The 45,851-nt window shown below is 49.3% G+C and carries 35 protein-coding genes and 11 pseudogenes; 21 read left to right on the top strand and 25 right to left on the bottom strand.

Annotated features, from left to right (window positions below; all coding sequences use genetic code 11):
- From A3SI_RS20140 to A3SI_RS03520, 3 genes and pseudogenes are all read left to right on the top strand, one after another.
- A pseudogene (locus tag A3SI_RS20140) lies at positions 1-217 on the top strand (hypothetical protein); the annotation flags it as partial.
- Positions 210-1,058 (top strand): hypothetical protein, encoded by an 849-nt coding sequence (locus A3SI_RS03525; protein WP_009053669.1) that lies wholly within the window; start codon positions 210-212, stop codon positions 1,056-1,058. The pseudogene A3SI_RS20140 and the gene A3SI_RS03525, both read left to right, overlap by 8 nt.
- 48 nt (positions 1,059-1,106) lie before the next feature.
- Positions 1,107-2,152 (top strand): annotated as a pseudogene (locus tag A3SI_RS03520) (VWA domain-containing protein).
- A gap of 94 nt (positions 2,153-2,246) precedes the next feature.
- Here A3SI_RS03520 and A3SI_RS03515 read toward each other — a convergent pair.
- From A3SI_RS03515 to A3SI_RS03500, 4 genes are all read right to left on the bottom strand, one after another.
- Positions 2,247-2,936, bottom strand: coding sequence for a hypothetical protein (locus tag A3SI_RS03515; protein ID WP_040670038.1), 690 nt, complete (start codon positions 2,934-2,936; stop codon positions 2,247-2,249).
- A 99-nt stretch (positions 2,937-3,035) separates the two neighbouring features.
- Complete coding sequence (locus A3SI_RS03510; protein ID WP_009053666.1) at positions 3,036-4,403, bottom strand: pyridoxal-phosphate dependent enzyme; 1,368 nt, start codon at positions 4,401-4,403, stop codon at positions 3,036-3,038.
- Between the two features lie 62 nt (positions 4,404-4,465).
- Positions 4,466-5,395: an ROK family protein gene (locus A3SI_RS03505; RefSeq protein ID WP_156810145.1), complete on the bottom strand. Its 930-nt coding sequence runs from the start codon at positions 5,393-5,395 to the stop codon at positions 4,466-4,468.
- An 81-nt stretch (positions 5,396-5,476) separates the two neighbouring features.
- The gene (locus A3SI_RS03500; protein WP_009053664.1) at positions 5,477-7,759 is read right to left on the bottom strand and encodes a PIG-L family deacetylase; all 2,283 of its coding nucleotides are present in this window, start codon (positions 7,757-7,759) and stop codon (positions 5,477-5,479) included.
- A 252-nt stretch (positions 7,760-8,011) separates the two neighbouring features.
- On the opposite strand from A3SI_RS03500, the gene A3SI_RS03495 reads away from it, so the two are divergent.
- The gene (locus A3SI_RS03495) at positions 8,012-8,716 is read left to right on the top strand and encodes a hypothetical protein (protein ID WP_009053663.1); all 705 of its coding nucleotides are present in this window, start codon (positions 8,012-8,014) and stop codon (positions 8,714-8,716) included.
- A gap of 83 nt (positions 8,717-8,799) precedes the next feature.
- On the opposite strand, the pseudogene A3SI_RS03490 reads toward A3SI_RS03495, so the two are convergent.
- The 5 genes and pseudogenes from A3SI_RS03490 to A3SI_RS03475 form a co-directional block, all read right to left on the bottom strand.
- Positions 8,800-9,409, bottom strand: a pseudogene (locus tag A3SI_RS03490) (ribonuclease HII).
- Positions 9,378-12,048 (bottom strand): annotated as a pseudogene (locus A3SI_RS03485) (MGH1-like glycoside hydrolase domain-containing protein). The pseudogenes A3SI_RS03490 and A3SI_RS03485 overlap by 32 nt, the downstream one beginning before the upstream one ends.
- A 151-nt stretch (positions 12,049-12,199) precedes the next feature.
- Positions 12,200-13,069, bottom strand: a complete 870-nt coding sequence (locus A3SI_RS17045) for a glycosyltransferase family protein (protein WP_238531576.1) — start codon at positions 13,067-13,069, stop codon at positions 12,200-12,202.
- Positions 13,018-13,320 carry a glycosyltransferase 28 domain-containing protein gene (locus tag A3SI_RS17040; RefSeq protein ID WP_009053658.1) on the bottom strand — a complete coding sequence of 101 codons (303 nt, stop codon included), beginning with the start codon at positions 13,318-13,320 and terminating at the stop codon, positions 13,018-13,020. Before A3SI_RS17040 ends, A3SI_RS17045 begins: the two co-directional genes overlap by 52 nt.
- Positions 13,317-14,219 (bottom strand): UDP-2,3-diacylglucosamine diphosphatase, encoded by a 903-nt coding sequence (locus A3SI_RS03475; protein WP_009053657.1) that lies wholly within the window; start codon positions 14,217-14,219, stop codon positions 13,317-13,319. Before A3SI_RS03475 ends, A3SI_RS17040 begins: the two co-directional genes overlap by 4 nt.
- Positions 14,220-14,446: 227 nt before the next feature.
- Here A3SI_RS03475 and A3SI_RS03470 point away from each other — a divergent pair, with 227 nt between their 5' ends.
- Complete coding sequence (locus A3SI_RS03470; RefSeq protein WP_009053656.1) at positions 14,447-14,866, top strand: hypothetical protein; 420 nt, start codon at positions 14,447-14,449, stop codon at positions 14,864-14,866.
- A 194-nt stretch (positions 14,867-15,060) separates the two neighbouring features.
- Here the strand turns inward: A3SI_RS03470 and A3SI_RS03465 are convergent.
- Positions 15,061-16,403 (bottom strand): annotated as a pseudogene (locus tag A3SI_RS03465) (sensor histidine kinase).
- Positions 16,393-17,785: pseudogene (locus A3SI_RS03460) on the bottom strand (sigma-54-dependent transcriptional regulator). Before A3SI_RS03460 ends, A3SI_RS03465 begins: the two co-directional pseudogenes overlap by 11 nt.
- A gap of 215 nt (positions 17,786-18,000) precedes the next feature.
- Between A3SI_RS03460 and A3SI_RS03455 the strand changes: the two are divergent.
- Positions 18,001-18,428 (top strand): annotated as a pseudogene (locus tag A3SI_RS03455) (FKBP-type peptidyl-prolyl cis-trans isomerase).
- A gap of 156 nt (positions 18,429-18,584) precedes the next feature.
- Here the strand turns inward: A3SI_RS03455 and A3SI_RS03450 are convergent.
- The 3 genes from A3SI_RS03450 to rsfS form a co-directional block, all read right to left on the bottom strand.
- Positions 18,585-19,268: a UDP-2,3-diacylglucosamine diphosphatase gene (locus tag A3SI_RS03450; protein ID WP_009053652.1), complete on the bottom strand. Its 684-nt coding sequence runs from the start codon at positions 19,266-19,268 to the stop codon at positions 18,585-18,587.
- 139 nt (positions 19,269-19,407) lie between these two features.
- Positions 19,408-21,462 carry an ATP-dependent zinc metalloprotease FtsH gene (ftsH, locus tag A3SI_RS03445; protein WP_009053651.1) on the bottom strand — a complete coding sequence of 685 codons (2,055 nt, stop codon included), beginning with the start codon at positions 21,460-21,462 and terminating at the stop codon, positions 19,408-19,410.
- Between the two features lie 55 nt (positions 21,463-21,517).
- A complete protein-coding gene (gene rsfS / locus A3SI_RS03440; RefSeq protein ID WP_009053650.1) occupies positions 21,518-21,874 on the bottom strand; it encodes a ribosome silencing factor in 357 nt (118 codons plus the stop codon).
- An 82-nt stretch (positions 21,875-21,956) separates the two neighbouring features.
- On the opposite strand from rsfS, the gene A3SI_RS20135 reads away from it, so the two are divergent.
- The 3 genes from A3SI_RS20135 to ahcY are packed head-to-tail and all read left to right on the top strand — an operon-like array spanning position 21,957 to position 24,105.
- Complete coding sequence (locus A3SI_RS20135) at positions 21,957-22,337, top strand: biotin--[acetyl-CoA-carboxylase] ligase (RefSeq protein WP_009053649.1); 381 nt, start codon at positions 21,957-21,959, stop codon at positions 22,335-22,337.
- A complete protein-coding gene (locus A3SI_RS20130) occupies positions 22,283-22,726 on the top strand; it encodes a biotin--[acetyl-CoA-carboxylase] ligase (protein WP_162098410.1) in 444 nt (147 codons plus the stop codon). The genes A3SI_RS20135 and A3SI_RS20130 overlap by 55 nt, the downstream gene beginning before the upstream one ends.
- 59 nt (positions 22,727-22,785) lie before the next feature.
- On the top strand, positions 22,786-24,105 hold the full coding sequence (ahcY, locus tag A3SI_RS03430) for an adenosylhomocysteinase (RefSeq protein ID WP_009053647.1): 1,320 nt from the start codon (positions 22,786-22,788) through the stop codon (positions 24,103-24,105).
- A 73-nt stretch (positions 24,106-24,178) separates the two neighbouring features.
- Here ahcY and A3SI_RS03425 read toward each other — a convergent pair whose 3' ends face one another.
- Positions 24,179-25,033, bottom strand: a complete 855-nt coding sequence (locus A3SI_RS03425; RefSeq protein WP_009053646.1) for a hypothetical protein — start codon at positions 25,031-25,033, stop codon at positions 24,179-24,181.
- A 68-nt stretch (positions 25,034-25,101) separates the two neighbouring features.
- On the opposite strand from A3SI_RS03425, the pseudogene A3SI_RS03420 reads away from it, so the two are divergent.
- Positions 25,102-25,973: pseudogene (locus A3SI_RS03420) on the top strand (SDR family oxidoreductase).
- A 281-nt stretch (positions 25,974-26,254) separates the two neighbouring features.
- Here A3SI_RS03420 and A3SI_RS03415 read toward each other — a convergent pair.
- The 3 genes from A3SI_RS03415 to mltG are packed head-to-tail and all read right to left on the bottom strand — an operon-like array spanning position 26,255 to position 28,585.
- Positions 26,255-27,130: a YihY/virulence factor BrkB family protein gene (locus A3SI_RS03415; RefSeq protein ID WP_009053643.1), complete on the bottom strand. Its 876-nt coding sequence runs from the start codon at positions 27,128-27,130 to the stop codon at positions 26,255-26,257.
- Complete coding sequence (locus A3SI_RS03410; RefSeq protein WP_009053642.1) at positions 27,120-27,539, bottom strand: acyl-CoA thioesterase; 420 nt, start codon at positions 27,537-27,539, stop codon at positions 27,120-27,122. Before A3SI_RS03410 ends, A3SI_RS03415 begins: the two co-directional genes overlap by 11 nt.
- Complete coding sequence (mltG, locus tag A3SI_RS03405; protein WP_009053641.1) at positions 27,539-28,585, bottom strand: endolytic transglycosylase MltG; 1,047 nt, start codon at positions 28,583-28,585, stop codon at positions 27,539-27,541. Before mltG ends, A3SI_RS03410 begins: the two co-directional genes overlap by 1 nt.
- A 77-nt stretch (positions 28,586-28,662) precedes the next feature.
- Between mltG and A3SI_RS03400 the strand changes: the two genes are divergently transcribed.
- The 5 genes and pseudogenes from A3SI_RS03400 (at position 28,663) to ctlX (ending at position 34,010) form a co-directional block, all read left to right on the top strand.
- Positions 28,663-29,064: a (deoxy)nucleoside triphosphate pyrophosphohydrolase gene (locus A3SI_RS03400; RefSeq protein WP_009053640.1), complete on the top strand. Its 402-nt coding sequence runs from the start codon at positions 28,663-28,665 to the stop codon at positions 29,062-29,064.
- Positions 29,065-29,099: 35 nt separating this feature from the next.
- Positions 29,100-29,728 (top strand): annotated as a pseudogene (locus tag A3SI_RS03395) (L-threonylcarbamoyladenylate synthase).
- Positions 29,729-29,736: 8 nt separating this feature from the next.
- Positions 29,737-30,456: a WbqC family protein gene (locus A3SI_RS03390; RefSeq protein WP_009053637.1), complete on the top strand. Its 720-nt coding sequence runs from the start codon at positions 29,737-29,739 to the stop codon at positions 30,454-30,456.
- A 2-nt stretch (positions 30,457-30,458) separates the two neighbouring features.
- Positions 30,459-32,986, top strand: a pseudogene (locus A3SI_RS03385) (ATP-dependent Clp protease ATP-binding subunit).
- Positions 32,987-33,071: 85 nt separating this feature from the next.
- Positions 33,072-34,010, top strand: a complete 939-nt coding sequence (gene ctlX, locus A3SI_RS03380; protein WP_009053636.1) for a citrulline utilization hydrolase CtlX — start codon at positions 33,072-33,074, stop codon at positions 34,008-34,010.
- Between the two features lie 19 nt (positions 34,011-34,029).
- On the opposite strand, the pseudogene purB reads toward ctlX, so the two are convergent.
- Positions 34,030-35,351, bottom strand: a pseudogene (gene purB / locus A3SI_RS03375) (adenylosuccinate lyase); the annotation flags it as partial.
- A gap of 176 nt (positions 35,352-35,527) precedes the next feature.
- Here purB and A3SI_RS03370 point away from each other — a divergent pair.
- From A3SI_RS03370 to A3SI_RS03345, 6 genes are all read left to right on the top strand, one after another.
- Positions 35,528-37,798 (top strand): DUF5916 domain-containing protein, encoded by a 2,271-nt coding sequence (locus A3SI_RS03370; RefSeq protein ID WP_009053635.1) that lies wholly within the window; start codon positions 35,528-35,530, stop codon positions 37,796-37,798.
- Positions 37,799-37,965: 167 nt separating this feature from the next.
- Complete coding sequence (locus A3SI_RS03365; RefSeq protein WP_238531575.1) at positions 37,966-38,793, top strand: FAD-binding oxidoreductase; 828 nt, start codon at positions 37,966-37,968, stop codon at positions 38,791-38,793.
- A complete protein-coding gene (locus tag A3SI_RS20125) occupies positions 38,742-39,065 on the top strand; it encodes a 2Fe-2S iron-sulfur cluster-binding protein (RefSeq protein WP_238531574.1) in 324 nt (107 codons plus the stop codon). Before A3SI_RS03365 ends, A3SI_RS20125 begins: the two co-directional genes overlap by 52 nt.
- Positions 39,065-39,571 (top strand): hypothetical protein, encoded by a 507-nt coding sequence (locus A3SI_RS03360; RefSeq protein ID WP_009053634.1) that lies wholly within the window; start codon positions 39,065-39,067, stop codon positions 39,569-39,571. Before A3SI_RS20125 ends, A3SI_RS03360 begins: the two co-directional genes overlap by 1 nt.
- Before the next feature lie 83 nt (positions 39,572-39,654).
- Complete coding sequence (locus A3SI_RS03355; protein WP_009053633.1) at positions 39,655-40,137, top strand: DUF6252 family protein; 483 nt, start codon at positions 39,655-39,657, stop codon at positions 40,135-40,137.
- A 614-nt stretch (positions 40,138-40,751) separates the two neighbouring features.
- On the top strand, positions 40,752-41,213 hold the full coding sequence (locus A3SI_RS03345) for a TolB-like translocation protein (RefSeq protein WP_009053631.1): 462 nt from the start codon (positions 40,752-40,754) through the stop codon (positions 41,211-41,213).
- Positions 41,214-41,227: 14 nt separating this feature from the next.
- On the opposite strand, the gene A3SI_RS03340 is transcribed toward A3SI_RS03345, so the two are convergent.
- The 6 genes from A3SI_RS03340 to A3SI_RS03320 all read right to left on the bottom strand — a co-directional run.
- On the bottom strand, positions 41,228-41,770 hold the full coding sequence (locus tag A3SI_RS03340; protein ID WP_009053630.1) for a hypothetical protein: 543 nt from the start codon (positions 41,768-41,770) through the stop codon (positions 41,228-41,230).
- 160 nt (positions 41,771-41,930) lie between these two features.
- Complete coding sequence (locus A3SI_RS20120; RefSeq protein ID WP_009053629.1) at positions 41,931-42,116, bottom strand: hypothetical protein; 186 nt, start codon at positions 42,114-42,116, stop codon at positions 41,931-41,933.
- A gap of 6 nt (positions 42,117-42,122) precedes the next feature.
- Positions 42,123-42,257 carry a transposase gene (locus A3SI_RS21455; RefSeq protein WP_009053628.1) on the bottom strand — a complete coding sequence of 45 codons (135 nt, stop codon included), beginning with the start codon at positions 42,255-42,257 and terminating at the stop codon, positions 42,123-42,125.
- A gap of 243 nt (positions 42,258-42,500) precedes the next feature.
- Positions 42,501-42,935, bottom strand: coding sequence for a hypothetical protein (locus tag A3SI_RS03330; protein WP_009053627.1), 435 nt, complete (start codon positions 42,933-42,935; stop codon positions 42,501-42,503).
- 62 nt (positions 42,936-42,997) lie between these two features.
- Complete coding sequence (locus tag A3SI_RS03325) at positions 42,998-44,077, bottom strand: RHS repeat-associated core domain-containing protein (RefSeq protein WP_156810144.1); 1,080 nt, start codon at positions 44,075-44,077, stop codon at positions 42,998-43,000.
- 79 nt (positions 44,078-44,156) lie between these two features.
- Positions 44,157-45,851 (bottom strand): RHS repeat domain-containing protein (locus A3SI_RS03320; protein WP_040670025.1); only part of this gene is annotated, 1,695 nt, incomplete at its 5' end.

The raw sequence follows: 45,851 nt of genomic DNA, 5'->3' as shown, positions 1-45,851 counted from the left end.
AAACCGGGAGCATCACCTGGGTGGAACAACCGCCTWCSAGSCTTCGGTSCCTTCTCCAAGCGCATCGCTGACACGTTCACGACCGATCGTGAAAAGCTGCAGTGAATTATGTAAAAAAAATCAAATCAATTACCTGCAGTTGAACAGCCGTGATGACATCGTCCTTCCGCTCATCGACCTGTTTAAAAGCAGAAATAAATCCATGAAACGTGGTTAAACGCTTAATCGCCTTCCTTATTTACGGAACCTTCGGGCTCTTTTCGGCTCCGGCCTTCGGCCAAAACGCGGAGGTGTGGGGCTATTTTATGGAAGATTCCCTGAAAATCGGCCAGCCTGCTCACTTTGTTTTAAAGGCGCGCTATCCGGAGCAGCTGAATGTGGTCTTCCCAGACAGCACCTACAGCTATGCCCCTTTTGTCCTTTTAGGACGCCAAACCTTCCCGAGCAGCACCTCCGACGGGCTGACGCTCGACTCCGTAGTCTACCGCATCACGCACTTCGAGATGGATAGTGTGCTCAGCTTGGCCCTTCCCGTGTTCGCCCTTCAGGAGTTTGATAGCCTGATCTATGAGGCCGAAATCCCCTTTCCTATCGCCACGCAGTTTGTGCTGCGCGCCCTTCCCGAATCTTTGGACTTACTCTCGCTAAACACCTACCAGGAAGTGCCGAAAGGCTTTAATATCTGGCTCTGGGGTATCTTAGGGCTCGTTTTCATCGCCGTGTTAGCAGGTCTCCTCTATGTCTATGGGGATCGGCTGCGCCAAAGATGGAGAGTCTTCTTGGAGAAAAGACGCTACAAGCGCTTTAAAACCAAGTGGCAGCAGACGGAAGAAGCCTTCTTGGAGGCCCCTACTATGGAAAAGGCAGACGAGCTCTTGGGCTTGTGGCGCGCCTACATGCAGCATCTCAATCAAAGGCCTTTCCGCGAGTGGACTGCTTCTGAAATCGCTGATTTTATGGAGAATAAGGCCCTGCTGAAGGAATTCCGCGCCATCGAAGCCATCATCTATGCGGCGCCTCCGCTTCGGCCGAAAGCGCACGCGCCTGCCAAGAATTAAAAGCCATCTGCGAAGAAACTTTTGCTCAAAAAATAGCTGCCAGTACGCATGAAAGTAAATAGCCTGTCCGACTTTTTCTCCTTTTTCTGGTTCGCGCCAGATACCTTCCGCTCCTATGAGTGGGAAAACCTCTGGGCTTTGCATTTGCTTTGGGCCGTGCCCCTGCTCCTGCTGATCCGAAAGTTTATCAAGATCCTGAAAACCCGGTGCTCGACCTGTCCATTCCGGGAAAGAAGACCATGCAGAATGTGTGGACCTATCTGCGGCTGGTGCCCACCTTTTATTATTTGTTGAGCATGATTTTACTCACCGTGGCGCTGGCGCGTCCGCAGAAAACGAATGAGCGGGTGGAGCAGTACACAGAGGGAATCGATATTATGCTGGTGCTGGATATTTCGGAGTCGATGGATCTGCAGGATTTCACGCCGAATCGCCTGGAAGTGGTAAAAACTGTGGCGAAGGACTTTATCCGAGGACGGGTGGGGGATCGTATCGGCATCGTAGTGTTCGCAGGGGAGGCCTTTTCGCTGGCGCCGCTGACGACAGACTACGAACTGCTCTCCGACCTGATAAATGACATTACCTTTAACATGATGGATGCGAAGGGCACCGCCATCGGCTCTGCCATCGCGGCAGGTGCTAACCGAATGAAGGAGGACATGGAAAATTCCCGGGTGATGGTGCTGCTCAGTGATGGAGAAAATAACGCCGGTAATGTGGATCCGATTTATGCGGCACAGCTGGCCTCTGCCTTAGACATTAAAATTCATACCATCGCAGTGGGGAAAGATGGTATGGTGCCCTATGGGCAAGATTTTTTCGGTCGCCCCCAGATGATCGAGAGTTACTTAGATGAGACCACCCTGCGTGATATCGCGGAGCTGGGAGGAGGGCAGTTTTTCCGCGCCACGGAGAACGATGCGCTAGATCGCATTTTCGATGAAATCGACGCCTTAGAGAAGTCTGAGATTATCGAGTCACGGTATAAGGAGACCGTAGATTTTTATCGGGTGTACCTCTTTTGGGGGCTCATCAGCTTCTTCGTTTGGCTGGGTCTGAAAAACACGTTCTTGAACAACTTCCTGATGGATTAACCCCTCTGGAGGAGACGTGCTGATGTGGGCCAAGTATGCTTTGCCGCTAGGCGAAAAATAAGAACGAAAAAACGTAAGGTCCCTCTTTCTCTGTTTAGAAGAAGGGATTTTCGCTTTCTTCCTCCGTGTTTATGGTTTCTTCTTCTTCTTCTTCTAGCGCATACTGGCCGATTTGTTCGTAAAATAGGAAGTAGTAAAAGTAAAAGCTGAGCGGCAGGGTGAGTGCGAGCCCAAGTCCTAAGGTGAGGAAGGAGGCCACTAAATTTAGCGCATAGACACTACCTCCGATGAGGAGAAAGTGTAGCCAGTGTTTATGAATAAGCTGCGCGCTGAGCAGGAGGGAGCGCAGGGGATCCAAGCCGAAAAATAAAGCGACTAGGCTTCCATAGCTAAAGGCTACTAACAAATAGACTCCGGGGAGTACAAGTAAAAAAGCGCCCACTAAGGTGGCGGCCTGTCCGATCAGCCAGACCGACACGGCAGGATACATGAAGCGAAAGCCCTGATAAAAGTCTGTGTAGACGATGGGCTCTCCCTGATGTTTTTTATTCGCGACGAGGTAGAAGCCAAAGCAGAGAGGGGGAAGGACGAGGACGCTAAAAATCAGGTACACGGCGGGGTATTCGAGGACCAGTAGCAAGAGGGCCGCCACGATTCCCATGCCATAGACGAAGCTCATCCAGGCATTCTCTTTGAATAATTTCCAGGCGCGCTGTCCTGCCAGGGAGTAGTCTGGCGCCTTTTCAGCGGCTTGTAAGGCTCTTTTGATCGCTTGCTCTTCCATAGGAAAACGGTTCACCCTCGTGCATCCTTACGCAAGGAGGAGTCACGAGGGTGCTGTTATTTACTTTTTATTTGCGAATCTGCAGCTGCAGACGGCCATTTAGCGCGTCATGGCCTCCAGCAGGTCATGCTTGGTGATAATGTGCACCTGATCCTGGGTGTCACGCACCAATACGGCCTTCTCTTTATCGACCATGGAGCTGAGTACATCTAGCGTGCTGTCCAGCGCAACGAATTTCATGGAAGGTTCCATGACCGCTTCTACTTGCTGCTCGCGCAAATCTGGGTTTTCGATGATGCGGGAGAGTAGTTTGCTGTCTGTGATCGAGCCGACCACATGCTGTCCGTCCAGCACAGGGATCTGCGAAACGCTGCTGGAGTGCATCAGCTGGATCGCTTCCCGTACGGTGGTATCTTTTCTGACCGCATGCAGGGTGAAGCTGCCATTTCGAGCGGCTAAGATATCTCGGGCCGTAGCGAACTGCTTATCTTCTAGGAAGCCATGGTTTCGCATCCAGTCATCGTTATAGACCTTACCGAGGTAGCGCGTGCCGTGGTCGGGAAGGATGATGACCATGCGGTCGCCCTCTTTCAGGTTTTGGCGGGCATATTCGAGGGCACCATGTACAGCAGCGCCACAGGACCAGCCGATGAATAGGCCCTCTTCTCGGCTAAGACGGCGCGTCATGACGGCGGCATCTTTATCGGTGACTTTAATAAAATGGTCGATCATGTCGAAGTCGACATTTTTCGGCAGGATGTCTTCTCCGATGCCTTCGGTGAGATAGGGATAGACCTCGTTTTCATCGAAAACACCTGTTTCTTTGTATTTTTTGAAGACCGATCCGTAGGTGTCGATGCCCACGGTGACGATCGCGGGGTTCTGCTCCTTCAGGTAGCGGGCCGTGCCGCACATAGAGCCTCCCGTGCCCACACCAGCGGCGTAATGGGTGATTTTTCCTTCAGAATCCTTCCAGATTTCAGGGCCTGTGGTCTCATAGTGCGCCTGTGCATTCGACAGGTTATCGTACTGGTTCGGGTAGAAAGAATTCGGAATGTCGGCATTTAACTTACGTGCTACCGAATAGTAGCTGCGTGGATCCTCTGGGCTGACATTCGTAGGGCACACGATCACCTCAGCACCCACCGCACGGAGAATGTCGATCTTTTCTTTGGACTGCTTGTCGGCCATGGTGAAGATGCAGCGGTAGCCTTTGGCGATAGCCGCCAGTGCCAGCCCCATGCCTGTGTTTCCACTGGTCCCTTCGATGATGGTGCCGCCGGGTTTTAGGATGCCCGCCTTTTCGGCATCTTCCACCATCTTAATAGCCATGCGATCCTTCATGGAGTTTCCGGGATTAAAATATTCTACTTTCACCAGAATCTCTCCAGGGATACCAGCATTGACCTTGTTTAAGCGAACCAGGGGCGTGTTCCCAATGGTCTCGATGATGGAATTATAAATCATAATAGCGTCCAGTTTTAGAGCAGCAAGTTACTAAATATTTTACTGGGGCTAAAAGATACGGGTCAGAAAATACAATTCTGTATTAAATAGCCGAAATCAGCGAAGAATGTGGGGTGGGGAAGTCTGCTGAGGGTGCTTTTGCGCATGCGCAAATAAGAGGCTGCCCCGATCACCCCACTTTCGGAAAGGGCTGCCTGCCGGATCTGCGTCCGAGTACGCAGCAGCGGATAGGGATGCTGCTGAAAGGTCTCTCGGAGCGCTCCTTCGAAGAGGGGGAAAGCGCGGCTGATGGTGCCACTGAAGACGATGCATTCGGGCGCCAGCACTGAGGCGATTACCTGCGCCAGTGCCCCCAGATGCCGGCCGAAAGTTTCCCAGTGCAGCAGGGCCCTCGACTCACCTGCGCGGGCGGCCTGAAAGCATGCCTCTGGACTGCCCTGGTATTCGCGAAAAAAAAATACCGAAGAGCAGTAGGTTTCGAAGGTGCCCTCCAGATAGGGGACGCTGCACCATTCGCCGGCGGCAGAGAATACGCCACGTACGAGCTGGTCTTGCATGACGATTCCTCCCCCCAGGCCGGTGCCTAGGGAGAGAGTAACGCTACTCTCACTGCCCTGAGCAGCGCCGTTTTTATGTTCTGCGTACGCATGCGCATTCGCATCATTTTCCAGCCTTACCGGAAGCCCAAAACGCGCTTCCAAACGTGCACACAGGGGAAAGTTTTCTAAGCCAGCAAGATTGTTCACCTGCAGGACACGCCCGCCCTGTACGTCGATAAGTCCAGGACTAGCGAGCGCGATGCCTCCCAGCATTTCTCGCTCCAGTTCCTCTTGGATAAGCGCGCAGAGGAAGGCGTAGAAGTCCTCTCCACTGGCTGAGGTAGGCGTGGCTATGCGCCGGTGCTGGCGCAAGGTACCCTCCTGGTAGAGGGCTGCCTTCGTGCTGGTACCCCCGATGTCAATGCCTAAAATAGGAAGTGCTATTCGCTTCATGTGAAAAAGCAGCAGCGCCTCCACGCTGCTGCATAGGTTCTATAGGTGAGAAAATAGATTCATGTAATGGGTTTAACGATCTCATAGAAGCCCTTCCATCGTTTTTTCTAAAGCACGCGCATGCGCCAGAAAAGTAGGCACATCCATATCCTTAAAGAAAATCAAGCCATGGCTGGCGCGCACCTGCGCAGTCTCATGCAGGTAAAAATAATTTTTACCTAGAAGCAGCTGCATGTCATTCAACTGGCTGACCCAAGTGCGCTTAGCGATAGTGCTGAACTTGCCATTATGGGCATAGCTGGGAAAGGATGCATGCACCTGGCTGAGGTAACAGTTCGCAAAACTGTCTTCCATCACCGACATATCGCCCAAGGAAACCGGTACGATTACATCACTTTCATCGGCTTGGAACTGGAACCAGACATTTCGGTAGCCGATGATGCGCAGGTCGCTACAGTCCCGCTCTTTACTCCACTGTCGCACAGCCTCAGCCGTAGCCTGCAGCACTTTATAGTGGGTGTCTGGCCCCGAGCCCTCTGGGTCTAGGGTCAAAGAAATTTTCGTGGGATTCACCTGACGAAAGAGCGCTAAAATCGGCTCCACATCCCGCTTGCGCTCGGGCTGCTCCGTGAAAATATCTCCTGTGTAAAAGCCTAAACGCAAATGATGCACATGCTTGACTTGTACCCCGAAGTGTGCCCAGACCAACTCTTCCTCAAACTCCCGAATCATCCCTTTCAACTTTTGGATTTTTGGCGGGTTTTTTTCGCCATCGTAGGAATTTCGGAGCACGGAGATGACCTCATTTATGGTTTCACGCAATTTCTGGCGATCGGGAATCGCGAAAATTTCAACTAAGGCACGCACTACGCGATGGCACAGGCCACGCAGCCGCTCCCGCTCCTGCTCTGAGGCGACATTCGTCAGGTAATGGTACACGTCTTTATCGGTTTTCAACTTATACCCGCTGCGAAAGAAATCTTCGTACTTGACCATTTGAATTTGTTCCTCATCGAGCAGGCGCTTGGTTTCGATGAGTGTATCGATCACGAAGCGATTCGTCACTGCCGTAAACCCAGAGGTCAGCACTGCGAAATGCGCATCATTACTCCGTTCGTTTAGTTGGTTCGTAATATGGGGCAAAATCCCCAGTGAAATGTCGTCATGGTGAGGCCCTGTGTGCAGCAGCACCTGATGCGTTTCCTTTTCGATGCCTCTATTCAGCTTTTCGATCATGCGGGCGCTGACCTGGGAAATGGTCTCTTCGGAAAGGTCCGGAATCAGCCGCGTATAAGGATCCTGCTTGAGCTCGTCTAGGGTGATACGGTGACCATATTTACCTAATTTTTTACATAAATCCATCACTGCGCGATCGGTTTTCGCATCATTCCAGGGGCCCGTCTGGTAGTAGCGATCGACCTCATCCCGCAGCCTACATGCGGCCCCTTTCGTCAAATAAAAGCGGCTGTTGGGCAGCACCTGCAGGACGGTGGCAGGAAATCGGTTCGATAGCGGCTGTTCTAGGCTCTCCTTGATGATACCGGCCTTCGCCTCTCCCGCGGCGATGATGATGGCCACAGCATCCGGCTTATAGGTAATCGTTTCTAAACCTATGGTGATCACCAGGCGATTAGCAGATACTTCGATCCCCCCTAGGTCACCTGCCGCCACCGCCTGTGTTTCAAAATTCGTTTCCGTCAGGCGCGTCACACTGTAGCGATGCGAGCCCCGTGTATTAAAGGCGATATGTCCATCCGGACCGATGCCCCCGAGGAAGAAGCCGATTCCTCCCATGGCGCGAATTTTCTCCTCATAAGCGCCACACCACTGATCGATCCGATAGATGGATTCCTGTTGGAGGGCTTCCTGCTGGTTTTGCGCTTCGCGGAAGCGCAAAGAAAGGTCTACCCGTAAATCGGGAAAAACCTCTGAGAAATGCTTGCCCTCCGCTAGCGGAATTTCGTCGCAGTTTATTAAAAGCGCATTTTCGCGCTTCAAGCCGAAACCCTTCAGATAAAATTCCTCCACATAATGGTGAAAGCTGTTTTTCTGACGTGCGCTGATGGGGAAAAACTCATCGATTTGCACGAAGTGGAGACCAGAAAGTACGGGCTTGGCAAGTTTTTCCAAGCCATTTTCCTTCCGGATCGCTTTGCCCTTCGGGCTATCCCACTCCCGTAGTAAAAACTGGGTCCATTTTATAAAATATTCGGGTGTTTTTCCGGTGGGCAAGCTGACTACCCCCTCGGGATTAGCCGAAACCCACTCTAAAAACCGACATGCGGTGAGTAGCCCCAGCTTGGGGAAGTTGTCAACTAACACATAAGGAACTCGGGTGCTGATGCTGGCTGCCGGCCTGTGCATGGAAGGCTTGCTCCACGGGGGTGAATGTCTGCGTCGTCATAAGGGATGGTTTATGAAGAGGTAAATATATAAAAAAATTTAATTATGGTAAATACTTCTTATAAAAATTAATTAAAGAACCTGTTTTTCTCTCCATATTCGGCAAGCTACCGAGAAGAGGTGGCATGTTTAAAATACAATCTATTCTATTTTAAAGCAATAAAGGTGGTATTTGGCATGGGAATTGAAATGTCATAGAAAACATTGTTCTATATGCGTATCCCGTTTTTTCTTTTGCTCGTTTTTTTAGCCGTTCCAGAAGCCTTCGGTCAGAAATTTGACTGGAGTGAAAAAGTCAACAGGCGATGGGTGTCTGTGGCAGCGGGACCTTCGTTTATGTATGCCACCACGGGAGGAAATTTTAGTAATGCCCAAGTAGCCCTTCAGCCCGCATTTAGCCTTGGTCTCGAGCAGGAGCTCAACAGGCATTTTTCTGTGCAGGCCACGACTGGGGTGCAGTTTTTAAGTAGCCTGCCCTTCAGTGCGCAGTCCGAAACTCGGCTGGCCAACTGGGCGGAGGCTGAGACAGCTTTTCAGATGTCGGGTCAGGCGCTGTTTATCGATGTAGCACCGCGTGCTTACTTGTTTTCGCGCTCGCCCTTCTATGGGGGAAACCGCTTTAATGTGTACGCTGCCGCAGGGGTTGGGGGTATGGTGGTGAATCGCCTGGTCCAGATTCAGCAGGGTGAGACTCCCGCCGAAAACACGCTTCAGAGGCGCGAAACGAGCGTACACATGTACTTTCCCGTCCGCACAGGAGCATACTTCCGTCTAAGTGAAAAAGACCGTATCGGGGTAGAAGGCAGCCTTTTTATAAGCCTTTCGGATGCACTCGATGGAAATACTTCTGCAAATCGCTTCCAAAATATGCTCGGGCAGTTTCAAATCGTTTACAAGCGTCAGCTTTTCATCGATTAACTCCTCTAAGGGTGCAGGAATGCTCCCGAAAATAGGAAAGGTGCGAGGTGGAGAGGAGTTTTTGCGGCGCGCCGCAAAGCGAACTAAGAAGAATAGGGAATGGGCAGCGTCTCCGCCAGCTGCCGAAAACTTTTTCGATGATGCGGGCTTATTCCAGCCGCTGAGATGCCCGCACGATGGGCTTTAGTCGGATAACCGGCATTTTTTCCCACTGATAGATAGGGAATTCCTTTGCTAAACTTGCCATTAACGTATCCCGAAACACTTTCGCGAGAATGGAAGCCGCTGCGATGCTCTGAAACTTGCCATCTCCTTTAATGATGCAGGAAAAAGGGATATCCAAGCGTGTACGAAAACGGTTGCCGTCGATGAGTAAAAAGTCGGGCGCCTCTTTCAAGCCTGTACGGCCCTTTCCATGGCTAAAAAGGAAGCGTTTAAAATATTAATGCGGTCGATTTCCTCTACCTCCGCTTGGGCGACATGCCAGGCGAGAGCATTTTCCTGAATATAGGCAGCGAGTTCAGGGCGGGCCGCCTTTGGGACTTTTTTCGAGTCATTTAAGAGTGGATGATAGAAGTCGGCAGGCAATATCACTGCAGCGGCCACCACGGGTCCTGCGAGACATCCCCTGCCTACTTCATCACAACCTGCCTCTAAACGGTTAGCTTCTAAATAAGGTAGGAGCTGGTTCATTCGTGTAGCGTTCTTCCTTGTAATACTTGTAAATGAGCTCAGAGACCAAGCCCGTCCAGCCTGTCTGATGCGAGGCGCCCATCCCACGCCCATTATCTCCATGGAAATATTCGAAGAAAAGCACATAGTCCTTAAAGTGAGGATCCGTGTTGAGCTTATCGTAAGGGCCATTTACGGGTCTTTTGCCGGAGGCGTCGGGCATAAAGAGCTGAATTAAGCGCATGGATAGCTCCTTCGCGATGAGGTCCATGGTGTAGAAATTTCCACTTCCTGTGGGGTACTCGATCGAAAACTCTCCACCGTAGTAGAAATCAAATTTCTTTAAAGACTCGATAATCAGGTAGTTGATCGGAAACCAAATAGGCCCTCTCCAGTTCGAGTTGCCTCCGAACATCAGCGTATCGGACTCACCGGGCACATATTTCACAGTGGTGACCGTGCCGTTTAGCCGCATGGAATAGGGGTTTTTCTCATGATCCTTTGACATAGAGCGAATGCCATAAGGGGAGAGAAACTCCTCCGGATCGAGCATTTTATGCAAGATGCTCTTCATCCGATGCCCACGAAGCAGGGAAAAGAGCCGTCGCTTCTCATTTCCAGGTTGAATCCAAGAAGAAACCAGCGCGGCTAATTTTGGCTTCTCTTTCATAAAGAAGTCCATCCGCTTTTTAAACTCTGGCAGCCCCTCGAACATCTCCTCGCGAATCGGCTCTACCGCGAAAAGCGGAATGATGCCCACGATGGACTTCAGTTTCATCACCTTCGGCTCTTTTCCTGGCAGGTGAAAGACATCAAAGAAGAAGTTTTCCGTGTCGTCCCACATGCTGATATTTTCCCCCGAAAGGTTATTCATCGCGCCTGCGATGTAGAGGAAGTGCTCCAGAAATTTTGTCGCCGTATGCTGGTAGACCTTGTTGAACTCGCAGAGATCGAGAGAAATGCGCAGCATGTTCAGACAGAACATCGCCATCCAAGAGGTGGCATCTGCCTGCTCCAACTTACCCAAGTATTTGGCCGCATGACTTCTGTCGATTACCGAAATGTTATCCAGTCCCAGGAAGCCTCCTTCAAAAATGTTTTTGCCATCCCCATCCTTTTGGTTTACCCACCAGGTGAAGTTGAGCATCAACTTATGAAAGGCCCGCTCTAAGAACTCAAAATCCCCCTTGCCGCCATTGGCTTTCTTGTCGATTTGATACACCCGCGAAACGCCCAGCGCATGAACGGGTGGGTTCACATCGGAAAAATTCCACTCGTAGGCGGAATTTGACCATTCGGGTGCATGTACCACTCGTTTAAGAGTAGTAGCAGCTGTTCCTTCGCAAATTCCGGATCGATACGCGCGATCGGGATGCAGTGGAAGGCCAGGTCCCAAGCCGCATACCAAGGGTATTCCCACTTGTCGGGCATGGAGATGATATCGTAATTTTGGAGGTGCGTCCACTCGTGATTTCGGCCCTTTTTCCGCTGCTTAGGGGGCTGATAGCGTCCGGGATCTCCCTCCAGCCAGCGCTCCACGTTGTAGTAATAAAACTGCTTGGACCACATCATACCCGCGAATGCTTGACGCTGTATATTTCGGTGCTCAGGATCTGTCACCCGTGCTTGGAAGGCGTCATAGAATGCATCCGCTTCCTCTTTGCGCTGGCGCAAAATACCTTCCGCCTCCTCCATGGCCTGAGCATGGTCGAGGTGACTCATGCGCAAGCTCACACTGCGCTGCTCGCCTGCGGGAATTTCCAGGCGGTAAATAGCGGCAGCCTTCGTCCCACGGAATGCAGGATTTAAGTGGGCCGTTTCGCCTTTCACCACGTAATCGTTTATGGCGTCTTTTAAGTATTTTTTCTCATTAGGGATACGGTAGAGCCGCTCCCGATTGGTCTCGTTATCACAAAACTGCAGCTCGGGCGAATCGCTGAAGTTGAAATAGAAATTCCCACTTTTCGGCGAAAAGGCCATGAGCTGATGGTCGGACTTTTTACTCAGGGAGGGCATAAAAGGCTCATGTCCGGTGAACCAGGTCTTGCGAAACCAAATCGTAGGCATCACCACGATGGAGGCCGTCTCCGGTCCACGGTTATGAATAGTTGCCTTCAGAACGATGTCCTCCACGTCCTGCTTGGCATACTCCAGCTCGATATCGAAGTAGCGGTCTTCATCGAAGACGCCTGTGTCCAGCAGCTCGTATTCTGGATGTTCCTTTGTCCTCCTCCGGTTTTCTTCGATGAGGTCTTGATAGGGAAACGCCTGCTGTGGATACTTGTACAGCATTTTCATGTAGCTGTGCGTAGGCGTAGAGTCCAGGTAGTAATATAGTTCCTTTACATCTTCGCCATGGTTGCCTTGGGGGCCTGTAAGGCCAAAAAGCCTTTCCTTAATAAAAGGATCTTTGCCATTCCAAAAAGCCCAGGCGATGCACAACTTCTGCTTGTGATCGGAAATGCCACCGATACCCTCTTCCCCCCAGCGATAGGCCTTGCTGCGGGCATCGTCATGGGTGACATTATCCCATGCAGACCCATTTGGGCTATAATCTTCGCGCACTGTGCCCACTGACGTTCTGTCAGGTAAGGGCCCCATTTTTTCCAATGCTTTTTTTTCGCTTTATCCTCTTCCAGTCTTGCCTTTTCCGTACTCATGCTTTGTGGGCCTAAATTGAACCTTGAATTTACAAGATAATCACCTACGAAAGCGCGATTTTAGGGGATGAGTTTCGTTTTTTGCGTTATTTATTTTCCGAAATCGTTTGCATAGCCTCCTGAAGCAGTTAGGAAGGCCGAGGCTTAGCGCTCATTTCAACTGGAATTCAGTCATTTCCCTCTTTCTTTCTGCTTGCGGTGTGGCGGCTTCCTGGAAGGCAGCTTGCCAAATTTTTTTTGCCTCCTCTTGGTTTGGGTAATGGACAGTGGCCGCTGTAGCTGAAGCAGTGCCCATCAAAACACCCGGATGAAAGGTCTGAACCACCTGCCCAAGGCCCAACTGCAGCAGCTCCTCAGCGTTACAGTGCTGCTCGTACTGACCCGCCACCGGAAGGACAGCAAGGGGTTTCCCGAGGTAGAGCGCTTCGCAGATCGACTCGAAACCGGCCGTGCTTAAGAAGGCTTTGGCGCCAGCCAACTGCTCTAAAAAGTGCGCTCCATTTAAAGGATAAAAGCAGAGGTTCGGGGCGGCCTGATAGGGCTCAGGATGCTCTGGATGGTCCCAAAAGGCACGTAACTGCCAATCCGGATGAGCGGCTGCTACCTTTTTCAGCTCTTCGGCATAGCCATAGTTGACTGCATAGGCCAAGACATATTCCCCCTGCCTAGGCTGCAGCGCATACAGCTCTGGACGGAGCAGGGGAGGCATCAGAAGGGCCCGGCCTTCCCTTCGCTGAAACCCGGCATAATGCAGAACAAAGAGCCGATCAGCGCCCCAAGCTGTCCAGGCACTGAGCGCCCGAAAGAGCCTGCGAGCGAAGTGCTGCCCCTGCGATGCGGGGAAACCAGGCAGCAGGCAGGTGTACTGATGGCCGATGCACCAGTAGCGGGCCGACTGCGGATAGAGCAAGCGGTACAGCGGAGGCAGCAGCTCATAAAAGTTCAGGATAACGTCTGGCTGCGCTTCTTTCAGGCAGCGGTGCAGGATGCGGAGACTACGTAAAAATTCGGGTAGGCGCAGCAGATTTTCGCCCAGGGTGCGTCCATAGGAAATGCCACGGCGCCGCGCTGAAGCGCAAAGTTCGGGCTAGCAAAGCGCACGATGGGCTTCTTAAACCCTGCTTGCACGTATGCGGGGAGACTACGCCGGCGGCTTTGTCCGATTAGGACGGCACAGATTTCCCAGCCTGCTGCCTCGAGGATAGGGGCCAGCGCTAGCGCCTGCGAAAGGTGTCCGCGCCCCTCGCCCTGGATGATGAAGGCGATTTTCATGGGGTATCTTTTCGTGGGTCGGAGGCATGTGGCGATAAAAAGGCGCTAAAGGCCACCGTTTTCAGGCCTGCTGCCCAGGCAGTGTCTGCGGGCTTAGAGGCTGCCTCCTGCTCCTGCTCTGGGAGAGTTTCTGTCTCCTGCTCAGGCACCGCTTTTTGGCCCCCGGCCTCATGGTAATAGATCACCTGCCAGTTGCCAGCCTCATCTTCTGCCAGCGCGCTCATGGTCTCCACCCAGTCGCCCGAGTTTAGGTAGTGAATCCCGTCGATCATCCGGTTTTCGGCCTTGTGGATATGGCCACAGATGATGCCATCGCAGCCTTTGGCACGTGCCATTTTCGCCAGCTCCTGCTCGAAGTCGTCGATGTAGCTGACGGCAGATTTTACCCGTGCCTTCACGTACTGGCTGAGCGAAAAGTAGGGCAGCCCGCGCCGCCGCCGGTGGTAGTTCAGCCATTTATTTAGCCAAAGCAAAAAGGTGTAGCCCTGGTCCCCGAGGTAGGCGATCCAGCGAAACTGGCTGGTCACGCTATCGAAAATGTCGCCATGCGTGATCCAGTATTTTTTATCGGCACTTTCGTAGAGGAGGTCTTTTTGGATGTGTAGGTTGCCGATCTGCAAGGGCAAAATCTGATCTAAAAAGTCATCGTGATTTCCGCGCAGGTAAAAGACCTTCGTGTTATCCTGCTCGATCATTTTTAACATTCGCGTAAAAAAGCGCGTATGCTTGCGGCGCCATTTTCCGGATTTTTTCAACTGCCAGCCATCGATGATGTCACCATTTAAGATCAGGGTCTCGCAGGTGTGCAGTTTCAGAAAGCGACCCAGTTCCTTGGCCTTAGAGCCAGAAGTCCCCAGATGCAGATCAGAAATGATTAATGTCTTGTAGTGTGTTTTCACGCGGCTTGCAGTGTTTTAGGATTCTCGACGTGCAACTAATTTCGTGCATTTCCGCAGCCACAGAAAATTTATGGGATGAAGTTAATGAGAAGATTTTCTTCTGTCTTCTCGATTTTTTAAAGTGCCAGGGTGGAATTGTGAAGGCAGTATTAGGAAAACTGAAAATTTCTCTTTAATATCCCGACCTCAAGTAAACAGATACACGCCTGAATGCGTATATAGTGCAGATGAAATCAAATTGGATCCCCCTCGTACTCGCCTTTGTGGCCCTGGTAGGCTTGAGCTCCTGCGATAAGGAGCCTCAGGATCCGGCTTTTCGGGTGCTCGGAAACTGGGAACTGAAGGATGAGATTTTATATGCGCCGCAGGGATTTGCCCTGGAAGGGCAAAGGGATCGCTACATTTTTTTCCAAGATCAAACCTTTATCAAGCTAAGTGAGCAGCGCTACCGTGCTCGGGATGAGCAGCAGGAAGAGGCTCTTTTCAGCCCTTACCAAGCGCTCGGCCGTTTTGAGCTGCTGCCGACAGAGGATCCGCGGTTTATTTATGAGTTGCGCCTCGTCTTCGACACAGGTACTGATATCGTGGCTAGCTGTCAAGAGCTGGATGCAGAAAAGCTCTTTTTAAGCCTGATTTCGAGCTCGTAAACTCCGAAATGGCGAGCTGTGAAGGCCCCTTGCTCATTTATGGCAAGTCCAAATGAGTATTGCACACCCACAATAAGCGTTTCACACCTATACACACCCACACCTACGTACAGACCACGAACTTAGGCAGGCTCCGCAATCTTAGTCGTCTTCCGCGTACCTGCGCAGCAGTGTCTCCGTGCCCAGGCTACAGATCAAGCGTTAAACACCAACTTGAACTGGGTGCCTTTACCGGGACTCGAATGCACGAGGATATTGCCTTTGTGGCGGCGCATGATTTGTTTCGATAAGCTAAGACCGATCCCAGAGCCCTTCTTTTTTGTGGTAAAGAAGGGAATGAAAATTTTACTTAAGGCCTCTTCTTCGATGCCTTTTCCCGTGTCGCTCACACTGATAATAATCTTTCCCGCCTCGTCTAGCTGTGCCTGTAGCTCCAGCTCCTTTACGGGAGCTTCTTCCATGGCATGAATGGCATTTTGGATGAGGTTAATCAAGACCTGCTCGATGAGGTGTTTATCCGCATAGACGATCAAGTCTGAGGGCAACACACGATAGCGATAATGCACCTGCCCCTGCTCGAGCTGATGCTGTAGCAGCACCTGCAGGGCCCCGAAAAGCGAGCGAATGCGGATGGCCTCGAATTTTGGACTGGGGATTTGTGCCAAATTCCGGAAGTCAGCCACGAAAGAGGTTAGCCCCTCACTGCGTCGCTGTATGGTACTGATAGCCAGTGCATAATCTTCCATGTCTGCTAAGCCAACCTCTTCCTCTCGGTCTAATTTGTCATAGAGCTCCCCCTGAATCGTGGCGGCCAAAGAGGATATCGGAGCAATCGAATTCATGATTTCATGGGTGAGCACACGTACTAGGTTTTGCCAAGCCTCCATCTCCTTGTCTTCCAGCTCACTCTGAATGTTTTGGAGCGAGACCAACTTGATTTTCGTATCCCGATGAAAAAGCTCGATCGCATATACGGAAAGCTGCATGATGCCATCAGGGTGTGCAAACTTGATGAGCTCACTCCCGCCGGTGCGCAGGTCGCTGATGGCTAGGGCGAGCTCCTTATTGATGCCTTCTACTTCCCGCATGTGGCCTAAATTTTCGATGGCCAGCATCCTTTTGGCGGCGGTATTTAAGATCTGTACCTCTCCGGTTGGCTTGAACGTGATCAGTCCGATGGACAAATGCTGAAAAACAGAGCGGAAATACTGATAGTTCGCCTCCTTTTCCGCTTGATCCTCCTTTAGTTTCGCCAGGATCGTATTAAAATCGATATGGAGCTCATCGATTTCCGTTCCGTCGAACTTGACCGGATAAACCGAGGTATAATTACTCTTTTTGATATTGGTTAAAAACTCGCGCACGGTGGTAAAGGAGCCTTCTGCGTAGCGCGTAAGCGCAAAGACCTGGTAGCAACCCCCAGCAGCACCAGGCAAATGAAGAAAACGCTACCTCCTTTGGCCATCAGATAGCCTAGGAGTAGCGTGCTCAGCATTAACGCAGTGATGCGACCGAGGAGGCCGATTTTAAAGTCCATATTTCTCTAATCTTCGGTACAACGATGCGCGGGTCAGCCCCAGCTCTTTCGCTGCTTTGGATATATTTCCACCATGTTTTTCGATGGCACGTTGGATGACATTTTTCTCGACCTCGTCTAAGTTATACGAAGTAGCAGCCGTGCTGCCAGGCTGTTTATCGGGGGAGACTTTGGTCGATAGGAAGAAAAAGTCGCGGCTGTCGAGGTGGTCTTTTTCTGCCATGATGATGGCGCGTTCGATGGCATGCTGCAGCTCCCGAATATTACCCGGCCAAGGGTAATTACCAAGTAACTGCAGGGCCTCAGGGGTAAAACCCGCGAATTCTTTACGGTATTTTTTCGCGTAGATACCTAAGAAATGCTTGGCCAGCACCGGAATATCCTCATGACGCTGCCGCAGCGGCGGCAAAAAGATTTCTACCGTATTAATGCGATAGAGCAGGTCCTGTCGAAAGCCATTGTCCATCACCATATCATGAACCGGCATGTTCGTGGCACAAATCAGCCGAATATCGATGGCCTGCGCCTTATTCGAGCCGATCCGTGTCACCTCCCTGCGCTGCAGCACGGTGAGCAGCTTCGACTGCATTGGGCAGTCTCAGGTTGCCGATTTCATCTAAGAAAAGCGTGCCCTTATCGGCTACCTCAAAGCGGCCCGCCCGATCTTCCTTGGCATCTGTAAACGCACCTTTTTTATGGCCGAAGAGCTCACTCTCGAAGAGTGTTTCCGTAATCGCTCCCATATCTACACCCACGAAAATTTCATCCCTGCGCAGCGAACGGTCATGTATAGCGCGCGCGATCAGCTCTTTTCCTGTTCCGTTTTCCCCGAGAATCAGTACATTCGCATCCGTAGCGGCTACTTTATCGATGATCGCGAAAATGTTGCGCATCGCAGGGCTATCGCCGATAATTTCCGTGTAAGGCTTTTTAAGATCCGACTGCAGCTGTTTCTGCTTGTCCGAAAGCTTATCGATCGTGGTGTAGCTTTCTTTTAAGCGCATGGCAGCGCTCAGTGTGGCCAGCAGCTTTTCATTTTGCCATGGCTTCAGGATAAAATCCGTCGCCCCTTCTTTAAGGGCCTGTACGGCCATTTCCACATTGCCGAAGGCCGTAATCAAAATCACCACCGCCTGCGGATCGAGCTCCTTGATCTGCTTTAACCAGTAAAAACCTTCCTTCCCTGAGGTCGTGTCCTCCGTGAAGTTCATGTCCAGCAGGATGACATCGAACTGCTTGTTGGACACTAAAAAAGGAATTCTTCGAGGATCCTGCTCGATATGTACCTCTTTTGCATGCTTTTTTAAAAGCATTTTGGCTGCGAAAAGTAGGTCTTCATTGTCGTCTATAATCAGGATTTTCCCTAGTGCGGTCTGGTCCATAAGCTGTCTGTTTGGTGCTGCTGCTAACAAAATAGTGCCAAAGCCAAAAAAGGCTTAGGAAGCTCGTTTTTAGGCGGTCAAAAGCCAAGTTACGAACAAATTCGGACATAATACGTTCGGAATCGGACACTTTACGCATTTCCTTTGGCTTGGGTTTTTTTAGCCCTCTGAAAATGGTTATCTTTAAGGATTATTCAAATAAAATAGTAATACGTATGTCTTTAGCAATTAGCGGAAACAAAGTCCAAGTACATTATACAGGGAAATTAGAAGACGGAACTGTCTTCGATACCTCTCGGGAGCGTGAGCCTTTAGCGTTCACCCTTGGTGATGGAAATATGATTAAGGGCTTTGATGTGGCGGTAACAGGTATGGCCATCGGCGAAGAAAAAACAGTGACGATTCCTGCGGCTGAAGCGTATGGTGAGCGTCGTGACGATATGATGGTGCCCGTTCCGATTAATCAGGTGCCTGAAAACATCAAGCCTGAAATCGGGATGCAGCTTTCCCTTCAGGGACCCCAGGGCAGCCGATGCCAGTAGTGGTGGTAAGCGTAGACGAAGAGCAGATTGTCCTGGATGCGAATCATCCTCTAGCGGGCAAAGACTTGATTTTCGACATCGAGCTGGTGTCTATCGACTAAGTTCGAGCACCCCTTTCTATAAAAAACAGCACGCCGGATTCGGTGTGCTGTTTTTTTATTGGCGTATAATTGCGGTGTCAGCCTCGAAAACCTGTAGCTCGACCTTCCCCGCCTCGTACACGGCATAGGTGTACTGCCTAATCCATTCGCCGAGATTCAGGTAGCGGCTGCTTTGCCTACGGGCAAATCTAAAGGCAGATGTCGGTGTCCGAATACATAATAGGGAAAGTGTTCCTGAGCCTCGATCTGCTGGGCATAGGCCCAAAGCCACTCATCCGGACCTCGGAAAAAATCTTCATTTTTCAGCGCATTCGAAGCCCGGCTGCTGGACGACCAGTTTAACGCGATCTGCATGCCCACATCGGGGTGCAGCCAGCGGAATAGCCAGCGACAGGCGGGGTTAGTAAAGAATTTTTTCAGTACCTTATACTTACGATCTCCCGGCCCCAGGCCATCACCATGCCCGACAAGTAGTTTGGTGTCGTTCAGTAAAATGCTTTGTGGCTGATGAAAAACGGGAATACCCAACTCGGTAGGAAAATAGTCCTGCATCCAGAGGTCATGGTTGCCGGTGAAGAGGTAAATCGGTAGGCCTTCCTGCCGTAAGTCGGCTAGTTTACCTAAAAAGGGAATGAATCCTTTCGGTACCACATGCTTGTACTCGAACCAAAAATCAAAAATGTCACCCACCAAAAAGAGTGCTGCCGCATCGGTGCGTATGCGCTCCAGCCAGCGGCAGATTTTCTCCTCTCGGGCTTTGCTCTGCGAAAAATCGGGCGCCCCCAAGTGAAAGTCTGAAGCGAAATAAACCCGCTTGCCCTCAGGTATTGTCAGTTTCATGGCCGCAAAGATACATTTTTTTCATCCGAAATCGGCGGCTCTGCCAGATAGCAAAAGCGAATAGGGTAGGGCTAAAAAGAAAATTGCGCTGAGACCTGTGGTTCCAGCGCAATCGTATCCTTTACACGAGGATGAGAACTTACTTTTTATCCTCTACTTCCTCCTCTTTGGTTTCATCGGAATTTCCTGTGGAAGCTTGCGGCGTCTGCTGCTTTTCCTCGCGCTTACGATCGTTTTCATCTACCTTCTTCGTGAAGGCTTCATACGTCGTTTCCTTGTCAAATGGACGCTTGCCGATAAGTGCGATCAAGTCGGTTTGGAAGAGAATTTCCTTTTTCAGAAGCTCCTGCGCCAGTTTTTCTAGCTCTTCCATGCGCTCCTGAAGAAGTACCTTGGTTCGCTCATAGCAGAGTGTAATCAACTTGCGCACCTCTTCATCGATCGTTTCAGCAGTCTTATCGGAATACGGCTTCTGCATGCGGTATTCGGAACCCTTGCTATCGTAGAAGGAGACATTTCCGATCTTATCATTCATCCCGTAAACACTCACGATGGAGTAGGCCATCTTGGTCACACGCTCGAGATCTGAAAGCGCTCCTGTGGAAATCTTTCCGAAGATTAACTCCTCCGCTGCACGTCCACCTAAGGTCATGCACATCTCATCCATAAGTTGTTCCGTTTGGTAGAGAAACTGCTCTCTCGGGAGGTATTGGGCATAGCCCAAAGCGGCCACACCACGCGGAACGATGCTCACTTTCACTAAGGGGTCTGCATGCTCTAGGAACCATCCTGCCACTGCATGTCCAGCTTCGTGATAGGCCACGATGCGCTTTTCATCGGGAGAGATGATCTTATTTTTCTTCTCCAGACCTCCGATGACACGGTCGATGGCATCTTGGAAATCCTGTGCATCTACTGCGGCTTTATTTCTGCGGGCAGCGATAAGAGCTGCTTCGTTACAAATATTGGCGATCTCAGCACCAGCAAAACCGGGTGTTTGGGCGGCTAATTTTTTCGCTTCCACATCATCGGCCGTTTTAATCGGCTTCAGGTGCACGCGGAAAATAGCCTCTCTTCCGATGATGTCTGGCTTGTCTACGGATATTTGTCGGTCAAAACGTCCGGCGCGTAGGAGTGCACTATCTAAGACATCAGGCCTGTTGGTAGCCGCTAAGACGATCACCCCGGAGTCGGTACCGAACCCGTCCATTTCCACGAGTAAGGAGTTCAGGGTGTTTTCCCGCTCGTCATTAGATCCACCAGGCATTTGGCCTTTGCCGCGCGAGCGGCCGATGGCATCGATCTCATCGATGAAGATGATACATGGAGCTTTTTCTTTGGCTTGCTTAAAGAGGTCACGTACACGTGCCGCACCCACTCCAACAAACATCTCCACGAAGTCTGAGCCTGAAAGGGTGAAGAAAGGTACTCCAGCTTCTCCCGCTACAGCTTTAGCCAGCAAGGTTTTACCTGTCCCTGGAGGGCCTACTAAGAGTGCACCTTTCGGGATTTTACCGCCCAGTTTGGTGAACTTCGAAGGGTTCTTCAGGAACTCCACGATTTCTTGGACTTCCTCTTTCGCTTCATCGAGGCCAGCCACGTTATCAAAGGTAATTTTAACTTTATTTTCGGCGTCGAATAGCTGCGCCTTCGATTTTCCGACGTTAAAAATCTGCCCACCTGGCCCACTAGGACCCGCCATGCGGCGCATCATAAACCAGAATAAGAAGAAAAGCAGAATAAGGAAGCCGAAACTTCCGAAATAGTTGCCCCATGACTCTTGGGTTTTGGCCGTATGGCCGATTCTTCTGTCCTCAGGCGCCTCGTCCTCCATTTTCTCGAAGTTTTCGATGAACTTATCTACGGAGGCTACCTTAAAGCTGTAGTGTGGCCCTGCTGGATTAAATACCAGAGAATTTCGTTCCAGCTCATCACGATAGCGATTTTTCTCGAGGGCTTCACCTGATAGGGTCACTTCCACCACGTTTTGGTTGTAAATAACGACCACTTTCGACACATCACCTGCACGGTACATGTCTTCAAACTTGCGCAGGGTGATATCCACTACGCGGTTTGAGCTATTGAACCAAGTCACGCCCACGAGTACCAAAACTGCCGCTATAATCAGGTATAACTGAAAGTTTGGTTTTTGGGGAGGTTTTGGTGCAAATTTCTTTTTACTTTTATCGCTCATCGCTCATTCATTAATGCTATAAACTTTTTCTTTAACGTTTCAGCTAGGTGAAAGTTCACCGGCTTTCGGCAACTCGTATTATTTTGGCATCGCCCCAGAGGTCTTCTAAACCGTAAAAACTTCTACGTTCTTTTAAGAAAACATGTGCCACGACATTTACATAATCGATGAGCACCCACTGCTTGTGTGTTTTCCCTTCACTTTTCCAGGGGTGTTCTTGATTTGCTTTCCAGACGGCCTCTTCCACGGCATCGGCGATGGCCTCCACCTGTGTGTCAGAGTTTCCAGAACAAAGGACAAAAAAATCAGTCACGGTGTGTGTGATCTCTCTTAAGTCCATGACGATAATGTCGGAGGCTTTTTTATCCTCCATGCCTTGTACGATTATGTTACTCAGTTCTTCTGCGGTCATATTTTAGGTTTCAACCGGCATTCGGGAAGAATCTGTTATCTTTGTGTGCGAATTCCCGAAGCCTATCACTATAACTTCTTTTATGCAGTATAAAATCCTTGCCAATACACTTTTTTTAGGTAAAGAACTTCTTTACCTGACAGAGTGTCACTCCACTAATGATATCGCTTTAGAGAAGATTCGTGCGCAGGAGGCGCGCGAGGGGCTGCTCGTGGTGACCGATTATCAAAGCAAAGGGAGAGGGCAGCGTGGCAACACTTGGGAGGGTCAGCCGGGGCTCAACCTTACGTTTTCGCTCGTAGTAGAGCCGCATTTTTTACCTCCCCATGAACAGTTTAAGCTGAACATGGCGGTGTCCTTTGCTGTCATGACAGTGTTAAACGCTTTCGATCCGGAGATACGTATAAAGTGGCCAAACGACATCATCCACCTGAAAATGGGAAACTCGGCGGTATCCTTATAGAGAACATCCTCGTGGGCCAAAAGTTAAGCTACAGTGTCATCGGAATCGGCCTAAATTTAAACCAAAGAAAATTCGAAAGCAAGACGGCTACTTCTTTAGCGCTTCTCACGGGGCAGGGGACAGATAGTGCGCTGCTGCTGGAGCAGCTGGTGAAGCGTATCGAGCAGCATTATTTAAAGTTAAAGAAACAAGTTTTCGCAGACATTCAGGAGCATTATAAATTAGCACTTTACGGGATGGAGACTTGGAGGCGCTATGAGACGGAGGAGGTCTTCGAGGCGCGGATGGTGGATGTTTTGCCCAGCGGGCACCTGGTCCTGGAAAAAAGGTCGGGAGAAAGAAACCAATATGCCTTTAAAGAAGTTAAATTTCTGGACCTTTACACCTAAAGGCCAAATTTTATTTATCTTTACGTGTTATTAATTACTTAAAACAGAATACTTTATTTATGTCTGAAACGAAAGCGGCCAAATTTATCCCTTACAAGGTGAAAGATATTTCCCTTGCTGCCTGGGGAAGAAAAGAAATTAGATTAGCGGAGGCAGAGATGCCGGGATTAATGGCCCTACGCGAGGAATATGGTGCTTCACAGCCTTTAAAGGGTGCGCGCATCGCTGGCTGTCTGCACATGACAGTTCAGACGGCTGTCTTAATCGAAACTTTAGTGGCCCTAGGTGCGGAAGTAACCTGGTCTTCTTGTAATATTTTCTCTACCCAAGATCACGCTGCGGCCGCTATCGCGGAGGCAGGAATTTCTGTTTATGCCTGGAAAGGGATGACAGCGGAAGAGTTCGACTGGTGCATCGAGCAGACGCTTTTCTTCGGAGAAGAGCGTGCGCCCCTAAACATGATTTTGGATGATGGCGGTGACCTGACAAATATGGTGCTGGATCAGTATCCGGAGCTTGTCGCTGGCGTAAAGGGCCTTTCCGAGGAGACGACGACTGGGGTCCATCGGCTGTATGAGCGCATGAAGAAGGGAACCCTTCCGATGCCTGCTATTAACGTAAACGATTCTGTGACCAAGTCGAAGTTCGACAACAAGTATGGCTGTAAGGAATCTTTAGTGGATGCGATCCGTCGTGCGACCGATGTGATGATGGCCGGGAAGGTGGCTGTTGTCGCTGGCTATGGGGACGTAGGGAAAGGTTCTGCGGCCTCACTTCGAGGCGCTGGTGCGCGCGTTATCGTCACAGAAATCGACCCGATCTGTGCGCTTCAGGCAGCTATGGATGGTTTCGCTGTCAAGAAAATGGCAGATGCGGTGAAGGAAGCGGACATCGTGGTGACCGCTACTGGAAATAAAGACATCATCCGTGGGGAGCACTTCCTGGCGATGAAAGATAAGGCGATCGTGTGTAATATCGGCCATTTTGATAATGAGATCGACATGGCTTGGTTAAATAAAAACTATGGGCATACGAAGGATGTGATCAAGCCCCAAGTGGATCTCTACAATGTGGAGGGCAAAGACATCATCGTTTTAGCCGAAGGCCGCCTGGTAAACTTAGGTTGTGCCACGGGACACCCTTCTTTCGTGATGTCGAATTCTTTCACAAACCAGACTTTAGCGCAGCTTGAGCTGTGGACGAATACCGATAAGTACGAGCCAGGTGTGTACGTGCTTCCGAAGCATTTAGATGAAAAAGTGGCGGCGCTTCACCTGTTAAAATTAGGTGTGGAGCTGGATACCCTTTCTCAGGATCAGGCCGAGTACATCGGGGTGACACCGGAAGGACCATTTAAACCGGAATATTACCGCTATTAAGTTGGCTGCGCCTCGCGCAAAGTACCTTAAAAAAAAGGCCACCCTGATCGCTCGGGGTGGCCTTTTTTGGGTTTTAGTCTTCGGTGAAGTTAATGCGTACGAGGCGACCATCTTCCAGGGTGACGTCTGCGAAGCTGGTGCAGGCCAGTTCCTGTCCAAAGGTGACGGTGTGGCGAACTTCCATGCCAGCTGCCCGACCGATGCGGGCACTGGTTTCGCCGACGCGCATGCTGATCCGGTCCTGTTCCCAGCAGCTGCGCAGGCGCTCTGTAGGGCGCGTGCTGCTCATGAGCAAGCTTCTTCCTGTTTGGTTTTGACCTGAACGGGTCACCGTACTGCGTAAAAGGGGTGCCCCCGTTTCATCTTCAGCCAATTCATGCTGCGCTTGAATGCTGATGCGGGCACTGCTGCCACTCGGGTAGGTGAGGCGGATAGGAGCGGGGCTGTTTTCTTCGAAGATACCATTCTCCTGCAGGATAAATTCACGTACGCCATTTACCTGTACCGCGCGAACGAGGTAGTTGTCGTATTCGATGCGGGTGAGCGGGCGGCCTTCTCGCTCTCCACGCACGATGCGCAGATTTCCGCCACGGTTTAGGAGCCGTTCACAGCCTTCTGGGCCTTCTTCGCGGGGACTGATAAAGGTGAGGGCGAGGGTATCGCCCAGCATCTGAATGCTCGGGCAGCCGGGTAGGGGTGGCCAGCTGGTTTCTGAGTACGTTTCCCAGGGCAAAACGCCTAAAAAGGTGCTTTCCACGAGTGTTCGCTCGATGCGCACGAGCTCTTCTGCCTCTATGAGCAGGTTCGTTTCTAAGGCGCGGGGTGTTTCTAGGTCGCAAGAAAGGAAAAAGAGAGAAAACCCTAAAGCTATCCATGCGTTTCCTAAAAAGGGAGGCAGCATCGCGTGTATGGAGGAAGATTTACGCATTTTATATTAAAATTATCCGTAGCTTTTACAGCTGGAAGGTACATGTTCTAACTTAAACGTAAAAATAGATGAAATTCAATGAAGGAATGCTGAAAGCGGACGCTTTAAAGGGCAAAAATATTTTGGTTACCGGTGGTGGTACGGGTTTGGGGCGCTCGATGAGCACCTATTTTTTGCACCTGGGTGCCACGCTTATCATTACGAGTCGCAAGTTAGACGTGCTGCAGCAGGCGGCTACTGAGATGGAGCAGGAGACGGGCGGAAAGGTCGTAGCACTGGCCTGCGATGTGCGGGATGCGGAAGCCGTGGAGCGCATGTATGCGGAAGCGGTGGCAGCTGTGGGCGACATCGACGTGGTGCTGAATAATGCTGCAGGAAATTTTATCAGCCCGACGGAGCGGCTGTCGACGAATGCTTTTAATACGGTCTTGGATATCGTGCTGAAGGGGACTTCTCAGGTGACGCTGACGGTGGGCAAAGACTGGATTCAGAAAAAGCGCCGGGCACTTTTTTAAATATCGTAACCACGTATGCCTGGACGGGGTCCGGATATGTGGTGCCGAGTGCTGCCGCTAAGGCGGGGGTGCTGGCCATGACGCGTTCGCTGGCGGTGGAGTGGGCCAAGTACGGTATCCGTTCGAATGCCATCGCGCCGGGGCCTTTCCCTACCGAGGGAGCTTGGAGCCGTTTGCTTCCGGGGGATTTGGTAAAGAAATTTGATCCTGCGAAGAAGGTGCCTGTGGGACGAGTGGGTGAGCATCAGGAGTTAGCCAATTTAGCGGCCTATTTGGTTTCCGATTTCTCTGCCTATGTGAATGGTGAGGTGATTACTATCGATGGAGGGGAGTGGCTGAAGGGAGCGGGCGAGTTTAATAATCTCGACTTGATTCCGACGGAGATGTGGGACATGATGGAAGCGCAGCGCGGAAAAAAAGGCTAAGCCCCAAGGTGCTTTGGGGCTATCTAAAGGCGCGGTGGAAGATTAGGCGCATTTCCATGGAGTAACATAGGGGTTCAGGATCATGTGGACCTATTTTACAGGGCTTGCAGGAGCCAAAGGGAGTCCCTTACGGGCTTTCCCTGCTTACTGCTGGCGATGAGCAACCCCGATTCGGTACGGCTGGATCGGGGTTTATGTTTTCGGTTTTGTTTGGGCCCTAGCCCGGCGCACCTGCCCTTTTTTCTTCGCCTTATCCAAGCTTACATTTACTTCAAAAGCGATTAGGAGGATAAGGCTGGTAATGAAGAGCCACAGCATGACGGCCACCATGCACCGATGGAGCCATAGAGCTTGTTATAGGCCGCGAAATTATTCAGATAATAGCTGAAAAAGTAGAAGGCGATGGTGATGAGGAGTCCTGCGGTGAGGCTTCCGGGGGAGAAGAATTTCCACTTGTCATGTACGGCGGGTGCCACCCGAAAAATAAAGGCGACCGAGGTGGTAAAGACGATAAGGAGCACCAGAAAGCGCAGCACCCCGAGCAAAAAGACGTAGACGCCCGTGCTAACGAAGTCCAGTTTAGAGATTTCGTAGAGGGCTTTGCTGCCCAGGAGCATGATCAGGGAAGCGCCGGCGATGGTGAAAACCAGGGCGACGATGATGCTTACAGCGATAAATCGGGTCTTTAGGTAGGAGCGGTTTTCGCGTGTTTTGTAGACGGCATTAAAGGCGTTAACCATGGACATGACGCCATTCGTGGACAGGAAGAGCGCCAGAAAAAAGCCCAGTGAGAGGAGGGACTGTCGGGGTTTCGAGACGATATCTTCTATGGTGCCTTCCGCCTCCTTATAGATCGCCTCTGGAATGAAGCCTTCGATGAAGAGCAGAATATTTTCTGTGTTCAGTTCATCGGAGAAAAAGTCGATGTAGGGAATGATATTCAGCAGAAACAGCAGCAGCGGAAACATAGCGATCGTGAAGCTAAAGGCCATGGCCTCAGCTTTTTCGAGCAGCTCATCCTTCCGCAGCTGTGCAATAAAGATTTTGGAGACATCGTAGAGGTTTTGGTCTGGGTTGCCGAAGTGCAGGTGGCGCAGTTTTTTACCATAGCGATACAGCCGCCAGACCCCAAGCCTGTAGTAGGTTTTAAGCTTCATTATCAGGGAAATAGGGACGTAGCAGTGCCAGTAGGTCTTGGGGAGGGCGGCAGGGTCTATGGGTGTCTGTACGAGTAAAGGTGAGCAGGGTGTACCCTTCAGTAATGCACTGTCCTTCCTCGTCGAAGACCTCGTATTCGAAGCGGATTTTCACGCCCGGCATCTCGGGGATGCGTACTTTTATGGTCAGCAGCGCATCGTAGCGGCCGGGCTTGCGGTAGCGGGTATGCTGTTCGAGCACGGGCATCATGATCCCGGCAGCTTCCATTTCCTTATAGGAAAAACCGATTTGGCGCAGGGCTTCCACGCGTCCGACCTCAAAGTACATAGCGTAATTTCCATAATATACATAGCCCATCTGGTCGGTTTCGGCATAGCGCACGCGCAAAGTAGTCTCTCCTGTAAACATTATTGATATATTTTAGCTCGGTTCAGGGCGGCCTGATAGCGGCGGGCATTTACCAGGTGCTCGTTAAACGTTTTGGCGAAAGCATGGTAGCCTGAAAAATCATCTTTCGCACAAAAATACAAATATTCATGGGATTCTGGGTTCAGAACGGCCTCTAAGGCGGAGATCTCGGGTACATTTATAGGCCCAGGAGGTAATCCGGCATACTTGTAGGTGTTATACGGACTGTCGATTTCCTTATGCACCTGCAGGACGCGGCGGAGGCTGAAGTCGCCGCTGGCAAAGACCAGGGTTGGGTCTGCCTGTAGGGGCATGCCGATCCGCAGGCGGTTCAGGTACACGCCTGCCACGCGGGGTCTTTCGTCTGCCTTTACGGTTTCTGCTTGCACGATCGCGGCGAGGGTGCTGACTTCTAAGGGGCTGAGGCCCAGTGCTTCGGCTTTGGCGATGCGGCTTTCATTCCAGAAGCGCTTATATTCCTGATACATGCGGTCGAAGAGTGTTTCCGGCCGTGTATTCCAGTACACTTCGTAGGTGTTCGGGATGAAGAGGGCCACTACGGTGCTGCTATCCACGCCAAACTTGCCGATGTAGGCATCGTCTTTGAGAAGGCGCAGCATGTCTTCTTTTTCGAAAAAGAGCGGGGCGGCCAGCTTTTCAGCCAGATCGTCTTTTGTGCGGATGGTGTTAAAGGTCAGCCGAACGGGCGTTTGAGCTCCTGAGCGCAGCAGACGCACCAGCTGTATGTTACTCATCCGTGGGCGCACCTCATAGCGTCCTGAGCGCACGGCTTCCTGGTAATTCATGAGCTTGGCCACGAAGCTAAAGGTTAAGAGATCATGAATTATTTCCTCCTCGTAAAGATTTTTTGCCAGTTCCTGGAAGTCTGTTTCTGGGTAAATTTCCACGAAAACAGGCGTATCTTTGTCTATTAGGCTATTCGGACTGAAAAAGGCCTGGTAGAAGTAAAATGTTAATGAAATCGTTAAAACAGAAAATGTAATGATAATTATTAGATACCAACGAATTTTCTTATCTTCAAACATAATTTGGTAGAGGGCTTATTTCCTAATAACAAAAGTACGGTTTTTTAACGTAGTAAGTATCACTTAAAACAGATAACATGATACCCGTCAGTTGTGGAGTAGTTCTTTCCGATGGATTTGTCCTTTGCGCGCAGCGCAATCATGGGCAAGCGCATGCGCTGAAATGGGAGTTTCCGGGCGGCAAAATTGAGGAGGGAGAGAGTGCAGAAGAGGCGTTAAGGCGCGAACTTTTAGAGGAGTTAAACATCACGGTAAAGGTGATCACTTCTTTAAAGTCCGTGGTGCACGCCTATGTAGATGGCCCGATGGTGAAGCTACACCCTTTTGTTTGTTTAAAGGATAAGGGGCAGCTCATCGTCAAGGAACACCGGCAGATTCGCTGGGTGAAAGTAGAACTTTTGAACAATTTAAATTGGGTGGATGCGGACTTGCCGGTGGTGAAGCAGGTGCGTGAACTTCTCGATGCTTCGAACCGATAGGGCCTGCTTCGTGTTTTCCTTTAAAGAGAAGCATTATGACGGCACAATTTATCAAACTATACCCGGAAAACCCGGACCAGCGAAAAATCGACCAGATCGTGCGGATTTTGCGCGATGGAGGGTGATCATTTACCCCACGGACACGGTTTATGGGATGGGCTGTGATATTCATAATCAAAAGGCGGTCGAGCGGATCGCACAGCTAAAGGGGATTAATCCCAAGAAACATCATTTTTCATTTATCTGCTATGACCTCAGTAACATAGCCGACTACACTCGTGCCCTGAGTACGCCTGTTTTTAAGATGATGAAAAAAGGTCTTCCAGGCCCTTACACCTTTATTTTAGAGGCGAATAACCAGGTGCCGAAATTGCTGAACAGCAAGAAAAAGACTGTGGGGATCCGCGTGCCGGATCATTCGATTCCACGCTTACTGGTGAAGGAGCTGGGCGCGCCTATTCTGACTACTTCCATTCATGATGAAGACGAGGTGATCGAGTACAGCACGGATCCGGAACTGATCTACGAAAAGTATCAAAATCTCGTCGATGTGGTCATCGATGGGGGCTATGGCAAGAACGTGGCCTCCACCATCATCGACTGCTCCGGTTCGGAGATCGAAGTTTTGCGGCAGGGCTTAGGTACTTTAGAGGATATCCTCTAACTTGCGCCATGAACGAAAAAGCTCCTGAAAATGCTGTCCTGCATGATCTCTTTTATCTTCCGAATGTAGCCTATTTTAGTACCCTTCTGGAGACTTCTTGCGTATATGTGGATACTTCGGCCCCGTATCGAAAGCAGACCTATCGCAATCGCTGTCAGGTACTTCTTGCCAACAAGGTAGAGCGGCTGACGATACCGGTGAAGGTGCCTTTTGTATTCGCTCCCTATGCCTCGGTAAAAATCGATTATGGGCAGCGCTGGAAGGCGAATCATCTGCGCTCTATTCAGTCTGCCTACGGCAAAGCGCCCTTCTTCGAGTACTTTTTCCCGGAGCTGGAAAGAGTCTTTGAGGAAAATCGGACACATTTGCTGGATTTAAACCTAGGGTTACTGACAGCTTGTCTTAAAATGCTGCAGTGGAACTGTGCGGTAGTCCCTATAGCGGGAGTGGCTGAAGATTTGCGTATGGAAGACTTACGTGGACACGTACAAGCGAAGGGAATGGCTGCTGTAGATTCAGAATTTCAAGCGGTTCCCTACACACAAGTGTTCGGATCGGGGTTCGTACCTAACTTGAGTATCATTGACTTATTGTTTTGTACAGGGCCTGAAGCTTCGGACTTTCTGAAGAGAAGCCGAAAAAAAAATAGTGAACAAACGTTAATGGGATTGTGTTTTTCATACATAATCCATATTATTAGGAAAGATTTAGTAAAAGAGAAAGGATAGAAATGGAAGCAAAATTTTCAAATAGAGTCAAAGAGGTGATCTCGCTTAGTCGCGAGGAGGCTCTGCGCTTAGGGCACGATTATATCGGCACTGAGCACCTCTTGTTAGGGATGATTCGCGAAGGTGAAGGCGTGGCTGTTTCCATTCTAAAGAAATTAGGAGTTCCTTTAGATGAGCTACGGAATGCAGTAGAAAGAGCCGTAAAAGGAACTGCGACCCATAACGTTAAAAATCTCGCCAACATCCCGCTTACTAGGCAGTCTGAAAAGGTGCTAAAAATTACCTATTTAGAAGCTAAGATCTTTAAGAGTCAACTGATCGGTACGGAGCATTTACTCCTTTCTATCCTCCGTGATGAGGATAATATAGCCACTCAGATATTACACAAATTCGACACCACTTACGACGCAGTAAAAGAAATGCTGGAATTTCAAACAGATTCAAACGCAAGGAACAGAGCAGAAGCGGACGATCCGGATGAGGATAGTGCGAAAATGTTCGGTTCATCGGGTAGCGGTTCTTCGGGAAGTTCCAAAGCCTCAAATGAAAAATCACGTACGCCGGTTTTAGATAATTTCGGCCGTGACCTAACGAAAATGGCCGAAGAGGACAAGTTAGATCCGATCATCGGTCGGGAGAAAGAAATCGAGCGCGTAGCGCAAATTCTTTCCAGAAGAAAGAAAAACAATCCTATCCTCATCGGGGAGCCAGGAGTAGGTAAGACGGCGATCGCGGAAGGTTTAGCTCTTCGCATCGTGCAGAAAAAGGTTTCTCGCGTGCTGTTTAATAAGCGCGTGGTCACCCTGGACCTAGCCTCTCTCGTGGCGGGAACAAAATACCGCGGACAGTTCGAGGAGCGCATGAAAGCGGTCATGAATGAGCTGGAGAAATCCCCTAATGTCATCCTCTTTATCGATGAGTTACATACCATCGTAGGAGCAGGGGGGGCTAGTGGTTCTTTAGATGCCTCTAATATGTTTAAGCCGGCCTTGGCTCGTGGAGAAATCCAGTGCATCGGAGCGACTACCCTGGATGAGTACAGACAGTATATCGAAAAGGACGGAGCCCTCGCACGTCGTTTCCAAATGGTGATGGTAGACGCTACCACTCCGGAAGAGACACTGCAAATTCTGAATAACATTAAAAACAAGTATGAGGATCACCACCATGTGGTGTATACACCAGAAGCCCTTCAGGCTTGTGTGACGCTATCGGATCGCTATATTTCTGATCGTTTCCTTCCAGATAAGGCGATCGATATTCTTGACGAGGCCGGTGCACGGGTGCATATTAACAATATTACTGTGCCCGAAAACATTCTCAAGTTAGAAGAGGAAGTAGAGGAGATTAAGGTGGAGAAAAACCGCGTAGTGAAGAGCCAAAAGTACGAAGAGGCAGCGCAGCTTCGCGATAAGGAGAAAAAACTACTCGAGCAGCTCGAAAGAGCCAAGCAGCAGTGGGAAGAAGAAAGCAAGACGAAGCGCTATAGCGTGGAGGAAGATAACGTAGCTGAGGTGATCGCGATGATGACCGGTGTGCCTGCGAAGCGTATCGCCCAAAACGAAGGGGCTAAGTTGCTGAATATGCCGGAGGAGCTAAAAGGTTCTGTGGTAGGTCAGGATGAAGCAATCAAGAAATTGACGAAGGCCATCCAGCGCACACGTGTGGGCCTAAAGGATCCGAAAAAGCCGATCGCTCATTCATCTTCTTAGGGCCTACCGGAGTAGGCAAGACGGAGTTAGCTAAGAAGTTGGCGACGTATCTCTTTGACAAAGAGGATACTTTAGTCCGTATCGATATGTCCGAGTACATGGAGAAATTCTCGGTTTCCCGCCTCGTGGGAGCGCCTCCAGGATATGTGGGTTATGAAGAGGGTGGCCAGCTGACCGAAAAAGTCAGAAGAAAGCCGTATTCAGTGGTCCTACTGGATGAGATCGAAAAAGCGCACCCTGATGTGTTTAACATTCTCCTGCAGGTGCTGGATGATGGTATTTTAACAGATGGTTTAGGAAGACGTGTGGATTTCCGAAACACGATCATCATCATGACTTCGAACATTGGGGTTCGTGATCTGAAGGATTTCGGAGCGGGAATCGGTTTTGCGCCGAAGGCGAAACAGGAAAATATGGATGAGGTGATGAAGTCGACCATCCAAAACGCCCTGAAAAAGGCCTTCTCTCCTGAATTTCTGAATCGTCTCGATGATGTAGTGGTCTTTAATTCTCTTAACAAGGAGCATATCCATCAGATTATCGATATCAGTCTGAAGAAGCTGTTCGGCCGCATTACAGACATGGGCTATCAGATCGAACTGACCGATGCGGCGAAGGATTTCCTTTCCGAAAAGGGCTACGATCAGCAGTATGGGGCGCGTCCACTGAACAGAGCCATTCAGAAATACCTCGAAGATGCCTTGGCGGAGGAGATTTTAAAAGGAGAGCTCTCTGAAGGGGATGTCATCCGTGCCGATTATACCGGCGAGGGGGAGCATCTTACGATCACCATCGAGAAAAAAGAAAAGGCCGAATAGGTCTCTTGAAAGCGATAGAAAAAGGCGCTATCTTTCGGGGTAGCGCCTTTTTTTCATCCAAAATCCTTACGACAAACTAAAAACGATGCAGCATCCAGCACTTACCGATACTGTTTTAATGATCCGCCCAGCGCATTTTGGGTTTAACCCCCAGACGGCAGCGGATAACAAGTACCAGCAGCCTGATCCCCGGGCAGCCGAGACGATCGCGGAACTAGCACGTGCCGAATTTGATGCCTTCGTGCAGCAACTGGAAGCAGTCGGCGTTCAGGTCGTGCAGGTGGCGGATACGCCCAGTCCGGTAAAAACGGATGCAGTTTTCCCGAATAACTGGTTTAGCACGCATACCGACGGACGCGTCATTTTATATCCTATGTTGGCGCCTACCAGAAGGCTAGAGCGACGCTTGGACTGCATCGAATCTTTGATCCAAGCAGGTTTCCGCGTGGAGGAGGTGATCGATCTAAGTTTCTTCGAGGAAAGCGGACAGTTTTTAGAGGGTACTGGCAGCATCGTGATGGATCGTGCGGCACATCGCATCTACGCCTGTCGCTCGGAACGGACGCATGAGGTGCCACTGCGCTACTTGAGTGAGCTTTTAGGAGCTCCCTATACACTTTTCCAGGCGGAACAGGAGCTAGAAGGGCAGCGCTATCCCATCTACCACACTAATGTCATGATGCACATAGGGAAAAATTTGGCAGTGGTGGCTTTAGATACTTTGCCGAGTAAGGCAGAGCAGCACCTCCTCCTCCAGCAGCTCCAGGAGGCGGGAAAGGCGATTTTGCCGATCAAGCCCAAGCAGGTGCAAGCCTTCGCAGGAAATATGCTGGAGCTCGCCTCCCGCTCGGGGGATACCTATACGGTTTTATCTCGGACAGCCTATGAGAGTCTGAAGCCCAGCCAAGTTCGGCAGCTCGAAAAACAGAGCGGACTCCTCATCCCCGAAATCCCTACCATCGAGCGATTAGGAGGAGGAAGCGTCCGCTGCATGTTGGCCGAAATTTTCCTGCCCCGCGTTTAAGGGCGGCCGATATAGCTATAGGGCTGATAGCCTTCAGTTCTTCTTTAATCGGGTCCGAAACTTGTAGGGTATCTATAAAGGCATGCAGGGTCTGCTGCGTGATTTTTTCGTTTTTACGCGTCAGCGCCTTCAGGGCTTCGTAGGGGGAAGGGTACGCCTCGCGGCGCAAAATCGTCTGGATGGCTTCTGCTACCACGGCCCAGTTGTCTTCTAAATCAGCGTCAATGGCGGCCTGATTTAGTTCTAACTTGTTCAAGCCCTTTTTCAGGGAGTCCAGCGCTATTAGCGTATGGGCGATCGGTACGCCGATGATGCGTAGGACAGTGCTGTCGGTAAGATCGCGCTGCAGGCGAGAAATCGGCAACTTAGCAGACAGATGCTCGAAGAGGGCATTGGCAATACCGAGGTTGCCTTCCGCATTTTCAAAATCGATCGGATTGACCTTATGCGGCATGGCGCTGGAGCCCACTTCCCCGGCTTTGATCTTCTGCTTGAAGTAGTTCATGGCGACGTACTGCCATACATCTTTCGAGAGGTCACTTAGGATGGTATTGATTCGCTTTAAGCCATCGAAAAGAGCGGCCAAGTGATCGTAGTGTTCGATTTGGGTGGTCGGGTAGCTCCGCTTCAGCCCGAGCCCTTCTTCCACGAATTTTTTCGCGAAGGCATGCCAGTCGATATGTGGGAAAGCGATCACGTGTGCGTTCATGTTTCCAGTGGCTCCACCGAACTTTGCCCCATAAGGCACCTGTGCCAGCAGCGCGAGCTGTTCCTCTAGGCGCGCCACGAATACCTGAAATTCTTTCCCTAAGGTCGTGGGGGAAGCGGGCTGGCCATGCGTTTTCGCTAGCATGGGAATCTGCATCCACGCTTGGCTGCGGCTGGATAGAAGTTCCCGTACTTCCTGCAGCATGGGATAAAGTACTGCGTCTAAGCCTTCCTTCAGCATGAGCGGCGTCGCGGTATTATTAATGTCCTGAGAGGTCAGGCCGAAGTGGATGAATTCTTTATAGGCTTGCAGTCCGAGCTGGTCGAAAAAATCTTTCAAGAAATACTCCACTGCTTTTACGTCATGGTTCGTGACTGCCTCTGTCGCTTTAATGGCGGCTGCCTGCTCTTCGGAGAAGTCCTTTACCAGTTGACGAAGCTGAGGGAAGACGCTGGCCTCTACGCTTGCGAGCTGCGGCAGGGCAAAGCACACAGGGCGATAAAATATTCTACTTCTACATGCACGCGGTATTTAATGAGTGCAAATTCAGAAAAATAGGCACGGAGGGGCTCAGTTTTCGGGCCATAGCGACCGTCCACGGAGCTAATCGCACTCAGATGGCTTAAATTCATGGGGTAAAAGGGTTTTAAATTCGAAAGGCTAAAGGTACGCCATTCCGCTTTAATTTGCGGGCTTTTGCATAAAAATGCCCTCCATTCAGCATGCATTTTTTTCCCTCATTCACTGTCTTATGCCGAAAAAAAAAAGTACTCAAACATCAGACAGGAAAATGTGTTAGCCTTGCATTATGGATATAAACCCAGCGTCTATCTACCGGCTCATTTTTGTGCTGCTACTCGCTCTTTACGGGGGAGTAGCTCAGGCCGGTGGCGATAAAAAGGAGAAAGAGAAGGAGGCGTCAGAAAAGCGGCGCGACAAGCAGGAGAAGGTACTCGATGTGCAGGTGCTGAAGATGCTGGGCACGATTATGCTCGATGGGCAGCTAGATGAAGCCGAGTGGCAAGGCGCCGAGATGATGGGCGATTTTATCCAGCAGATGCCGAATGAGGGCCTGCCTGCTAGTCAGCCTACCGAGGTGTACGTCAAGTATGACGAGGACTTCATGTATGTGGGGGCTGTGCTGTATACGGGAAATCAATCCGGAGATTATGTGATCACCTCCCTACGACGGGATTTTAATTTTGACGAAAACGATGCTTTCGCTATCCTTTTAGGTCCTTATGATGACGGGACAAATGGATTTATCTTCGCCGTAAATCCCTATAATGTGCAGATGGAAGGGCTGATCAATAATGGAGAGCGGGTGTCCCAAGTATGGGATAACAAATGGTATTCCGCCGTGACGCGCTACGACGATCGCTGGGAGGTGGAGATGGCGATTCCCTTTAAGACCCTCCGCTACTCGGAAGGCGCTACGTACTGGAAGGCGAATTTTATCCGGAACGATCGCAAGACATTTGAGCGCAGCACCTGGGCACCTGTCCCGGTGAATCAGCGCTACACCAGTCTGGCCTTTACGGGGGATTTAAACTGGGAGCAGCCACTCCGCAAGCCCGGAACGAACATCGCTGTCATTCCCTATATAGCCGCGAACACTTCTCGTGATTTCCGTACCGATCAGCACTATGCGGGAGGTATGGATGCAGGCTTCGATGCGAAAATAGCGCTAAGCCCCTCCATGAATTTGGACTTGACCTTTAACCCTGACTTTTCTACCGTAGAGGTAGACCAGCAGCAGACCAATTTGAACCGCTTTGAGCTATTTTTTCCGGAGCGCAGGCAGTTTTTCCTCGAAAATGAAGACCTTTTTGGGGATTTTGGCTTCCGCCAAATAAGACCTTTCTTCTCGCGGAGAATTGGGATCGCCACGGACAGTATCGGGCGGAGTACGAACAACAGGATTCTGTATGGTGCGCGTTTAAATGGAAATCTGGGGGATAATACCCGGCTGGGGGTCATGAATATGCAGACCGCTGAGGAGGAAGGAATCGGCTTTCCGGGTCAAAACTTTACCGTGGCCTCTGTCCAGCGCAAGGTGTTTTCCCGCTCTAACATAGGGGCGATTTTCGTGAACCGCATGAACACGACGAACCCAGAGCTGGATAGAAGTAATCCGAGACCCGCCTTTAATCGTGTGGCGGGACTGGACTATAATTTGGCATCGAAAGACAATAAGTGGACGGGGAAATTCTTCTATCACCAGTCTTTTTCACCGGATCAGCAGGGGGATGCGCGTGCACATGGGAGCTATCTGGGCTACAATACGAAAAACTGGACCATCCACTGGAATCATGAATATGTCGGCGAAGGCTTTAATGCGGAGACTGGTTTTGTTCCGCGTCGGGGGTATTGGCGTTTGGAGCCTTTTGTCCGTTACCGTGTTCTTCATGGCCAAAGCTCGAAAATTTTCCAGCAGACTTTTCAGGTGATGTATGATCTGTACACCGATGATGACTTCGGGCAGAAGACCGATGAAAAAGTGAGCTTTGTGTATCGCCTTTACTTTAAAAATACGAGTAGTTTCCAAGCACGCGTATTTAATGAATATGTGTATTTATTCGCCCCTTTCGACCCTACACGTACGGGAGGGGAGCGGCTGGTTACAGGCTCTGATTTCCGCTTCACCCGTTATGGGGCCACCTATACATCGGATCGCCGCGCCCTGTTTAACTACAGCATTTCAGCCTATAATGGGGGCTTTTTTAACGGCACGAGGACTTACTTTAATGCCTTTTTAAACTATAGGTTTCAGCCTTACGGCAATGTCTCCTTAGCCGCCGAGCATAATATTTTGCGCTTCCCAGCGCCCTATAACAGTGCGGACCTCTGGCTGATCGGTCCCCGCGTGGAGATGGCCTTCACGGATAAGGTGTTTCTTAGTACCTTCGTGCAGTATAACAACCAGATCGATAATATAAATGTTAATACGCGCTTTCAGTGGCGCTTTAAGCCAGTTTCGGATCTGTTTATCGTGTATACCGATAATTATTCGCCAGAAAATATGCTGGTGAAAAATCGGGCTCTGGTCCTCAAGCTAACCTACTGGCTAAACGTTTAGGCAGTCTCTCGCTTCGGCCTCCCGAAGACGCGGCTTTTGATGGAAAAAATCGAACCTGTTTCCGATTTATTTGTTGTTCCCTAAAGGAATAAAGTGCCGTTCATGCCCAAAATTCAGAAAGCACGTGTAATTTTGGGTTTTAAACGGCCTATCATAAGCAGCTGCACATGTTCGGATTATTTAAGAGAAAGAAAAAAGAAGAGGAAACGGCTCCTACCTACCTGTCTTTGCGCGTGCGCGAGGTGGTTCGGGAGACAGAAGATACGGTTAGCATTCATTTCGAACAGCCTGAGCCTTACTTGGCCTATCAGCCGGGGCAGTTTTTGACCCTGATTTTATCGATGGAGGGCAAGGAAGTCCGCCGTTCGTATAGTTTATGCACGAGTCCATTCGTGGATCCCTTCCCCGCTATCGCTGTCAAGCGCGTGCCGGGTGGCTTGGTCTCCAACTATCTAAATAACCAGATTTTCCCTGGCAAAACCATCCAGGTGATGAAGCCATTAGGGAATTTTACGTGTAATTTTCATAGTAAAAATGCGCGCCAGTTTCTTCTGATCGCTGGAGGGAGTGGGATTACGCCGATGATGGGCCTTATCAAGTCTATTTTAGTGAATGAGCCCCTGTCAAAGATTCATTTGCTGTATGCCAGCAAAACCCATGAGGAGATTATCTTCCGTGAGGCACTGGCGAAGCTTCAGCGGGAGTCCGGTGAGCGGCTTCAGGTGCTACATTTTCTTAGCAGGGAGCAGCGAGCAGAAAGTGGTTTTTCGGGAAGGATGGATGCCGCCGGCTTACAGGCCTATGTGGATGCCCATGGGCTGAGCACAGTGGGGGCGCAGGATTTGACCTTTTTATGTGGTCCTGAGCAGCTGATGCTACTGGCCGAGGGGGTGTTAGAGGGGCCGGCTGGCCCAAAGCACAGCGCATCAAGGAGAGTTTTTATTTGGAAAAACAGCCACTCCCGGAGGGTACGGAAGCCACAGGTCCTGCACTGACACGTACAGTGGAAATAGAGTTAGAAGGGCAGCAGCACCAAGTGGAGGTAAATCCAGAGAAAACCATTTTGGAAGCGGGCTTAGATCAAGAGTTAAACATGCCCTACAGCTGCCAGAGTGGTTTATGTACGGCCTGTCGTGGGCGTGTGATTCAGGGAAAGGTCACAATGTCAGAAGATGCGGGCCTAAGTGAGGCAGAGTTGGCCGAAGGTTATGTACTCTGCTGCTCGGCCAAGCCGGAGAGCGACGATGTTAAAATCATAATTGAGTAATGGAAGATTTAGAAAATGCGGTACTGCGAAAGCGTTTTGAAGCTACAGAAAAAGTGGTGATGGCGCTTATCGCAGTTCCTTTAGTGCCTTTTATTATCGTGTATCTCTATGTTTCCAGTGATGTAGTGGAGGTGCCCGTTCCGGAATTATCTTTGTGGCTGCGGGATGCGCTATTATGGGGAAGCATCGGCCTTATCGCGGTGCATTACGTACGCTTTCATCGGGCGATAAAGCCAGCGAAGGAGCGTGTGCACATGCCGATCGAAGAGAAGATGGAGCGGTATGCGGATGCCAGTGTACAGCGTTTTGTGACGCTTTTTATCAGTGGGCTGCTGCTAACAGCGGGGCTTTTCTTTTTCCAAGACCCCATGTTCACCCTAGGCTTTGCGGCAGTCATTATTTTTATGTCATTAGGTAAACCTACAGCGGATCGCATCGTGCGTTTGTTGCGTCTAAAAGGCGAGGAGCGTAAAATGGTGGAGCAGCTACGGAAGCGCATCGGTTGATCCGTAGAAATTTGCTATTTTGTAAGAAATATTTGGAGAGTTGGTAGAAATCGTTTTTATTTGAAAAATTTAATTTTTCAAATATGAAATTAATCACTCGACTTTTGCTCCTCTTCTTTGTAGGCTTCTTTTTTACGGCCTGTGTTTCTGAAAACGAGGCACCTACAGTAAATAATTACTTTTTCAGTGCCAAAGTAGATGGAATGCCTTTTCATGTGAATCATGAGCTTTTCTGCTACTACACAGATACGGGGGGGTACACCCTGGTAGGGACCCGGTCCGATACGGCTGAAGAGTTTCAGCTGCACATATTTACGCAGCAGCTGCGTGAACAGACCTACAGCGTGCAGTCCACAGGAGATGTGCTCGTGAGGGGTGTTTACCAAAGCCCAGAGGGAAATTACATCAGTACCGGCCAGAGAGAGGGACATATTACGATTCGAAAGTACGATCCTGAACAGCAGTTTATCGAAGGTTCTTTCGCTTTCACTGTTGTGGATACGCAAACCGGAGATGTAAAGCAACTTACGGAAGGCGTATTTCGGGTAAAAAAGAAATTGTTTTAATGGCCTGAAGCAGTATTACTTTTTTTACTTGGTGGTATCTTGATTTTGGCGCTTATTTTCTTTGTCTTTAAGATTCTCCCTGTCCGTAGCGTTTTTGCCTTTACTTATGTCCAATAAATAGATAGCTCAAAAAAACACGAAACACCTTTTTGGGGCTTTTGGGTTTTATTGCGCAGCCTTCGATTCTTGCGTAATCAGAATGGGAAAGGTAGGGGATGCATTTAACGAGGTAAATGTGGGTTTGAGATCACGAGTAAAGAAAGCTTTTTGGGGATTGACTCTTGGGGTGTATTTCCTTTTAACCTTGGCTTCCTGCGAGGAACGCTGGGATGACCCTATTCCTGAAGGGGTATCTTTAGCTCGAGCTTCCTTACTTTCGGAATTGACTGAAGATAACCATATCTTATTCATGTGGGGAAATTTCCAGATGTGTAATGGTTGGCGGTGCATACCCTCTGCAGAAGCCAGCCCCTATGATTTATTGGTGAAAAGACCTGGAATGCAAAATTTCGCACGATTGGTTCGGAGAAATGCCAATCAACCGAATTGGTCCTCGGATGGGAGGCGGTTGATTTACAGCATTACTGCTGAATTTTTCGGGAAATAGCAGTTCTGTGTTTACCTCCTTTGCTGATGGGGTTACGTTGATTACCAATCTTCCGGTATTTAGGGGACTGGATGCTTCAAGAATCAATGAAATGGTGGTTGTGGATCATTTACAGGTATTCGATGATTTACCCGTGTATCATATTTTCGGCTTTGATGGAAGTAGAGGAGGGCAAAAGGTTGATGTGTTAGTGTCTCAGTGGAATGATTCTGCTCCCTCTCTGTCCTCTTTCGACCCCACTAGAATGGCTTTTGTTTCCGAAAGGTCGGGAATTCCTCAAATCTGGACTTTGGATATGCTTACTGGAGCTCTACATCAAGTGACTTTTTTGGGTGTTAGCCAGCCAGGGATGCGTATAACTGATTTCGGGATGGGGATTTCTTGGACAGATAATGGTGGAGCGCTCGTCTTTCCTGTAACAGACACCTCGGGCTCCAGGGCTTTGGTCAAGGCCTCGATGGTTCATTAGCACATCTAGGATGCTTAAGACAACTCCAAATAACCATCTGAGGTGACCTGAACACTGTCCTCCAAAACCTCATGCTTGTTTCTTGACGAACTACTCAAGAGCTGACGTCCCTCCTGAACCGGTACACTATCTCGATCATACAGCACATAACGCATATATGCCGCAGTTGGCGCTTGTTTCCCTAAGTCTATCACAAGCGCTCGGAGAAAAGAAAACAATCCTAACCCTACACCACCACTCCCGAATACTGTACCCCCGTCTACGGATATGCCGCTTGCCAAACCGCTCGATACGGTAGATAATCCTCCCGTAATAGGTAAAATAAGCCTATTTTCTGGACTTTCAAACTTTCCCTGTACAGAAAATCTTAAACGTTGACCCCGCTGGACTTCTTGATACCGAACAGGACCTAGAGAACGTCCTCGACCTGCATTCAACCAAGCTACCTGGGTGCCTCCAGGGGTACTGTTGTGTCGATAATCCTGCTGACGACTCTCCGGAAGGTGTTCAAAATCCTCCTCTTCATGCCATGCCGATTCGTGTTCTAAAGTCGCCATCCATGTTTGCGTCTCGGGAGAACGCAATACCTGACGTACATTACCCAGATGATCCCGAATCTCGAACTCTGTGAGCTAACTCCCAGATCCTTAGATCCCTACAGGGATATGCATCGGCAACTGTAAATGATTATAGCTAATAGAACTCGTTATCCCTTTATTATAAATCCCGTGCTAAGGTTCCGTGCACCCGGGGATACTTCTTTTTTAGCAAATCATCCTTGAGGTGAGATTCAATCTCCTTTTCGGCCAACAGCTTCTTGAGCAGCTCGTTCTCCTTCTCAAGCCTCTTGATCTCTTTGAGATGCGCGGGTGTCATGCCATGCAGGAAACCCTTTTCTCCCATATTTTCCTACTTCTTTTTCCAGCTGTAATAGGTAGCGGGATTATTAGACACATACCTGTCCAAAGTAGCCGGAACTCCGCTCGATTTTGCCTCTTCAAGTACCTTCAGCTTCTCTTCTTTAGAAAATGTCTTCTTTTTCATAAACGTAAGTTTACGGAATTTTAACTAATTTACGTCCGATTAATTAGGGGGCCAATACAGTAAAGCTCCTGGTAAAACTCTTTATCTCTTCTTTTCATTCCGCAAGACTACAAAATCCCTCGCCTACAGAAAATATGGGGTTCGTCGAACGGATACTTTGTTTCCAAAAAACGATTTAAAGATTACCTGCAAAAGAATATCACTGCACTTTAATCAAAAAACCCGAAATTGCCAGGTTTTTGGTTAGTATTTTATTGGATAAGCAACATTTACTTTAGTTACAGATCCGTTATTTTTTTCTTGTTCATATCTGATAGCATTTTGAACAAAGTAAACATTTTCCGTTAATTCAGGACGTTGATATGCTGCTATTCTTCTATATTCAAATTTTGTTGTGTCATCGTTGATTGTCTGGAAGTAACCATCTCCCGAAAGAATACTCACTTTACCACTTTCATCAAATTTCAAATAACAAGAAAAGCCGTCATTAATCCCGGAATATTCTACCCAAATTCTAGGGCTATCTTTGCTAATTTCATCATAATAAAAAATTGTTTTTCCATTCTTATCGACTCTTTTAATCACGATGTCTTTGTAGTTATAGACGATTTCAACCTTAGAATCACAGGAAACAAAGCCAATAACTGATAAAATTATAACCATAACCCTTCTAACCATCTCACTTATTTTCTTTTTATAAATTGTTTCCCTAAATCAATTGATCTTTGAGTTAGTTTATCCTAACCATACTTCCCTATTAAATAAGCAGCACCTAAACCCAAAGGTGGATTAATCAAAGTAGTTAGTCCAACGACACCAGTGACTAAACCTGTTAAAGGTTTGCTATTACCGGTCATATTGTAAGCACCATAACCAAATTGAGCAATAGGTTCTAAACCTGACATTTGCGCTACTGCACCAGCAGCAAAATTTCCCGCATCCCGTGGAGATGCATATTTTCCATATAGCAAAGAACCATTTGAAGTGTTACTTTTTAAATCCCAGTCCCCGTTTGTCCCAGCCTTTCCCGCATATTCAACCAGTGATGGGTTTGCATCGATTATTCCTTGAACCTTATCTGTTAATTCAGTAGAGCCAAAATCGATTTTTATATCTGCCTGTTTAACCTTTCCCGTTTTATTATATAAATTTTGGTCAGCAAAACTTAAGGAGTGTAAAGACTCTCCCATTTTTTCACCACCTGCACTTGTATTGTTCTTGTTATAATTCGATTTTACTGATTTCTCTGCTTTTGTTCCCTTGCCACTATGTCTGTAAACTCCATTATTTCCATCATCATAAACTGCTACCACATTCCCATCTTCATCGGTATGAGTGCTTTCTAACATCCCTGTTGGGTCTGTGTATCGTATTGGGTTACAGTAGAAAGCTCTATAAGGTGACCAACCTGGAGCAACATCTGCCAACGGGTCAACACTGGTCCATCGTCCTATTACCGGGTCAAAATATCTCGCTCCAAAGTCATACAGGTTTAGGTTCAGGTCATCTAAGAGTTCCTTCCTGTTGTAGAGGTAACGATTATCATGCCCTTGGTAATCGTAACGGAGTCCACTGAGCTGCATGCCGAACGGATAGTAGTGGCGCTCCTGCACAATGATGGGGCCACTTTGACTGACCGTTAAATCATCGAACCAGGCATCCTGACTCGTCTCGTTTAAAACATATAATTCCAAATAACCATCTGAGGTGACCTGAACACTGTCCTCCAAAACCTCATGCTTGTTTCGTGACGAACTACTCAACAGCTGCCGTCCCTCCTGAACCGGTACACTATCTCGATCATACAGCACATAACGCATATATGCCGCAGGTGGCGCTTGTTTTCCTAAGTCTAATACTAGCGCTCGGAGAAAAGAAAACAATCCTAACCCTACACCATCACTCCCGAAAACTGTACCCCCATCCTACGGATATGCCGCTTGCCAAACCGCTCGATACGGTAGATAATCCTCCCGTAAAAGGCAAAATAAGCCTATTTTCTGGACTTTCAAACTTTCCCTGTACAGAAAATCTTAAACGTTGACCCCGCTGGACTTCTTGATACCGAACAGGACCTAGAGAACGTCCTCGACCTGCATTCAACCAAGCTACCTGGGTACTTCCAGGGGTACTGTTGTGTCGATAATCCTGCTGACGACTCTCCGGAAGGTGTTCAAAATCCTCCTCTTCATGCCATGCCGATTCGTGTTCTAAAGTCGCCATCCATGTTTGCGTCTCGGGAGAACGCAATACCTGACGTACATTACCCAGATGATCCCGAACCTCGAACTCTGTGAGCAACTGCGAACCTGAATGGAGCATAAATCTCCCTTCCTCATGACGAAAATGCTGTAAAAGTCCTCCCTCATAGACAAATCCGTTCCAGTAGGATAGCGTTTTTTGCAACTGACCTCCTTGAAAGACTTTTTGCTCTAATTTTTCTCCCTCGGCCGTATATACATAAGACAAACTCCCAGATCCTTCGATCCCTACAGGGATATGCATCGGCAGCTGTAAGTGATTATAGCTAATAGAACTCGTCATCCCTTTGTTTAAATCCCGTGCTAAGGTTCCGTTCGCATGGTATTCATAGGCGACAGTAGCTCCACTACGTTGCTTAAAATCCTCCAAGCCTTCCTGATGAGGCACTTGGTCCGCTACCCGCAATAGACGATTTCCAGAATAGGTGTAGCTCAAATCATCCACCAAGCCGAAGACACCCGCAGAACGCTCTCCACGACGCCGTAGTTGGGTAATGTTACCATTTGCATCGTATTGTAAATTCTCCACACTATACCTGTCCACTTCCCCCGTCCAACTACTACCGCCCCAAGAACGATAAGTAGCACCTTTTAATCGTGAGGCATCATCATACGTGTACCCATAACTGCGCAAAACACCATCCAAGGCACTTTTCCAGCGTTGACCCACTATATTCCCTGTATAACTGGCCTGCGTATACCCATAGTCATAATACAGTCGCATCCCAAAGCTAGAACTCCCTAAGTTATCCGGATCATTAATTCCAATTAACCAGCCTCGTGGATTATAATGGTAGACGATTGTTTCTAATCCCCCTAATTGCTTTTGTTTTAACTGACCTAATTCATCATAACTATAACTCGCTATTAATTGGGCCGGAGCAGCGCCTATCTTTTTATAAACCGTCTTAAGCCTGTTCCCATGATCATACGTAAACGAACTTAATACCTCTAAAACAGGGTAATTACTAGAATTAGGAAAAGACTGATACGCGTGCTGTTGTAAAATATTCCCAACAAAATCATAAGAAAAAGTCTGATAGCTGGTACCACCAGCATAGCCATTTTCCCGCTTTTGTTGAATGAGCCTTCCGTAGGCATCATAAAAAGACACCTCTACTATAAAGGAATTGGTTCCGAGAACACGTACCCGTTTCCCCGTAAGCATTCCATGTCGCTGCTGACTAGGAGTCGGTGCTTGGATAAAATGATGCGAAAAAGAAGTATTAAACGTATGTGTTATCCCTTCTATTTCATAGCTATCATAGTAATTTTGAATAAGCAATTCATGAACCTGCACGGTATTTGCATAGGTGGGTAAATTGTTTTGATT

This window comes from Nitritalea halalkaliphila LW7 (assembly GCF_000265075.1).
Lineage (GTDB): Bacteria > Bacteroidota > Bacteroidia > Cytophagales > Cyclobacteriaceae > Nitritalea > Nitritalea halalkaliphila.
Note: the sequence above shows the minus strand (reverse complement) of the source record. Positions and strands in the feature narration are given on the sequence as shown.

Excerpts from the sequence above, each read along its gene's own strand:
- A3SI_RS03515 (WP_040670038.1), bottom strand. The coding sequence starts at position 2,936 with ATGGAAGAGCAAGCGATCAAAAGAGCCTTACAAGCCGCTGAAAAGGCG.
- A3SI_RS03510 (WP_009053666.1), bottom strand. The coding sequence starts at position 4,403 with ATGATTTATAATTCCATCATCGAGACCATTGGGAACACGCCCCTGGTT.
- A3SI_RS03505 (WP_156810145.1), bottom strand. The coding sequence starts at position 5,395 with ATGAAGCGAATAGCACTTCCTATTTTAGGCATTGACATCGGGGGTACC.
- A3SI_RS03500 (WP_009053664.1), bottom strand. The coding sequence starts at position 7,759 with ATGCACAGGCCGGCAGCCAGCATCAGCACCCGAGTTCCTTATGTGTTA.
- A3SI_RS03495 (WP_009053663.1), top strand. The coding sequence starts at position 8,012 with ATGCGTATCCCGTTTTTTCTTTTGCTCGTTTTTTTAGCCGTTCCAGAA.
- A3SI_RS17040 (WP_009053658.1), bottom strand. The coding sequence starts at position 13,320 with ATGAAAATCGCCTTCATCATCCAGGGCGAGGGGCGCGGACACCTTTCG.
- A3SI_RS03470 (WP_009053656.1), top strand. The coding sequence starts at position 14,447 with ATGAAATCAAATTGGATCCCCCTCGTACTCGCCTTTGTGGCCCTGGTA.
- A3SI_RS03450 (WP_009053652.1), bottom strand. The coding sequence starts at position 19,268 with ATGAAACTGACAATACCTGAGGGCAAGCGGGTTTATTTCGCTTCAGAC.
- ftsH (WP_009053651.1), bottom strand. The coding sequence starts at position 21,462 with ATGAGCGATAAAAGTAAAAAGAAATTTGCACCAAAACCTCCCCAAAAA.
- rsfS (WP_009053650.1), bottom strand. The coding sequence starts at position 21,874 with ATGACCGCAGAAGAACTGAGTAACATAATCGTACAAGGCATGGAGGAT.
- A3SI_RS20135 (WP_009053649.1), top strand. The coding sequence starts at position 21,957 with ATGCAGTATAAAATCCTTGCCAATACACTTTTTTTAGGTAAAGAACTT.
- ahcY (WP_009053647.1), top strand. The coding sequence starts at position 22,786 with ATGTCTGAAACGAAAGCGGCCAAATTTATCCCTTACAAGGTGAAAGAT.
- A3SI_RS03425 (WP_009053646.1), bottom strand. The coding sequence starts at position 25,033 with ATGCGTAAATCTTCCTCCATACACGCGATGCTGCCTCCCTTTTTAGGA.
- A3SI_RS03415 (WP_009053643.1), bottom strand. The coding sequence starts at position 27,130 with ATGAAGCTTAAAACCTACTACAGGCTTGGGGTCTGGCGGCTGTATCGC.
- A3SI_RS03410 (WP_009053642.1), bottom strand. The coding sequence starts at position 27,539 with ATGTTTACAGGAGAGACTACTTTGCGCGTGCGCTATGCCGAAACCGAC.
- mltG (WP_009053641.1), bottom strand. The coding sequence starts at position 28,585 with ATGTTTGAAGATAAGAAAATTCGTTGGTATCTAATAATTATCATTACA.
- A3SI_RS03400 (WP_009053640.1), top strand. The coding sequence starts at position 28,663 with ATGATACCCGTCAGTTGTGGAGTAGTTCTTTCCGATGGATTTGTCCTT.
- A3SI_RS03390 (WP_009053637.1), top strand. The coding sequence starts at position 29,737 with ATGAACGAAAAAGCTCCTGAAAATGCTGTCCTGCATGATCTCTTTTAT.
- ctlX (WP_009053636.1), top strand. The coding sequence starts at position 33,072 with ATGCAGCATCCAGCACTTACCGATACTGTTTTAATGATCCGCCCAGCG.
- A3SI_RS03370 (WP_009053635.1), top strand. The coding sequence starts at position 35,528 with ATGGATATAAACCCAGCGTCTATCTACCGGCTCATTTTTGTGCTGCTA.
- A3SI_RS03365 (WP_238531575.1), top strand. The coding sequence starts at position 37,966 with ATGTTCGGATTATTTAAGAGAAAGAAAAAAGAAGAGGAAACGGCTCCT.
- A3SI_RS03360 (WP_009053634.1), top strand. The coding sequence starts at position 39,065 with ATGGAAGATTTAGAAAATGCGGTACTGCGAAAGCGTTTTGAAGCTACA.
- A3SI_RS03355 (WP_009053633.1), top strand. The coding sequence starts at position 39,655 with ATGAAATTAATCACTCGACTTTTGCTCCTCTTCTTTGTAGGCTTCTTT.
- A3SI_RS03340 (WP_009053630.1), bottom strand. The coding sequence starts at position 41,770 with ATGGCGACTTTAGAACACGAATCGGCATGGCATGAAGAGGAGGATTTT.
- A3SI_RS20120 (WP_009053629.1), bottom strand. The coding sequence starts at position 42,116 with ATGGGAGAAAAGGGTTTCCTGCATGGCATGACACCCGCGCATCTCAAA.
- A3SI_RS21455 (WP_009053628.1), bottom strand. The coding sequence starts at position 42,257 with ATGAAAAAGAAGACATTTTCTAAAGAAGAGAAGCTGAAGGTACTTGAA.
- A3SI_RS03330 (WP_009053627.1), bottom strand. The coding sequence starts at position 42,935 with ATGGTTAGAAGGGTTATGGTTATAATTTTATCAGTTATTGGCTTTGTT.
- A3SI_RS03325 (WP_156810144.1), bottom strand. The coding sequence starts at position 44,077 with ATGCGTTATGTGCTGTATGATCGAGATAGTGTACCGGTTCAGGAGGGA.